General features: G+C 50.3%; 43 protein-coding genes (2 of these 43 cut by a window edge). 26 read left to right on the top strand and 17 right to left on the bottom strand.

The genetic code is table 11. The features are described 5' to 3' along the window. The 3 genes from BP71_RS22305 to BP71_RS22295 all read right to left on the bottom strand — a co-directional run. Window positions 1-3,212: the 5' portion of a SusC/RagA family TonB-linked outer membrane protein gene (locus tag BP71_RS22305; protein ID WP_496383334.1), read on the bottom strand. Its footprint begins 328 nt before the window's first position; 3,212 of the gene's 3,540 nt are visible here — the first part of the coding sequence; it begins with the start codon at window positions 3,210-3,212; its stop codon lies off the left edge, out of view. A gap of 275 nt (window positions 3,213-3,487) precedes the next feature. Then, complete coding sequence (locus BP71_RS22300) at window positions 3,488-4,456, bottom strand: FecR family protein (RefSeq protein ID WP_496383332.1); 969 nt, start codon at window positions 4,454-4,456, stop codon at window positions 3,488-3,490. 71 nt (window positions 4,457-4,527) lie between these two features. Then, window positions 4,528-5,154: an RNA polymerase sigma-70 factor gene (locus BP71_RS22295; protein WP_496383330.1), complete on the bottom strand. Its 627-nt coding sequence runs from the start codon at window positions 5,152-5,154 to the stop codon at window positions 4,528-4,530. A 163-nt stretch (window positions 5,155-5,317) separates the two neighbouring features. Here BP71_RS22295 and BP71_RS22290 point away from each other — a divergent pair, with 163 nt between their 5' ends. From BP71_RS22290 to BP71_RS22235, 12 genes are all read left to right on the top strand, one after another. Next, a complete protein-coding gene (locus BP71_RS22290) occupies window positions 5,318-5,911 on the top strand; it encodes an OmpH/Skp family outer membrane protein (RefSeq protein WP_496383328.1) in 594 nt (197 codons plus the stop codon). 144 nt (window positions 5,912-6,055) lie between these two features. After that, the gene (locus BP71_RS22285) at window positions 6,056-8,497 is read left to right on the top strand and encodes a heavy metal translocating P-type ATPase (protein ID WP_496383326.1); all 2,442 of its coding nucleotides are present in this window, start codon (window positions 6,056-6,058) and stop codon (window positions 8,495-8,497) included. 94 nt (window positions 8,498-8,591) lie between these two features. Then, the gene (ccoS, locus tag BP71_RS22280) at window positions 8,592-8,741 is read left to right on the top strand and encodes a cbb3-type cytochrome oxidase assembly protein CcoS (RefSeq protein WP_295928930.1); all 150 of its coding nucleotides are present in this window, start codon (window positions 8,592-8,594) and stop codon (window positions 8,739-8,741) included. A 52-nt stretch (window positions 8,742-8,793) separates the two neighbouring features. Next, window positions 8,794-10,938, top strand: coding sequence for a cytochrome-c oxidase, cbb3-type subunit I (ccoN, locus tag BP71_RS22275; protein WP_496383324.1), 2,145 nt, complete (start codon window positions 8,794-8,796; stop codon window positions 10,936-10,938). A gap of 125 nt (window positions 10,939-11,063) precedes the next feature. Next, window positions 11,064-12,101 carry a cbb3-type cytochrome c oxidase N-terminal domain-containing protein gene (locus BP71_RS22270; RefSeq protein WP_496383322.1) on the top strand — a complete coding sequence of 346 codons (1,038 nt, stop codon included), beginning with the start codon at window positions 11,064-11,066 and terminating at the stop codon, window positions 12,099-12,101. A gap of 24 nt (window positions 12,102-12,125) precedes the next feature. Continuing rightward, window positions 12,126-13,577, top strand: a complete 1,452-nt coding sequence (ccoG, locus tag BP71_RS22265) for a cytochrome c oxidase accessory protein CcoG (protein ID WP_496383320.1) — start codon at window positions 12,126-12,128, stop codon at window positions 13,575-13,577. A 31-nt stretch (window positions 13,578-13,608) separates the two neighbouring features. After that, a complete protein-coding gene (locus tag BP71_RS22260; protein WP_496383318.1) occupies window positions 13,609-14,061 on the top strand; it encodes a FixH family protein in 453 nt (150 codons plus the stop codon). A 2-nt stretch (window positions 14,062-14,063) separates the two neighbouring features. Next, window positions 14,064-14,762 (top strand): sulfite exporter TauE/SafE family protein, encoded by a 699-nt coding sequence (locus BP71_RS22255; RefSeq protein WP_496383316.1) that lies wholly within the window; start codon window positions 14,064-14,066, stop codon window positions 14,760-14,762. Window positions 14,763-14,911: 149 nt separating this feature from the next. After that, the gene (locus BP71_RS22250) at window positions 14,912-15,262 is read left to right on the top strand and encodes a DsrE family protein (protein WP_496383314.1); all 351 of its coding nucleotides are present in this window, start codon (window positions 14,912-14,914) and stop codon (window positions 15,260-15,262) included. A gap of 87 nt (window positions 15,263-15,349) precedes the next feature. Beyond that, a complete protein-coding gene (gene hemN, locus BP71_RS22245) occupies window positions 15,350-16,714 on the top strand; it encodes an oxygen-independent coproporphyrinogen III oxidase (protein WP_496383312.1) in 1,365 nt (454 codons plus the stop codon). Between the two features lie 78 nt (window positions 16,715-16,792). Further along, window positions 16,793-18,028: a PAS domain-containing sensor histidine kinase gene (locus BP71_RS22240; protein ID WP_496383310.1), complete on the top strand. Its 1,236-nt coding sequence runs from the start codon at window positions 16,793-16,795 to the stop codon at window positions 18,026-18,028. Window positions 18,029-18,045: 17 nt separating this feature from the next. Beyond that, on the top strand, window positions 18,046-19,110 hold the full coding sequence (locus BP71_RS22235) for a response regulator (RefSeq protein WP_496383308.1): 1,065 nt from the start codon (window positions 18,046-18,048) through the stop codon (window positions 19,108-19,110). Here the strand turns inward: BP71_RS22235 and BP71_RS22230 are convergent. Both BP71_RS22230 and BP71_RS22225 read right to left on the bottom strand, forming a co-directional pair. Beyond that, a complete protein-coding gene (locus BP71_RS22230) occupies window positions 19,107-20,882 on the bottom strand; it encodes a hypothetical protein (protein WP_496383306.1) in 1,776 nt (591 codons plus the stop codon). The two genes, BP71_RS22235 and BP71_RS22230, sit on opposite strands and share 4 nt — an antisense overlap. Before the next feature lie 129 nt (window positions 20,883-21,011). Then, complete coding sequence (locus BP71_RS22225; protein ID WP_496383304.1) at window positions 21,012-21,398, bottom strand: iron chaperone; 387 nt, start codon at window positions 21,396-21,398, stop codon at window positions 21,012-21,014. A gap of 178 nt (window positions 21,399-21,576) precedes the next feature. Between BP71_RS22225 and BP71_RS22220 the strand changes: the two genes are divergently transcribed. After that, window positions 21,577-22,950, top strand: a complete 1,374-nt coding sequence (locus BP71_RS22220) for a hypothetical protein (protein WP_496383302.1) — start codon at window positions 21,577-21,579, stop codon at window positions 22,948-22,950. A gap of 78 nt (window positions 22,951-23,028) precedes the next feature. Here BP71_RS22220 and BP71_RS22215 read toward each other — a convergent pair whose 3' ends face one another. Beyond that, the gene (locus tag BP71_RS22215) at window positions 23,029-25,182 is read right to left on the bottom strand and encodes a hybrid sensor histidine kinase/response regulator (protein ID WP_496383300.1); all 2,154 of its coding nucleotides are present in this window, start codon (window positions 25,180-25,182) and stop codon (window positions 23,029-23,031) included. Window positions 25,183-25,806: 624 nt separating this feature from the next. On the opposite strand from BP71_RS22215, the gene BP71_RS22210 reads away from it, so the two are divergent. Together BP71_RS22210 and BP71_RS22205 are read left to right on the top strand one after the other, a co-directional pair. Beyond that, window positions 25,807-29,025 carry a SusC/RagA family TonB-linked outer membrane protein gene (locus BP71_RS22210; RefSeq protein WP_496383298.1) on the top strand — a complete coding sequence of 1,073 codons (3,219 nt, stop codon included), beginning with the start codon at window positions 25,807-25,809 and terminating at the stop codon, window positions 29,023-29,025. Between the two features lie 44 nt (window positions 29,026-29,069). Further along, window positions 29,070-30,845 carry a RagB/SusD family nutrient uptake outer membrane protein gene (locus BP71_RS22205; protein WP_496383296.1) on the top strand — a complete coding sequence of 592 codons (1,776 nt, stop codon included), beginning with the start codon at window positions 29,070-29,072 and terminating at the stop codon, window positions 30,843-30,845. A gap of 58 nt (window positions 30,846-30,903) precedes the next feature. Here BP71_RS22205 and BP71_RS22200 read toward each other — a convergent pair whose 3' ends face one another. From BP71_RS22200 to BP71_RS22190, 3 genes are all read right to left on the bottom strand, one after another. Then, window positions 30,904-31,671: a LytR/AlgR family response regulator transcription factor gene (locus BP71_RS22200; RefSeq protein ID WP_496383294.1), complete on the bottom strand. Its 768-nt coding sequence runs from the start codon at window positions 31,669-31,671 to the stop codon at window positions 30,904-30,906. Window positions 31,672-31,719: 48 nt separating this feature from the next. Beyond that, entirely contained in the window at window positions 31,720-32,748 is a 1,029-nt protein-coding gene (locus tag BP71_RS22195) for a sensor histidine kinase (protein ID WP_496383292.1), read from the bottom strand. 77 nt (window positions 32,749-32,825) lie between these two features. Further along, complete coding sequence (locus BP71_RS22190; RefSeq protein WP_496383290.1) at window positions 32,826-35,198, bottom strand: TonB-dependent receptor; 2,373 nt, start codon at window positions 35,196-35,198, stop codon at window positions 32,826-32,828. Window positions 35,199-35,425: 227 nt separating this feature from the next. On the opposite strand from BP71_RS22190, the gene BP71_RS22185 reads away from it, so the two are divergent. The 3 genes from BP71_RS22185 to BP71_RS22175 all read left to right on the top strand — a co-directional run bounded on the left by BP71_RS22185 (window position 35,426) and on the right by BP71_RS22175 (window position 37,950). After that, window positions 35,426-35,965, top strand: a complete 540-nt coding sequence (locus BP71_RS22185; protein WP_496383288.1) for an RNA polymerase sigma-70 factor — start codon at window positions 35,426-35,428, stop codon at window positions 35,963-35,965. An 84-nt stretch (window positions 35,966-36,049) separates the two neighbouring features. After that, window positions 36,050-36,712: a hypothetical protein gene (locus BP71_RS22180; protein WP_496383286.1), complete on the top strand. Its 663-nt coding sequence runs from the start codon at window positions 36,050-36,052 to the stop codon at window positions 36,710-36,712. Window positions 36,713-36,720: 8 nt separating this feature from the next. Continuing rightward, window positions 36,721-37,950 (top strand): DUF4374 domain-containing protein, encoded by a 1,230-nt coding sequence (locus tag BP71_RS22175; RefSeq protein WP_496383284.1) that lies wholly within the window; start codon window positions 36,721-36,723, stop codon window positions 37,948-37,950. Window positions 37,951-37,952: 2 nt separating this feature from the next. Here the strand turns inward: BP71_RS22175 and BP71_RS22170 are convergent, their stop codons facing one another. Then, window positions 37,953-38,840 carry an Rpn family recombination-promoting nuclease/putative transposase gene (locus tag BP71_RS22170; protein ID WP_496383282.1) on the bottom strand — a complete coding sequence of 296 codons (888 nt, stop codon included), beginning with the start codon at window positions 38,838-38,840 and terminating at the stop codon, window positions 37,953-37,955. A gap of 204 nt (window positions 38,841-39,044) precedes the next feature. Between BP71_RS22170 and BP71_RS22165 the strand changes: the two genes are divergently transcribed. After that, window positions 39,045-40,208 carry a PepSY-associated TM helix domain-containing protein gene (locus BP71_RS22165; protein WP_496383280.1) on the top strand — a complete coding sequence of 388 codons (1,164 nt, stop codon included), beginning with the start codon at window positions 39,045-39,047 and terminating at the stop codon, window positions 40,206-40,208. Between the two features lie 66 nt (window positions 40,209-40,274). Further along, the gene (locus BP71_RS22160; RefSeq protein WP_496383278.1) at window positions 40,275-42,728 is read left to right on the top strand and encodes a TonB-dependent receptor; all 2,454 of its coding nucleotides are present in this window, start codon (window positions 40,275-40,277) and stop codon (window positions 42,726-42,728) included. A 9-nt stretch (window positions 42,729-42,737) separates the two neighbouring features. Here BP71_RS22160 and BP71_RS22155 read toward each other — a convergent pair whose 3' ends face one another. Then, complete coding sequence (locus tag BP71_RS22155) at window positions 42,738-44,000, bottom strand: YdcF family protein (RefSeq protein WP_496383276.1); 1,263 nt, start codon at window positions 43,998-44,000, stop codon at window positions 42,738-42,740. A 1,000-nt stretch (window positions 44,001-45,000) separates the two neighbouring features. On the opposite strand from BP71_RS22155, the gene BP71_RS22150 reads away from it, so the two are divergent. The 3 genes from BP71_RS22150 (at window position 45,001) to BP71_RS22140 (ending at window position 47,890) form a co-directional block, all read left to right on the top strand. After that, entirely contained in the window at window positions 45,001-45,705 is a 705-nt protein-coding gene (locus BP71_RS22150; RefSeq protein ID WP_496383274.1) for a LytR/AlgR family response regulator transcription factor, read from the top strand. Window positions 45,706-45,712: 7 nt separating this feature from the next. Then, window positions 45,713-46,945, top strand: a complete 1,233-nt coding sequence (locus BP71_RS22145; RefSeq protein WP_496383272.1) for a sensor histidine kinase — start codon at window positions 45,713-45,715, stop codon at window positions 46,943-46,945. A gap of 306 nt (window positions 46,946-47,251) precedes the next feature. Beyond that, a complete protein-coding gene (locus tag BP71_RS22140) occupies window positions 47,252-47,890 on the top strand; it encodes a response regulator (RefSeq protein ID WP_496383270.1) in 639 nt (212 codons plus the stop codon). On the opposite strand, the gene BP71_RS22135 is transcribed toward BP71_RS22140, so the two are convergent. After that, window positions 47,872-48,282 carry a winged helix-turn-helix transcriptional regulator gene (locus BP71_RS22135; protein ID WP_496383268.1) on the bottom strand — a complete coding sequence of 137 codons (411 nt, stop codon included), beginning with the start codon at window positions 48,280-48,282 and terminating at the stop codon, window positions 47,872-47,874. The genes BP71_RS22140 and BP71_RS22135 overlap by 19 nt on opposite strands. A gap of 68 nt (window positions 48,283-48,350) precedes the next feature. Between BP71_RS22135 and BP71_RS22130 the strand changes: the two genes are divergently transcribed. After that, window positions 48,351-49,244: an NAD(P)-dependent oxidoreductase gene (locus BP71_RS22130; RefSeq protein WP_496383266.1), complete on the top strand. Its 894-nt coding sequence runs from the start codon at window positions 48,351-48,353 to the stop codon at window positions 49,242-49,244. Between the two features lie 40 nt (window positions 49,245-49,284). Here BP71_RS22130 and BP71_RS22125 read toward each other — a convergent pair whose 3' ends face one another. Beyond that, window positions 49,285-50,010 (bottom strand): LytR/AlgR family response regulator transcription factor, encoded by a 726-nt coding sequence (locus BP71_RS22125; protein WP_496383264.1) that lies wholly within the window; start codon window positions 50,008-50,010, stop codon window positions 49,285-49,287. Further along, window positions 50,007-51,089, bottom strand: coding sequence for a sensor histidine kinase (locus BP71_RS22120; RefSeq protein WP_496383263.1), 1,083 nt, complete (start codon window positions 51,087-51,089; stop codon window positions 50,007-50,009). The genes BP71_RS22125 and BP71_RS22120 overlap by 4 nt, the downstream gene beginning before the upstream one ends. A 298-nt stretch (window positions 51,090-51,387) precedes the next feature. Between BP71_RS22120 and BP71_RS22115 the strand changes: the two genes are divergently transcribed. Beyond that, window positions 51,388-52,419, top strand: coding sequence for a GntR family transcriptional regulator (locus BP71_RS22115; RefSeq protein ID WP_496383261.1), 1,032 nt, complete (start codon window positions 51,388-51,390; stop codon window positions 52,417-52,419). A gap of 74 nt (window positions 52,420-52,493) precedes the next feature. Here BP71_RS22115 and BP71_RS22110 read toward each other — a convergent pair whose 3' ends face one another. The 3 genes from BP71_RS22110 to BP71_RS22100 are packed head-to-tail and all read right to left on the bottom strand — an operon-like array spanning window position 52,494 to window position 54,656. Then, window positions 52,494-53,738, bottom strand: a complete 1,245-nt coding sequence (locus tag BP71_RS22110) for an RNA polymerase sigma factor (protein WP_496383259.1) — start codon at window positions 53,736-53,738, stop codon at window positions 52,494-52,496. 58 nt (window positions 53,739-53,796) lie between these two features. Beyond that, window positions 53,797-54,135 carry a YciI family protein gene (locus BP71_RS22105; protein WP_496383257.1) on the bottom strand — a complete coding sequence of 113 codons (339 nt, stop codon included), beginning with the start codon at window positions 54,133-54,135 and terminating at the stop codon, window positions 53,797-53,799. A 53-nt stretch (window positions 54,136-54,188) separates the two neighbouring features. After that, window positions 54,189-54,656, bottom strand: coding sequence for a carboxymuconolactone decarboxylase family protein (locus BP71_RS22100; RefSeq protein ID WP_496383255.1), 468 nt, complete (start codon window positions 54,654-54,656; stop codon window positions 54,189-54,191). A 245-nt stretch (window positions 54,657-54,901) separates the two neighbouring features. Between BP71_RS22100 and BP71_RS22095 the strand changes: the two genes are divergently transcribed. Further along, window positions 54,902-57,671, top strand: partial view of an outer membrane beta-barrel protein gene (locus BP71_RS22095; protein ID WP_496383253.1) — the 5' portion only. It continues 440 nt past the right edge of the window; only the first 2,770 of its 3,210 coding nucleotides appear in the window; its start codon is at window positions 54,902-54,904; its stop codon lies beyond the right edge, outside the window.

The following is a 57,671-nucleotide window of genomic DNA, read 5'->3' as shown; positions in this document are numbered from 1 at the left end:
CAGGCCTTTTCCAGAAACCCTTTGGGCGCATTGTACCAACCCGTTCCCGCCTCGGTATCGTACCGCAGAATATTCATCACATCATTACCCTGCGAACCTTGCAGGAAAGCGCTGATATCGAATCCTTTATAAGCAGCATTCAATGTCAGACCGTAGATGAAGTCCGGCCACGGATTACCGATTTTAGTCCGGTCGTCCGCATTCAGGATCTGGTCGCCGTTGATATTCCGGAAACGGATATCGCCGGGTGTCGATAGACCTTTTTGCGCGCTGGCAGCGACTTCGTCCTGCGTTTGAAAAATACCATCCGTCTGCCAACCGAAGTAGTAACCAACCGGCATCCCCTCTTCGGTTTTGGTAATAGTTTCGCCCAGATGCGCCGTTGAGTAGATCGGCTCTCCGCCACCGAGTGTGGTCACCTTGTTGGTGAAAGTCGACAGTGTAGCCTTCACACCATATTGAAAATCACCCTTTTGATCATCATAACCGATAGCAAACTCCCAGCCTTTGTTCACCATCTTGCCTGCATTGGACCAGGGAAAATTGGGATAGCCCAGCGTGGTTGGCAGCGGAACGATGAGCAGCATATTATCCACTGCCTTTTTGAAATAGTCCGCAGTGAACGTGAGCTTATTGTTCAGGAATGCGAGATCAAGCCCAATATCGGTTTGATTGGAAGTTTCCCATTGCAGAATAGGATTGCCGATGCTGTTTCTTCCCGCACCGAGATATCCGGTTTTGTTATCCCCGAAAAGATAGCGCGCATTGTTGCCGTAAGTCGAGAGATAAGCTCCGTTCCCGATGTTCTGATTGCCGATCTGCCCGTAGCTGGCACGCAGCTTGCCTTCCGAAAGCCATTTCAGGCCCGCACCTTTGAAAAATTCTTCATTGGTAAAATTCCAGGCAGCCGAAACCGAGGGAAAGGTCCCCCAGCGGTAGTCTTTGGCAAAACGCGAGGTCCCGTCACGACGCACGTTGGCCGTCAGCACATATTTACCTCCGAATGAATAACTTACACGACCAAAGTAGGAATGCAAAGCATTGGAGTAAGTGTACCCCGAAGCACCCGGATTGATCGTCGCCGCATTGATAATCCGCATATCCTCTTCATTATTGACAATCCCTTGCTTGGAAGCACCATATTCCAACCCCTTGGTCAATTCGGCAGAAACACCCGCAAGCGCATTCAAACGATGCTGGCCCCATACCTGATCGAATGCCAGGGTATTTTCCCAAACAAAGTAGTTGGACCAGTAGGAGTAATTGCTGACCGTGTTGTAAGTAGCATAGTCGTAGCCGTTGAGGTAATACTGAGGTGTAAAACCTTTGGATAAGCCCCGGTGTACATCGAGACCAAAATTGCTGCGGAATTTCAGCGGCTCGATGATCTTAACCTCCAGATTGGCACCGCCTTTCATACTGATGCCCTCCCAGATACTCTGCCGCATACGCTCAATTTGCCCAACCGGATTGGGTTTATTGGAATACAACACCCCGGCATAACGCGAGAATGGATTACTCGCGTCGTAGCCCTGCATGATCGTCTGGTAAAAAGACGGGATATCGCGCAGGTTATCCCGGTAAACGGGCGTGATCGGGTCGGCTGTCATAGCGCTGAAAATGGTACCGGAATAAGGATTGTTCTCATCGATATTACGACGGCTCTCATATACCACAGCAATATTGCTGCCCAGACGCACGCGGTCGTTGATTTCCGCATTCACATTGTTGCGCCACGAAATCCGTTGGTAGTCGGAACCCCGGACGATCCCCTTCTGATTCATGTAGCCTAATGCGGATGCAAAATCGACTTTTTTACTACCCCCCGAGACGGTGATGTTATAGCTCTGAATGGGCGCATTCTCCTGAATGATCTGCTTCCACCAGTCGGTCCCCTCCGCACCCGTGTTGGCACGTACGAAATTGAGCGCCTGCGATTTCATATCGGGAGAAATCGGGGGCGTTACACCCACGGCTTCCGCCGCGCGGTTTTTGTAGTTGATAAACTCCTCGGCATTCAGCATATGCGGACGCTTCCAGGGCGACTGCAATCCGTAATAACTGTCAAAGGAAACGCTCATAGACTCCGATTTCGATCCTTTTTTGGTAGTGATGATCACCAGGCCGTTCGATGCCCGCGAACCGTAGATGGCGGCAGCCGACGCATCCTTATGAATGTCCATTGTTTCAATATCGTTGGGGTTCAGCCACCCAATGCTGGTTTGAGGCAACCCATCGACGATGTAAAGGGGTTCGTTGGAATTGTTAATAGAACCGATACCACGGATTCGCACCACCCCAGTCGAACCCGGGCTGCCGCTGCTCTGTGTAACCATTACCCCGGCCGCTTTCCCCTGCAATGCATCCGAAGCACTCCGGATCGGCATGTTACGGATCTCGTCACCACCGATCGATGATACCGAACCGGTTACATCTTTTTTAGAAACGGTTCCATAGCCCACTACCACCACTTCCGAAAGCGATTTGGAATCGGTGGAAAGCTTCATGTCGATCACGGAACGATTCTCCACAGCTACTTCCGACGACAGGTAGCCAATGAATGAAAACACAAGCGTAGCGTTTTCCGGAACATCTGAAAGTTCATAGCGCCCTTCTCCGTTAGTGGTGGTACCTGCGCTCGAATTCTTCACGATCACGCTGGCGCCCGGGAGCGGCTCACCTGTAACGGCGTCGATTACCACACCCGAAACCGACAATGCGACGGCAGTAGCTTTCCGCTCGGCAGCCCCCTTAAAAAGCGAAGCCAACGTATTCATCGACTGGGGCAGCTCTACCCGGCCCGATGGTTGCTGTTCTTCCAGAGAAGTCTTTCGTTCGGCATCCGGGCGATCGGCCGGCTTTTCACCGATGTCGTCCTTGACATAAATGACGTAAAAATTATCCCTCAGTTTTTTGAATGCCAGCTTATTAGGTTCCAGGATCTTGCGCAGGGAATGCTCCAGCGAGCCTCCTTTTCCGGCCTCCTTCACTGTTTTTCCGTTCACATATCCTGAGTTGTACAAAAAGGAAACATTGAACTGCTTCTCGAGCTCCCGGAGCTTCGTTTCCAGGGATACCGCCTGGCGCGGTCGCGTGCTGGTGCCAGGGTGGACCTCTTCGGCCCTCGATAGCGCAAACTGCTGTGCGTTCACCGCAGTAGCGATGCAACAGCAAATGGCGATCAGGTTTAGCGTAAGGATTAGTCGTTTCATAGGCGAAGCGCTTTAAAAGGGTTTGTTTAAATGGGCGAATAATCGGTGATGTATGATATTATTTCGCATTTCCGAACATAGAGTACCTGTTCCTTCGGACTACCGCCACGAGCGTGTGAACTTTTTTCGAAATCATCCCTAAAAAATGCTGGAATACCCTTCAAAAAGTATTTTGAGCGAGAAATTAAGATATGAAACTATGTTATTCCCAATACTTAATAAATAAAAATATTAAGTAAACACCAATATTGATGCGTCTGCCGGGGAAAGAATGTTTAGTTAGATTTGGGCCGGACGGTCAGGTGGCTGCCCTCTCTTTGGATGGATACGGCCGATGCCTCTGCGATACCTTCCAGCAATAGTCCGACATTGTCCGTCGGGACGGAACCCGAGATTTGCCTGCTGAGCAGATCAGGTTCGCTGACCTCCGTTTCGAGGCCGTAGGTATCCTGCAACAGCACCACGATTTCGCGTAGTGAAGTATTATTAAATATCAGTTTATGATCTTTCCAGGCGGAATATGCCGAGGCTTCGACGCGTTCCTTGACGTAATCCGACGGCTTTTCCGCGAATTGCACCATTTCACCCGGTTTGAGGATCAATGCGTTATGTGCCGGACCACCCAGGTTGCATTGCACTTTCCCTTCATTGAGCACCACGCGGGTACCACTTTTTCGCTTACTCACATTAAACTGCGTCCCCAGCACATCCAGGCTGAAATCCGAATCCGTACGCACCCTGAATTTACTGTGGCTTGCCGTATGAACAACCTTGAAAAAAGCTTCTCCTTCCAAATGTACCTCCCGTAAATTGGTCCATTGCGCATCATAGGAGAGTGTTGAATTCCCATTCAAAGTCACCTCTGAGCCGTCGGGCAGGCTGATGACGCGCGTCTCACCAAAGCCGGTCCTTTCCACGACCGCGCCATTGAACTGGCGGAAGAGGTAAATACCGATCCCGGCGATAACCAGAATCGATACCGTTGCCGCGATCCGGGTCCAGTATCCCATGAACGACCTCCGGCTGATTTCCACCAGCAACTCGGACACATTACTTCCCTCTTCCTGTATTTCCGACCACATTTTCTCTTCCAGCGCCGACAGAGCCGGATCCGACAAGCCGTCCGTAAATGCCGGGCGTCCTTCCGGCGATTGATACCAATCGTCCAGCTCCTTCTTCTCGGCTGCCGAGTTTTCACCGGTCTTTTCCCTTTCCAATAAATACAGCAAGCGGTCCTTGTCCATTCGTCGATATGCTTCTTCCCTCTTAATAGTAACACTGCGGGCCGGTTACCGCCACGGAACCGGTCATTTTTTTATTTGATATATAAATCCCAAATTTCCAATACGATACCAGCCCACGCAAAGTCTTTAAGATTTTCGCGCAGAATTTTCAATGCTCTTCCCATTTGCTTTTCAACGGTATCTACGGGAATATTTTCCTGTAATGCGATCTCCTTGTAGGTCAAATTCTGCTTTCTGCTTAAAACATACACTTTACGCAGTTTGTCTGGCAGATTGGCAACACTGGCTTCCAGCGCCCGTGCCAGTTCTTCGTAGTGAAGACGGTCTTCGATGGGATTGCCCGCGGCTTCCGGGAGTTGTAAAAGGTGTTCGAAATATGCCTCCCTGACTTTGCGTGAACGGATGAGGTTATAAATGCTGTACCGCAGTGCCCCGAAAAGGTATGCTTCGAGCGACACCGAGATCAGCAGTGTTTCGCGCTTGGCCCAGAGATCGATAAAAATCTCCTGTATGATTTCCTCGGATTCCTCCCGCAGCATGAGCCGCCGGTAGGCCGCATCAAAGAGCCTCCGCCAGTATTTGCGGTACAATGCTGCAAAAGCTTCACTATCGCCCGTTTGCATTAGGGAAAGCAATGCTTCGTCGGTACTATGTGGGTTTTCGGGAACGATGTGTCGGAAAGGTTTAGGAGCCTGCAATTTCCGAAAATTGGGAGAAAGTCGGCGCTATGCCGGTGCTAAATGTTTTTATCCCGCATGCTGCTTACAGTTATGTGATCGTTTTTTACATTTTTAAGACAACAGAATCGATATGTAACCGTTGTTGCAATATACCTCAAAACCATCAAACAAACCTTTCGAAATGAGAACATTACTTGTACTTACGCTGCTCGTTCTCACGGGCGCAGGGATCAGCTTCGGTCAATCATCTGATCAGAAGATCGGCTATGTCGATCAGCAGCACATTCTTCAGAATATGCCCGAGTTCAAAAAACTCAATGAGGAGATTGTCGTGAAAAGCGAACAATACGACAAGATCCTGAAAGGCAAGTACGAAGAATTCAAAACCAAATCGGAGGCATTCGATAAGCTCGTGGCCAGTAAGGCCGACCAGGCGATTTTACGCGATAAAGCCATAGAACTCGAAAACCTCAAGAAATCCTACGAGGACTTTGAAACCAACTCGATGGCGCAGCTCCGCGACTACTATTCCAAAAAATTCGAACCCATAAAACAGAAGGTGAACGAGGCGATCATCTTCGCCGGTCGGCAAAAAGGCTACGCATTCCTGCTCCGGATGGACCTCAACCCCGATGGCGGAGACCTTTGGCCAGTAGTACTCTACGCGCGCGACTCCACATCCAACCTCACTTCGGACATTATGAAAAACCTGGGCATCAATGCCGCGGCCGCTTCTACGCGAAAGGTCGGGATCCCGCAGGTTTTGAAACGGTGATACTTCCTCTTACACGCCATGCTATCTCCGCCGGTTGAAACCGGCGGTTAGTGCTGACGAAAGTCATATTTCGGACCATGCGCCGGTCATCCTTCGCCCTGGCCGTTTGCCTCAATTTTGGCAAAAGGTTAAGCTATCATGACCATGAGCATAATTACGGCCCCACAGGCCATTCCCGATACCCGTCACATCTGCTACCACTGCGGGGAAGAATGCCGCGACGAAGTACTCCATGCCGACCAGCATGAATTCTGCTGCGAAGGCTGTGTGACGGTTTACGACCTGCTGAAAGAAAGTGACTTGTGCCAGTATTACACCATCGATGGCGCACAAGGCATTTCGCCCAACATGTCGTTCTACAAAGGAAAGTACGACCACCTCGACCTGCCCGAAGTCCGGGACAAGATGATCGAATTCACGGATGGTCAGCTCACGGCGGTGTACTGGCATATTCCGAAAATGCATTGCAGTTCGTGCATCTGGCTACTCGAACACCTCTACCGGCTCGATACGGCGGTGAGAAGTTCTGTGGTTAATTTTCCGGAAAAGAAAGTCAGGATTACTTTCGACGCCCCAAAGCTGGGCCTGAGCGAACTGGCCGCTTTGCTGGCACGGATCGGATATGAGCCATACCTGAGCATGGAAGATCTGGCCGGCAATAAGGCAGGCAAATGGAATCGGACCCGCTTGTATAAGATCGGCATCGCGGGCTTTGCATTCGGGAACATCATGATGCTGAGCTTTCCCGAATACTTTCACCTCGGGCAAAATACCTCCGACCAAAACCTCCGCACATTATTCAGCGTCCTGAACCTCGCGCTGAGCTTACCGGTATTGTTCTACTGTGCGGCAGATTTCTATAAATCGGCATGGTCGGCGATGAAAGGCCGTTACCTGAACATCGACGCCCCTATTGCCCTCGCATTATCCTGTGTTTTCCTGATCAGCGTTTACCAGCTGGCCACGCAAAGCGGTCCGGGCTACCTCGACTCTTTCGCAGGAGCCGTGTTCTTTATGCTGGTAGGGCGCTATTTTCAAGACAAAACCTATGCGGGCGTCTCGTTCGACCGCGATTATAAATCGTATTTCCCGATCGCGGTCTCCGTGTCGGATGGCAACCAGGAAATCCGAAAACCCATTACAGACCTGCATCCTGGCGATCGCATGCTGGTTCGCAACGAGGAACTGATCCCGGCCGACGCTGTTTTGCAGAGTCCCGTCGCAATGATCGATTACAGCTTCGTGTCCGGCGAATCGCAGCCTGTCGAACGAAAAAAGGGTGACACCGTTTATGCGGGCGGCAAACAAAAGGGCGCTGCTATTGAGCTGGAGGTGCTTCGCGAAGTATCCCAAAGTTATCTGACCCAACTTTGGAACAACCAGGCTTTTGTCCGGGAAAAGGAAGATGCGAACCGTACACTTGCGGCCCGTATTAACAGGTACTTTTCCCTCGTTGTCCTCGGCATCGCCATCCTCACATTCGCGGTCTGGTCCGTTGCGTTTAAAGATCCGGAAACTGCCTTCCTGGCTTTCACGACAACCCTGCTGGTGGCCTGTCCATGCGCATTGCTGCTTTCGTCGACATTTACGAACGGAAACCTGCTGAGCGTTTTCAGCCGCAACCGCTTCTACCCCAAAAATGCCGGGAGCATTGAAAGGCTTGCTCATATCGACACCGTGGTTTTTGACAAGACAGGCACCATTACCGTACCCAACGACGCGGACATTGACTACACAGGACAACCTGCTACCGGAGAAGACCTTGTGATTATCAAAACCATCGTCGGCCAGTCGTCACACCCGTTAAGCCGGCTTATTGCCACGCATCTCGCACATGTTCACGCAAGCCGGCGCGTGCTCACCGGATTTTCCGAAACCAGCGGAAAAGGGATGCTTGCATGCTGGGGAAACCGGGAAATCAGGATAGGCTCTGCGGAATGGGTTGGCGGTCTTCCCACTGATCATGCAGCGCAGTCGAGCCAGGTATTCGTGGCAATGGACGGGGTTATTAAAGGTCATTTCACGATCCGCAGCAAGTACCGGCCGGAGCTGACGGAAACGCTGAAAGCACTTCGCTCGGCGGGCATCCGAACCTATCTGCTCTCGGGGGACAGACCAACGGACCGAGAGATGCTCACCCCTCTTTTCGGCCCCGATGCCCTATTGCTATTCGATCAAAAGCCTCAGCAGAAACTGGATTTCATTAAAAAACTACAACAGCAGGGGCATCGCGTGCTTATGGTAGGCGACGGGCTGAACGACGCCGGGGCTTTGCGGCAAAGCGAGGTCGGACTGGCGGTGTCCGACGACATTAACAACTTTTCGCCGTCCTGTGACGCTATCGTCGAAGGCAGCCAACTCGGCAAACTACCAGGCTACATGCACCTCGCACGCAGCGGCCAGCGCATTATCCGGCAGAGCTTTGCGATCTCATTGCTTTACAACATCGTCGGCCTGTCATTTGCCGTCGCAGGGAAGCTTTCGCCCGTGATCGCTGCGATCCTGATGCCGCTCAGTTCCATTACCATCGTGGTGTTCACAACCGCCGCCAGTAATCTGGCCGCACGGAGGTGGCTTAAATCCTGACCAATGTCATAATCCGGTAGCACCTCCCGTCATCTTTTGCCAATCGTCCCGCCGGTAGTTTTGAATCATCAAATCACCTAATTCTTTCCTCATCATGAGCGCATTGTATCTCCTGATCATCGCCAGCCTGCTGGTAGCGCTGGGCTTTCTGGGCGCATTCATATGGTCGGTCCGAAAGGGACATTACGACGACGATTACACGCCTTCCGTGCGCATCCTGTTGGATGATTCCGAAAAGAAATAAACTTCTGATACCCACCACCTGAACTGATTTTACCATTTATCCCCATTAAATTATGTCAAACGTTCCACATCCGGACCTGGCCTCCGTTGAGTTGGATGAATTTCAATACGACAACAGGATCGTCCGGGATTTTGCCATCGCCACTATTCTGTTCGGGCTCATTGGCATGCTCGTTGGACTGCTGGCTGCGATGCAGCTGGTTTTCCCAGACCTGAACATGGACCTGCCTTTCCTGACTTTCAGCCGGATACGACCGCTGCATACCAATGCGGTGATCTTCGCATTTGTTGGAAACGGCTTTTTCACCGGCCTTTATTATTCCGTTCCGCGGGTGTTGCGTACACCGATATGGAGTCCCGCGCTCAGCCGTTTTCACTTCTGGGCCTGGCAGGCTATTATTCTCGGCGCGGCGATTTCCCTGCCGATGGGCTTTACGACTTCCAAAGAATATGCCGAACTCGAATGGCCTTTTGATATCGCCATCGCCATCGTGTGGGTATCTGCACTGGTCAACATCATCATGACAACCGTCAACCGGCGCGTCGAGCACATTTACGCGGCGGTGTGGTTCTACATTGCCTCTTTTGTGACCGTCGCCATGCTGCACGTGGTCAACAGCATCGAGCTGCCGATCTCATTCATGAAAAGCTACCCGGTGTACGCCGGTGTGCAGGATGCATTGGTACAATGGTGGTACGGCCACAATGCGGTGGCTTTCTTTCTGACGACCCCTTACCTGGGTCTGATGTACTATTTTCTACCCAAAGCTGCCAACAGGCCGATCTATTCCTACCGCCTGTCCATTGTACACTTCTGGGCACTGATTTTCCTTTACATCTGGGCCGGGCCGCACCATTTGCTCTATACCGCGTTGCCCGAATGGGCGCAGACGCTCGGAACGGTGTTTTCCATCATGCTGATCGCGCCGTCATGGGGCGGGATGATGAACGGGCTGATGACCCTGCGCGGCGCATGGGACAAAGTGCGGGAAGATGTGGTGCTGAAATTCATGGTCGTGGCCATCACCGCCTATGGTATGGCGACTTTCGAAGGGCCGATGCTTTCGCTTAAGAATGTCAATGCCATCGCCCACTATACCGACTGGATCGTAGCGCATGTGCACGTAGGCGCGCTGGGCTGGAACGGATTCCTTACTTTCGGAATTTTGTATTGGCTCTTCCCCAGACTTTACAACCGCCCCTTGTACTCGACCAAAGCTGCCAATTTCCATTTCTGGATCGGCACACTGGGCATCATCTTCTACACGATCCCGATGTACTGGGCCGGCTGGGTACAGAGTTCAATGTGGAAAGAGTTTACGCAGGAGGGCCTTTTGAAATACCCCAACTTCCTGGAAACCGTTACTGCATTGAAACCCCTGTACTTCCTGCGTGGTGTGGGTGGCACGTTGTATCTGGTCGGTTTTGTGGTGATGATCTATAACCTTTGGATGACCGCCCTGAAAGGCAAGCTTGTGGCCACCGAAACCGCCAAAGCAATGCCATTGAGCGCAATCTGGCATGCTGAAAAAAGCGAATACTGGCACCGTCGCCTCATGGAGCGCAAACCATTGGCACTCACCATTTTCTCGCTTGTGGTGGTAGCCATCGGCGGGATGATCGAAATGATCCCGACATTTCTGGTTGAATCCAATGTACCTACCATTGCCAGCGTGAAACCTTATACGCCACTGGAACTGCAAGGCCGCGATATTTATGTGCGGGAAGGCTGTTATGTCTGCCACACGCAAATGATCCGTCCGTTCCGGTCCGAGATCGAGCGGTTCGGGGAGTATTCCAAATCGGGCGAGTTTGTATATGACCACCCGCATCAATGGGGCTCCAAACGCACCGGTCCCGATCTGCACCGCATAGGCGGCAAATACCCCGACTCCTGGCATTACAACCACATGGAAGACCCTACCAGCATGTCACCCGGCTCCATCATGCCGCGCTACGGCTGGCTGCTGGAAAACGACCTGGATACGACCACTACGAAGGCCAAAATCAAGGCGATGCAAACGCTCGGTGTGCCTTATGAAAAAGGTTTTGAGGACAAAGCCAATGCAGATCTGGTGAAACAGGAAAAGGAAATCCAGGAGCGGTTGAAGCAAAGCGGCATCAAAACGGCGGCCAACAAAGAGATCATCGCGCTGATCGCCTATATGCAGCGAATGGGAACCGATATTAAAAAATGAGTGAGTGAATGAATGAGTGAACGACCGAATAAACATTGTTCATGAATTCACTCATTCCCCCATTCAGTCACTAAAAATTCCACAGCGGCTCATTCAAACATTCACTCATTCAGTCATTGACTCTCATGAAATTCCGGAATTATCTCGAAACCATCGCGGGTGTTGGCATTTACCCGCTCATATCCCTGCTGATCTTTTTTGTCTTCTTCGTCGGGCTGCTCATTTATGTATGGGGGTTGGATAAAAGGAAACTCGATAAAATGCGAAACATTCCTCTAAACGACGGCATAGTACGTAAAGGACTACTGTCGCTGCTCGTGCTGGGATTCGCCACATTGCCGGCATCCGCCCAGGACAGTGAACCGGTGCGGGCCATCACCGAACTCGACCTGATCCTGTATGTGGTGCTCGGCGCCCTACTTTTTATCATTATCCAGCTGGCGATCCTGCTGGCATCGGCCATGAACCTGCTCAGCAAAACGGCCCAGGCAGCGCATCGGGAGCCTACGCACGTTTTCAGTGCGCATTGGTGGAAAAAATTCAGGGGAATCAGCGTCGCGGTACACGACGAGAAACAGATTCTCATCGACGGCCACGACTACGATGGTATCCAGGAACTCGATAACCGGATGCCGCCCTGGCTACAATCGTTGTTCTACGCAACCATCGTTTTCGCGATCATTTATTCAATCTACTATTTCGGCGGACTGGGTGATATGCAGATCGCAGAACTGGACAAGGAGATTGCCTCTGCCGAAGCCGAAAAGAAGGCCTACATGGAAAAAGTCGGTGCCAGCATGGACGAGAACTCGGTGGCTTTGCTGACAGACAACGCAGGCATCGACCAGGGCAAGAAGATTTTCCAAGAAAAATGTACAGCCTGCCACGGTACCGAAGGCGGCGGCTCGGTAGGCCCCAACCTTACGGACGAATACTGGCTCCACGGGGGTGGTATCCACAATGTGTTCAAGGTAATTAAATACGGGGTACCTGAAAAAGGGATGATCTCCTGGGAAAAACAGCTCTCTCCGACCGATATTCAGAAAGTAGCGAGCTTCGTGCTTTCCCTGAAAGGCACCAAGCCAGCGAATGCGAAAGAACCGCAGGGAGAACTGGCGGATCAGATATCGGCTGTCGGCGAACGACTGTCGGCCGCGCAATGAGATGACGACATAAATCCAAACGATATGGAATCTACATCCATCGGCGACAACAGGCCCCCGAAACGGAACCCGGCTATTGAACACCGCCCCACATCCGGCAATAGCCAACAACCCTCGGGCGAAGAAAGCAGAAAGCCTCAGGAAACCCGCCCGCTTTATCCGCAACGTCCCACAGGCAAATGGCATAACCGGCGCGTCGCTTTTAGCATTGCCATCATCGCGTTGCTGTTCATTGCGCCATTTATCCGGGTCAATGGGCAGCCGCTGGTCCTGCTGAATGTGCTGGAAAGGAAATTCATCATCTTTGGTATTTTCATCGGACCTCAGGATTACTGGCTCTTCGGGCTCACGATGCTATCGTTCTTCGTTTTCATTGTACTGTTTACCACTGTTTTCGGCAGGTTATGGTGCGGTTGGGCGTGCCCGCAGACGGTTTTTATGGAAATGGTTTTCCGGAAAATCGAATATGCGATCGAAGGGGATGCCGGCAAGCAAAAGCTACTGGATAAAGCACCCTGGACGACCGATAAGGTTCTGAAAAAGGGATTGAAATACAGCCTTTTCCTGATCGTATCATTTGCCATCGCCAATTTACTGCTGGCCTACGTGGTGGGAACCGATGAACTGTACAAGATTGTCTCCGAACCCATCGCCGACCACACAGGGCTCTTTTCCGGGATCGTTATTTTCACGGGCGTCTTCTACTGGAACTTCGCATGGCTGCGCGAGCAGGCTTGTACCGTGGTTTGCCCTTACGGACGTCTGCAAAGTGTATTGCTTGATCGCAACTCCATTAATGTGGCCTACGACCACGAACGCGGCGAACCGAGGGGCAAGTTGCACAAAGGCAGTGACCGTACCGAAGGCGATTGCGTCAATTGCTTTCAATGCGTGGTGGTATGCCCAACCGGTATTGATATCCGTAACGGCACGCAAATGGAATGTGTGAACTGCACAGCCTGCATAGATGCCTGCGACTCGATCATGGATAAGGTGGGTTTTTCGCAGGGATTGATCCGTTACACGTCCGAGAATGCCATCAGTAAAAAAACGGCCAAAGTAGTGACACTCCGCACATGGGGCTATGCGACTGTCCTGCTGCTGTTATGGTCGGCGCTCGGCTTTGTATTCGCCACGCGAAACGACACCCAAACGACACTATTTCGTGCGCCAGGCAGCCGTTACATCGAGAATCCCGACGGCACGATCAGCAACTTGTATACATTCAAGATATTTAACAAAACCAATAGAACCATTAAACCCTCCATACGCCTCGACACCCCGCACGGTAAGCTGCACTTCGCCGGATCCCCTGATCTGACGCTGGCAGCCGCGGGGATGTCAGAGGGAACGGTCTTCATCATTATTCCGAAATCCGGATTGAAAAACCGCAAGACGACACTCAATCTTTCGGTTTACCAGGGGAACCAAAGACTGGAAGGTTTTGAAACGACATTCATCGCACCCGAAGAATGAAAAGATTCAACCATTATTCAAGACAACAACCATGAAAATGAATTGGGGAGCCGGCATTGCCGCATTGTACGTCGGTTTTGTAGTCATGATCCTGCTGCTCGTCGGTATGAGCGCAGGACAGAAAATTGACCTCGTAACAGATCATTACTATGAGGAAGAACTGAAATTCCAGGGCAAGATCGATAAGAAACAACGTGCGGCCGCCCTGGCTGAGCCGCTATCCTGGGAAGTAACCACAACCGGCTTGCATATCCGCTACCCTTCGGCATTCGAAGACTCGTCCATTACCGGCCAGATCCGGATGTATTGCCCTTCGGACGACCGCAACGACCGCCAGTTTGCTGTCAGGCCGGTGAGCGGTGAGCAGGCGCTCGCATTGACGCAGATCCCCGTGGGCAGGTACAAAGTTCAGGTCGACTGGCGCGCCGGCAGTGAAACTTACTGGAACGAGGGTGTAGTGGTGATAGACCATACGAACCATTAATCATGATCATCGTCCTGCCGTATCTCGCCATCTCCATGGGGTTTATCAGCAGCTTTCACTGTGTGGGCATGTGCGGTCCCATCGCGCTCGCGCTGCCCGTACACAAGGGCACGCGCGCACAGCAGGTAGCGGGTATGCTCGCATACAATACGGGACGCGCGCTTACGTACGCAGCGTTCGGAATGGTGATCGGCACGGTGGGGGCGTCACTGGAATGGCTGGGCGTACTTCGCTATGCATCGATCGCCATCGGGCTGGCGATGCTGGGTTATGTGCTGTGGCCGTCCGGCCTGGAACAGCAGCTGCATATGCCCGCTTTCTGGCAGCGCCTTGTGGGACAGATCAGAAAAAAAATCGGTTTGTACCTGAAAAAAAACAGCATAGGGAGCATGCTTTTGCTGGGAACCTTCAATGGTGCTATCCCTTGCGGGATGGTATACATGGCACTCATGAGTTCCGCTGCCACGGGCAGCACCTGGGGTGGCGGGCTTTTTATGGCACTCTTCGGGCTGGGTACGATGCCTGCGATGCTTGCATTAGGCATTGCCGGGCAACGATTCACGCCTGCATTGCGGACCAGGATCCGGAAGCTTACACCCATACTGGTAGCAGTAGCGGGCCTATGGCTTGTGGTGCGCGGTGTGACCACCACTTATGCAGAATACGCCAAACCCGACGCGGGCATGACGATCTGCCGCTAGGGACGCAATGTTACTTAATCGTTGAAAAGCAATCCGTAATAAACGATCGCTGTTTCATTACGGGCTACTTTCCGCCAACTGCCCGATCGGGAAACATGTGCGCATGCCGAACCCTTGACCGCTTCCGCCATGTGTCTTACCTTTCGGGCATGAAAAACTATAAAGCCATTATTCAGCTCACTTCATCCGATCCGAAAGTTTACCAGAGTACATTACGTCAGATCGGCAACCTGATGGCCCATTTGCATGATCAGGTCGATGTACGGATCGTTTGCCACGGTGCCTCTATGCCCTTTTGTGTCCGCGACAGCAATGCGCTGGAAGAGGAAATTGTCATGCTGCTTGCCCGGGGCGTCAGCATCGGAGCATGCCATAACATGCTGGTAGCCAACAACACGGAGCCTGCATGGCTCATCGACGGCATCGAAGTGATCCCATCCGGCATTGCCGAACTGGTGATCCTGCAACAAGAAGGATGGAGCTATCTCAAAGCCGGCTAGAAGTCTGTTTTCCGTATGACGAAGATCATGTTTTAACCTGCCCCGCCTGGCTAGTTTTGATTTATCATCTACATCAAAACTTTGATCATGGACAAGGACCTGCTGTTCAAATATAATATTCCCGGACCGCGGTACACCAGCTACCCTACCGTTCCTTACTGGCAGAAAACACCGCCCGCGGAGGCACGATGGAAAGAACTCGTTCAGGATGCCATCGCCGTTTCGAACGATCGGGAAGGCATTAGTCTCTATGTTCACCTGCCTTTTTGTGAGAGCCTTTGCACCTACTGCGGCTGTAACACGCGGATCACTGTCAATCACGCCGTTGAAAATAAATACATCGATGCGGTCCTGAAAGAATGGGGCATGTATTGTGCTCTGTTCGGCGAAAGCAAGCCGGTGATCCGGGAGCTGCACCTGGGTGGCGGCACGCCTACTTTTTTCAGCCCGGCCAATCTCTCCCGCCTCGTCGGCGGATTACTCGCCAAAACGGCTGTCCATCCACGTGCGCAGTTCAGTTTCGAAGCACATCCGGGCAATACGACCGACGAACATTTGTATGCGCTCTATCACGCCGGGTTCAGACGGATCAGTATCGGCGTACAGGATTTCAACCCGATTGTGCTGGCGATGATCAACCGGCATCAGACCTACGAGCAGGTCGTTCATCTGACACGGAAGGCCCGCGAGATTGGCTATACGTCCGTTAATTATGACATTGTATATGGTTTGCCTCAACAGAAAGCCTGCTATATGATGCAGACCATGCTGCGGGTGATCAAACTCAAGCCCGACCGCATTGCCTTTTACAGCTATGCACACGTGCCCTGGATTAAGCCCGGTCAACGAAACTATACCGAAAGCGACCTGCCAGACGCAGACAAGAAGATGGCCATTTATGAAACCGGCCGCAATGCATTGGAACTGGCTGGCTACCAGGACATCGGCATGGACCATTTCGCACTGGAAACCGACGAGCTTTGCAAGGCCAGTGAAGAAGGACGCCTGCACCGGAATTTCATGGGGTACACCGACACCCGCACGCAACTGCTGATCGGCCTCGGCGCTTCCGCGATCGGGGACTCGTGGCAGGGATATGCCCAGAACGAAAAGAAAGTGGAGGATTACTACCGGCTGCTGGCCCAAAACGAGCTCCCGATTTTCAGGGGGCATGAGCTCACCCGAGAAGATCTCATCCTGCGCAGGCATATCCTACGCCTGATGACGACGTTCGAAACATCGTGGGCATCCACTTCGGAAGTTTGTGCCGAAGTATACCAGGCTATCGAGCGACTGTCGGAAATGGAGTTTGACGACCTGGTGGAGGTGGAGCCTTTCCGGCTGAAAGTCACTGAAAAAGGCAAGGCGTTTGTCCGGAATATCTGCATGGCGTTCGACGCGCGTCTGTGGGCCGAAATTCCCCAGACCAGCCTTTTCAGTCAGACGGTTTAAGTATGAATTCTTGCGGTGTTCACCTCTGTCCTGTACCTTGGTATGTTTGATACGGATATTTTAATTCATACCCAGGTGATGACACGGCATATCGAAATGCTGGATGCCCTGTTCAAGCACGCAACCGAAGGGATCGTGGTGGTGGACAAGCAGGCCAGTATTGTAATGTTAAATCCTAAAGCCAAGGAGCTTTTCGCTTACGGCGACCAGGAACTGATCGGAAAAAAGATCGAAACGCTCATTCCTCAGCGGTTTTCAGGAAACCATGTCGGCTACCGCGATCAGTATCTTAAAGCACCGCGTGCACGGGGCATGGGTCATGCGATGGATCTTTTTGCACGCCGTAAAGACGGAAGCGAATTTCCGGTAGAAGTAAGCCTGAGCCCATTCAAAACCAGCGATGGTGAATTTGTAGTAAGCTTTGTGATTGACATCACCGAACGCAAGAAACAGGAAAACCGCATTATCGAGGCCAATCTTGAAATCCAGAAACTGAATGCGGAACTGGAAGAGCGGGTGCAGCGGCGTACCGAAGAACTGGCCGCGGCCATCAGGAGGATCGAACTTTCCCAGGAAGAGGTGGTAAGAGCCCTCAAAAAGGAACGGGAGCTGAACAATATGAAAAGTCAGTTCGTGACCATTGCTTCGCATGAATTCCGTACCCCACTGGCGACCATCCTGTCCTCGGCCTCGCTGATTGGCCGCTACGCCCGGACGGAAGATGAAGAAAAACGTCAAAAGCACGTGCTGCGAATCAAATCCACGGTCACCAACCTGACCGAAATCCTGAACGACTTCCTATCCATCGGCAAACTGGAAGAGGGTCGCGTACACAGCATTACAGTCCTGACCGAATTACCGGAATTCTGCCGTAACCTGATTGAGGAGATCAAAGGTCTCTGCAAGGAAAACCAGCAGATCGTATTCGATTATCAGGGAGAAAAGAATGCCTGGCTGGATAAGCAGTTGCTTCGGAATGTCCTTTTCAACCTGCTTTCCAATGCCATCAAATATTCAGAGCCCGGCAAACTTATTTTCCTGCGGATCAAAACCATTCCCGGCATGGTCAGCATTGACATCGAAGACCAGGGAATCGGCATTCCAAAGCAGGATCAGGCCCATATTTTCGACCGCTTCTTCCGTGCACACAATGCAGGCAATGCACAGGGAACGGGGCTGGGACTGAATATCGTCCAGAAATACATCGATCTCATGGGAGGGTCCGTCCGCTTTCACAGTGAAGTCGGCCGGGGGACAACCTTTTGCGTCGAATTACCCAACCGGGAACCTTCCCAAGCCAAAACAGAGCCTTAAATCAAACTCAACCCATTTTGGAAACCAGAAAAATACTTTTGATCGAGGATAATCCCGAAATGCGGGAGAATACAGCCGAAATACTCGAACTGGCTAACTATGAAGTAATCACAGCCAAAAACGGAAAGGAGGGAATGCAGCAGGCCGCCCAAACCACGCCCGACCTCATCATCTGTGATATCATGATGCCCGAACTCGACGGCTATGGGGTCCTGCATATGCTTGGTAAAGATGAGCGCACCGCCTCAATCCCTTTCATCTTCCTCACAGCTAAAGCGGAAAAAGAAGATTACCGGAAAGGCATGACGATGGGCGCGGACGATTATCTGACCAAACCCTACGACGACGTGGAGCTGCTCAATGCCGTGGAAATGCGATTGAAAAAGAGCGACCGTCTCAAACGACAGTTTGAAAGATCCGCCGACGGCCTCGATCAGTTCATCCGGGAAGCGCAGTCGTTTGACCCCATCGTAAAACTCGCGGAGGACAAGAAAGTGAAAGTGTTGCGTAAAAAAGAGACCGTTTATACCGAGGGAAGTTTCCCGTCCCACCTGTTTTTCCTGCAAAAAGGAAAGGTGAAGGCCTACAAATCCAATGAGAACGGCAAGGAATATATTACCGATCTGCACAAGGAGGGTGATTTCTTTGGTTATCTGGATCTGCTGCAGGGCGAGCCATACGAGGAAACCGCCATTGCATTGGAAAAATCGGAGGTGGCGATGATCCCGAAAGATGATTTTTTCAACCTTCTTCAAGGCAACCGTGAAGTGGCGTCGAAATTTATTCGGATGCTCTCCAATGAAATCAAAGACCGGGAGGAGCGGCTTTTACAGCTTGCCTATAATTCTGTAAGGAAAAGGGTTGCGCAGGCGTTGGTCATGCTGGTTCAGCGCTACCAGGAAGACCGTTCCAAGCCATTTTCGATGGCTGTAACCCGGGAGGACATTGCGTCCATGGTGGGTACTGCTACCGAAACGGTGATCCGGACGCTTTCAGATTTCAAAGACGAACGTCTGGTCGATATGAAAGGTAGCCTGATCACCGTGCTTGAATATGAAAAACTGGCCAGGATGCGGAATTAAATCCCTGCCAGCCTGTTTTCGATGGCTTGGAGCTGCGCCATCATCTCCTGCCGGTAAGCCACCGTCTGATTGCTGATCTCGGGGATCAGTTTTTTGTAGTAACTGATCCCTTCCAGCAAGTTTCCGCGGAATTTTGAAAAATACTTCGCCTTCTTCTCGTTCAGCTGGGTGGTGTGCCGTTCGACATCCTTTTTGAGGTAATCCACGTACAGGTTAAGTTCATTGATAAACATATTGGGCCGCAGGTTCCTGGCAAGCAGATCTATTTTCCCGTAAATATGCCCTACCATCTCATCCAGCGAATAAACACCTGAAAACCAGGCCAGGTTAGGCCCCGGACAAATCGCAACGACCTTGTTCTCCCTCGGTCTGATCAGGTTATTTTTGATCAATGCCGCAGTACTCAGCCCGTCGCACAGACAAAGCTTTTCTGTCACTGCTTCGATCTGCGTCTCCAGATCCGCCGGTCTTGGCTCCATGGTCATCAACTGCCTGATTTTCAATTGCTGGTATTGCCTCGACGCGGTACAGATCGGCTCTTTCGTAAATTCCGTATTGGAAACCAGGTACCGCTTGTTGCACGGACTGCCTGGCCGCCCCTTCCCGATCCTTTCCAACCGTTGCTTTTCGGCGCTGCTGTCCCTGAAGTTATTGAAAAGCACACCGAGTGGTGAGGAATCGCTTACATAGTAGGCGTCGCTTTCTGCGGCAGACAGGTTCTGCAATGTAGCGTCGTCGACATTGGTCACCTCCGGTACCAGCAGGAACGGACTACCCCATCCGGTAGCTTCGATCCCGTAATGTTCGAGCAGGAAGCGATCTTCGGCGGCGGTACCAATGCCTCCCTGCACGGTAATGCGTATGCGGGGCACCCGCGAGAGCCGGACGCCCTTGTTTTCCAGCACCGGTTCATAAAGCGCAAGCAGTTCGGTGAACATTTCGGTACGCCTCAGTTTAAATTCTTCGAGAACGGGTCCCAGCAGGTTGCCTTCCGTGGCAAATGCGTGCCCGCCGCAGTTCAGCCCCGATTCGATCCGGAATTCCGACACCCATATCCCTTTTTTGGCCAGAAACTTTGCCTGGATCAACGCAGAGCGATAATCGCTGACTTTCAGGATCAGCTTTTTCTTCATAACACCCGTTTCATCAGGAAAAAAGTCTTCAAACCTTTCCAGGTAGCTGTACAGCCTCGGATTCATTCCCGCGGAAAGGATCATGGATGACTGCAATGTACTCAATGCAAACCCCCTGAGCGCAGCCAGAGCATCGGTGTAGATCTCGGCCAGCGGGTTTCCCTCCGCATCCAGGTTCATCTTGTCTACCTTCGACATAATATTGACGTCGATACTGCCAGGCACCATCCGCTCACGGATCGCGGCAGCCTCCTGCTCCTTTTGCATACCTTCGGGTAAAGCAAGCATGGCATCGTGCCGCCTCTTCACCTCCGAGTCCGCAGGTAAGAGGCTGAAATAACGGGCCAGGTCATTGTCTTTTCCGAACGGCTGCTTTTTGAGCAAATCAAAATCTTCGCAAACGATCCTGTGCATTAAGTCCAGGTAACCCGTGATTCTGCGGCTCCGGTAGTCAGGCGTGCCTTTGGGGATCGGGCTGTCGTCCTCCCCGCGCTGGTGTGCATAATGCACGCGCATACGCTCAATGAGCTCGTCGTCGACGATCGAGGCAACCGAGGAAATGCCGTATTTGGCAACTTTAATGGGGGTATCGATGGAGTATCCGAGTCCAAGGACCGGGATATGAAAAGTATGCGGCATAATGGTATGAATGAGTGATGATTATCCATCCAAAAATACCGCCGCGCCAGCGTCCGAAAACTGACTGCGCTTAGCCACATTACTGAGAAACGTCATACTGAGCAACGCCTCCTATACACAACTCCGTCATTACTTCTTCTTAGGCTTCGACGCAGCCGCCAGTTCATTTTCCTTTACCCTGAACGTTACGATCCGTCGGATCAGGTCAACCGGCAATGGGTCCTTGTCGGGAAACTGAATGGCCGATTTACTCACCTTGTATTTAGCCAGGTCCGTTTTGAATTCACCGAGCAACGCCTCGCTGAATGGATAAGACAAGGAAATGTGCTGCGTTGCTGCCGAATAGTAGACCAGGAAACCAAAGTGTTTGTATGCGGGGATCTGATAGCTGATAACTTCCTCTGCATCGGGAGCAACATCCCGGATAATATCCCTGATTGCCTGTAAGCGCTCCTTTTTGGGCCCCTGAAAGGTGTCCTGATATTCGTCAACGGATTTGAAATCTGTTTTTGCCATAGCCGGAAAGCAGTTTTGATACGTGCCTGATATCAGGCAAAAGCTGGTAATCCGTTCATTTTAACCCATCTATCCGATATTATTTAAGTAACCAGTTAAATATTAGTCAGATATTATATAAATTGTTACACTTAATATCTGCTTAATTCAATGCTCCTCCCAATAATCAAAACCAGCCATGAAAAGAATTTCCTTTTGCCTGATTCTACAACTGATTTTCCTTCTCGGGTGTAAAAAAGAACAGGAAATAAACCCGCAGGAGTTGTCTATCAACGATGAGTTTATCAAATCCATTAAAGTAAAAGGTGCGACGGAAGTGAAACTCGATTCCACCAGGCGCATTATTCAGGTCATCCTGCCAGAGAGCTTTACGGACGACCTCCTCGATCTGGACATCAATCCCGGGGATGGCATGGAACTGGAATACCCCGGCGACAGCGCATTGTATATCAAAAACCATATCAGATATTATTTCCGGGCGACTTATCCGCAAGACTTTAAGGTGTACAAAACCAACGTGGCATTCGCCAAAGAAAACTGGTACACGATATGCGTCAAGCACGAGGGGCCATTGAAAGCGATCCTCACGTCCGAACTGACGCTCTATCCCAACGGTCAGGATGTGGCTGCCAGAGCGGATTTTAAAATCATTTCCGGCTTGGGATCGATTCCTGAAACTCCCGGAGGAAAAACAAAAGCAGTCCCTGTGCTGAAAGATCCTGCCCAAAACGTCACCAGTTCCGGATATGCCGGGTTCAACCCGGGCTCTCTGGTCATTTCTGAGGGCTCGAAGTTTTTAAAGTCCGATCGGATGCTGCTCAGTATCACACTCGGGGACAAAACATTCCAGTTCCCCGAAATCCGGCAAATAAAGGTATCGAAGACATCCGCCCAGATTGACTGGAACCGGAAGCTTTTCAGAACAATCACCAAGGGAAAAACCATGCGGATTCATGGTGGCGTCTTTTTTCCTGCAAATCAGTATCGCGTCCAGGTATCCAACGATCGCCTTGGAGCACCGCGGTGGTATGATGCAAAGTTTTTGGATTACGGCACCCTTGCTTTCGAACTGCCTCAGGACCTGCCCGATGACCAGTATCTCTTCAACATCTATGAGGGCAACGCAGTAGTTGGGAAATCCATTGAACCGGTTGCGGCGGATTCCGTGAAAGCCTCAGTGGGCGCCGTGTGGTCCGGGTTCGCAGAGTGCCCGATCTTCCAGGTATTTCCGACCAGCCACCAACCAATTTCGCTCAATAAAGGCCAGACATTATACGCAATGCCTTTTCCCATCATTTTCGAAGGACAATACGGCAAGCCAATCGACCCCAACAAGCCTCTACCCGACCTAGAACTAAAATCCGGAGGTCAGTCGCTTCGTTTGCAACCGGAAGTCAAAGCAGACTGGTGCTACGCTGACGGTTCTATGTATGTGTATTATGGCGTATACAAGGTTCCGGCGGCTGCACAACCGGGAAAATATGAAGCGCGGTTTATCCTGGACAAAAACGAACGTTCCATGCCTTATTGGACCCAGATCGAAATCCGGTAGAGTCCCTTTAAGAACCTTTTCTTTGAGATCCAAATCAGGCAACCCTGTTGGACCTGGATGCGAATCAAATGATACCTCTTACGCAGGCAGATTACCCTCTGGATACTCTCGCGGGTAAAAGACCTGCCCCAACAGCAGCAGCAACTCCCCTTCCGAAAAAGGCTTCCCGAGTACTCCGTTAATGCCCAAACCGGCGTAGAAATGCTTGTCGCGGTCAGACGAATCACCTGTAAAACCAATCACAGGTGTCCTTGCCTTGTCTGCGTCCGCCTGTGTGCGTATGCGCCGCGTGAGTTCCACCCCGTCCATTCCCGGCATATGAATATCCGTGATCACAAGGTCATAAGGCTGCTTCTCGAACAGTTCCAGCGCTTCATCCCCGGATGTAACCAGATCGAACGAGAGTCCGTATTTTTCCAGGAACCTGCCCATGAGGACCAGATTCAGTTTGGTATCGTCTGCTACCAGCGCTTTTTTACCCTTGAAATCCCTGGGAAGCGAAGCAGGCATTGCCTTTCGCGCAGGTCTCTCTTTGATCTTTTCCGCAATGCTCATCGGAATGGCCACTTTGAACTCCGAACCTTTACCGATCATGCTTTCCACCGATATGCTGCCACCATGCAGCTCGACGATCCGCTTGCAGATCGCCAGCCCCAACCCTGTTCCCTGCTTGCCTGGGGCCGTACCAACGCCTCCCACCTGGCTGAAATCTTCAAATATTACCTTCAAATGCTGTGGCGCAATGCCTATGCCGGAATCCTTCACGCTGAATTTCAATAGCTTCTTTTGCTGATCGGTCTTTTCCAGCATGGCTTCGACGACGATCTTCCCGTGGGCGGGTGTAAACTTGATCGCATTATTGAGCAGGTTGATCAGCACCTGCTTGATGCGGAACTCGTCCCCCTGCAGGCACGATTCCTGCAACATACTCAGTTTGGATTCGATCACAATATGTTTTTCATCTGCCAGAACACTCAGCACACTGATCACCTCATTGAACAACTCGACCGGGCTGAAAGCATGGTACTGTAAAGTCAGTTTCCCGCGTTCCAGTTTGGAAAAATCGAGCAGTTCATTGACAAGCGTTATCAGCATCCGGGAAGAACTCTGGATCGCTTCCACACTTTCTTTGGCCTGCCCATCCAGCCGATCGGTTTCAATCAGCTGCGAAAATCCGATAATGGCGTTGAGCGGCGTCCTGATTTCATGCGTAACCTGTGCGAGAAACTCCCCTTTCTTTTGGGCCGCCTCGGCTGTCAGCGCTGCATACCGGAGAATGGTCGCATCGTTCCGGTAGAGTTTCAGGACGTTCCTGATGATGATGATGGTCATCAGTAATACTACAATCGCGGCGCCCCAAAGCAGGCGGTTCACCTCTTCGAACTCGTTGGACGTCTCGGCCAGCAATGAACTACGGAACATTTTCACTTTTTGCTCCTCATTTGCCTTCAATCGCTTGAGCGTCAACTGCAAGTTCGCAAATAACTCTCCATTCAGGAACAACAACCGCTGTTCAGCCTCGTTGAGCTGCTTTCGCACCCGGTTGTATTCATCGTAGCGGCTCAGGTCAAGCTCCCGGGCAAGTAGCCGGGAGGTGATCAGAGAGTCACGCTCGATGATCACTTTTGTCCTTTCCTGGGTCACATGGTCATCCCCTTTGTTTGCAATCGCATCGGCAATCCTTTTCAAAAGGCCCTTCTTTTTTTTCTTCTTATCAGCTACTACCACGGAATCGACTTTCGAGGTCTTTTTGACCCGTACGGGCGGGCGGGCGGATTTTGTTTCCTGCTGCTGATCAAGCTCACTACGCTGGACCGAGAGCGATAAAAGGCTGTCCACCAGAATTTTCATCCGGATAAATTCGTCATTGCTTTCCCGCTTGCTTTCAATAAGCCCCGACAACGCCGACGAGCGGTTGGCCCGTTCGGTTTCAAATTCGGTCAGAATATCCGAAACCGTCTGAAGCTGATCAGTAAATGCGTTCAGGTAGCTCGAATCCTGGGTGATAATAAATAGTCTGCTGTTATTTTCGGCCACATACAAGATCGAGATACAGGTATCGATCTTTTGGTAGCCATTCATATCCTTCTGAAGTTCCTGAATGTTCTCACGAATCGTTCTGGATTTGACGCGTGTCAGCAATATCACAAATACAAACGAGCCCAATATGACAACCAGAAGGATGGTCCATATCAGCAATGCGCGGGATAATGTGCTCAGGGGTATTTTCATTTCATGACAATATCTCGCTTTATCTCCCGGAAAGCAAGATCAGACGGGTACATCAATTTATTTAAATAATTGAAAACCAATTATTTAATTTCAATTAACCTACAAACTGTCCACCAGAAAGCCTTGGGACTGTTAACCCATCCTTACTTAAACTTCGTAGAAAAACCGAGTATTTGAGGGTTGGTTTATGGCAAAGGTATAAAAGCGGATACAAAACCAAACCACCTAAGCCTCTAATATTTAGTCTACAAAACCGCTTGATCTGGTTACAATTACGACATACCAATCCCCGCCCGGAAAGATTCCGGAAACCACCAACTTGGCATTTTTATATTCTTTAGAAGGATAAAACAACACCACTATCTCTGTTAAGTTTTTGTTTATCATCCCGCCGCCATTTTAACAAATTGATAACTGCGCGCAATAGTCCCCTCATGAACACCCCCGATACCTTTGCCGAAATTTTTATCTACCGAAACATTTATGCTAACATCACTCCGTACCAAACCGATCCGTTGGGCCAAAGCTTCTCGAGTCGGATGGATGCATCTATTATCCGTGTCCCTGCTTCCGGGGATGACCTACGCCTCTGACCATCCTGCGCCAAACCGGGACTTCACGCACATGAAGCATCAAGCGGCACACGGCACTTTGACAAATGCCGTTGAACTTACTATCCAGGGAAAAATAACCGCTTCTGACGGAACGGGTGCGCTACCGGGAGTCAGTGTAGTCGTGAAAGGAACCTCTCAGGGAACGACAACAAACGAAAACGGTGAATTCCGGATCAATGTACCAAATGCAGAGTCGGTCCTGATTTTTAGTTTTGTAGGCTATGAAAGTATCGAGATGGTGGCAGGCAGCCAATCGATGATCGATATTACCATGAAACCGGACACCAGGGCATTAAGTGAGGTGGTCGTGGTAGGATACGGTACGCAGAAGAAAGCCAACCTAACCGGTGCTGTGGACCAGGTAACCAGCAAGGTGCTGGAAAACCGTTCATTACCCAATCTGGCGCAGGGCTTACAGGGGATGATCCCCAACCTGAACCTGACCATGGGCGACGGAAAGCCGACCCAATCGCCGACGTACAACATCCGGGGTACGACTTCTATCGGTCAGGGTGGCAATGCATTGGTCCTCATCGACGGCGTGGAAGGCGATCCAAGCCGGATCAACCCGAACGACGTTGCCAGCGTATCGGTGTTGAAGGATGCAGCCTCGGCGGCTATTTATGGTGCCCGCGGCGCATTCGGTGTGGTTTTAATCACAACGAAAAACCCTATTAAGGACCGGACGACCGTCAGTTACTCTGTCAACCACTCGGTTAAAAGCCCGCTGACGGTTCCCGACTTCGTGACCGACGGCTATACTTTCGCCAAGATGTTCAACGAATCCTGGAGCGCAGCCAATGACTATTCCCAAACCCCTCAGAACGTTAACAAAACCGTCAAATTCTCCCCCGCCTACCTGGCGGAATTCGAAAGGCGTTCCAAAGATCCCAGCCTGCCGAAGACAGATGTAGACCCTGTTACGGGTGAGTATGTTTACTACGAAAGCACGGATTGGTATAAAGAACTTTACAAGAAAAACACCAGCTCCACGGAGCATAACTTATCGGTGTCCGGTGGAAGCGACAAAGCCGACTTGCTCGTAACGGGCCGCTACTTTGGTCAGGACGGCCTTTTCCGCTATAACTCGGATGATTACCGCACCATGAGTCTCCGCGTGAAAGGTTCGGTACAGCTGTATCCATGGCTCAAAGTTTCGAACAATGCGGACTTTTCTTCATTGAAATACCATAATCCGCTGAATGTGGGTGAAGGCGGGTCGATCTGGCGGAACATTTCGGATGAAGGCCACACCATGGCGCCGATGTTCAACCCCGATGGCACGCTATCCTATTCTGCCGCGTATTCGGTGGGTGATTTCTGGTATGGTCGCAATGGTATCGACTTCGACAAGCGTGTTTTCAGGAACACGACCAGCTTCGCGAGTCAATTTTTCGGGGATGTACTGCGTGTGAAGGGTGATTTTACATTCCAAAACACCAATAATAATGAGTATCGTCGCCGCGTACCGGTGCCTTACAGCCGTAAACCGGGGATAATCGAGTACGTCGGTACCAGCACCAATGATCTGCAGAACATCTATCGTACCACGCAGTATCTCGCTTCCAACATTTACAGTGAATTTGAACCCAAGCTGGGCACGAACCATTATTTTAAGGCATTGGTGGGTTTCAACTACGAGCAATCCAAATACCAGGCCTTACAGGTCATACGCAACGGTCTGATCTACGAAGACGCCAATGACATCAACCTTGCGCTCGGTCAGAGCATCACTACGGGGGGCGGCTGGGAAAAATGGGCGATTGCGGGTGGTTTTTACCGTTTGAACTACTCTTTCAAGGAAAGATACCTGCTCGAATTCAATGGCCGTTACGACGGTTCTTCCAAGTTCCCTTCCAACCAGCGTTTTGCGTTCTTCCCATCGGTATCCGCTGGATGGCACGTGACCCGGGAACCCTTCTGGAAAGTTTCTCCAAAACTGGTCTCGGAGCTGAAACTGCGCGGCTCTTATGGTTCGCTGGGAAATGGTAACATCAGCTCCTATGCATTCCAGGAAACTTTCGGGATCAGCCAGTCCGGCCGCATCCTGAACGGTGTGCGCCCGCAAAAAACCGGCCAGCCAACTGTACTGCCTGACGGTCTCACGTGGGAAACTTCCAGCACTGCCGACCTCGGTATCGACCTTTCGATGTTCGCTAACAAACTGACCTTCAATGGGGATATTTACCAGCGTAAAACCACAGGCATGTTTACCCTGGGCATGACCCTGCCGGGTGTTTTCGGAACCGACGTACCCAAAGGAAACTATGCCGACCTGACGACCAAAGGATGGGAAGCCTCATTAACCTGGAAAGATCAGTTCAATGCAGGTTCGAAGCCATTCAACTGGTCGGTGCGGCTGACAATGGCTGACTACACCGCGCATGTGGATCAGTTCAACAATCCTACCCGCAAACTGACAGACCCTTATTCCGGCCAGCGTGTGGGTGAGATCTGGGGCTTCGAGAATGACGGTTATTTCAAATCGGCGGACGACGTCAATAATTCCGCCAAGCAATTGTCCTATAAAGCCTCCGGCTCAGGTAAGCTGCTGCCCGGTGATTTGAAATTCAAAGACCTGAACAACGACGGGTTCATTGATGTAGGCGACAACACGGTGGACAAGCCCGGCGACCGCAAGATCATCGGAAATTCGTTGCCACGCTACACCTACGGGATCAACCTGGCCGGCGACTGGAACAACTTCTTCTTCTCTGCATTCTTTCAGGGTGTAGGCCACCAGGACTGGTTCCCGGGCGCCGAAGCGGCCAATTTCTGGGGACAATACAACCGTCCGTACAACAAGATCCCGAAATGGCAGCTGGGTAATATCTGGTCAGAGGATAATCCCGACGCTTACCTGCCTCGCTACCGCGGGTATATTGCGCAGGGATCGGGCTCGCTTTCACAGGCGCAGACGAAGTACATTCAGAATATCGCCTATATCCGTCTGAAAAACATCCAGATCGGGTATAACCTACCGCAATCGCTCATCGGCAAACTGAAGATGAGCAATGCCAGGGTGTATGTGTCGGGTGACAACCTGTTCGGCTGGTCGCCCCTTTACAAGATCACGAAGGACATCGACGTAGAAAACACCGGTCGTTCAGATGCTATTCTGAATCCATCCAATGATCCGACGAACAACCCGAACCAGAACAACAGTGGTAATGCCAACAATTACCCGATCCTGAAAGGTTTCACATTCGGTTTATCAGTAACATTTTAAGGAAAAAGGCAGGAGCGTTTTAGTTAAAGAATCAAACAATGAAAATGAAACTTCAATCCATAGGGCTATTGACGGTCATTGGCCTTTTTGCAGGCGGATGCCAGGAGCTGGAACAGGTTCCGGAAGCAACAGCTGATAACAACGCCGTGTTCAACAGTGAAAAAGGGCTGGATTTGTATGCCACCTCGTTTTACGACATCCTTCCCGATGGCAATGCTATTATCAGGTCGGATGAGATGACCGATTACGGTGCGCGATCTGGTGCACCTGATTTTCTGCGCGAAGGCGTGTACGGCCCCCGCAACAGCTCGGGCTGGGACTGGAAGCCGCTTCGGAACATCAACTATTTCCTCGAAAACAACAACCGCGAAGGCGTGGCGCCCGATGCCAGGAGGCATTACAATGCGTTAGCCCGGTTTTTTCGCGCGGTTTTTTACTTTGAAAAGGTAAAACGTTTTGGAGATGTTCCATGGATCAATAAGATTATGGCCGTCGACGATCCGGCGCTGTACAACGGCCGCGACCCGCGTGCAATGGTGATGGATTCGGTCCTGGCCGATCTGAACTATGCCATCGATAACATCCGGACCACTTCCGATAACAGCCGAAGCCTGATCACAAAGTCGGTGGCGGCAGGCTACAAGTCCCGCATTTGCCTTTTCGAAGGCACTTTCCGGAAATACCAGACAACGTTCAACCTGCAAAGTACCGCGGACAAATGGCTGAATGAATCGGTTTCAGCGTCGGAAAAGGTCATCAAAGAAGGAGGTTTTACATTGAACGAGACGGGTGGTAACGAGAAATCCTACCGCCAGCTTTTTATCAGTAACAGTCCGGTCACCGGCGAAATCATGCTTTCGTTCGTGTGTGACCAGGCTCTGAATGTATTGAACGACGCTAACTGGTGGTGGACCAGCTCCACTTATGGCGCCCGCCTGAGCTTCACGAGGACTTTTATCAATACCTACCTGAACATCGACGGTACCCCATTTACCGGCAAGGCCGGCCACGAAACCATGACATTCGCGCAGGAAGTGAAAGGCCGCGACAAAAGGCTGCAACAGACCATCCGGATGGGCAATTACAAACGTATCAACGGAGGCAAGGAGGAAGCCGCACCGCCGGTATTCTCTTACACCTACACCGGTTACCAGCCTATCAAATGGTGCCTAGACGATGTTTACTACGATGGCGGAACGCGGAACATCAACTCGATCAGTATGATGCGTTATGCGGAGATCCTGCTTAACTACGCGGAGGCCAAAGCCGAACTCGGTAAACTCACCGATGATGACTGGGCGATGACCGTAGGCGCGCTGCGCAAACGTGCAGGTATTACCGGCGGGCTTACTGCCAAACCTGCTGTCATTGATCCTTACCTGAAAGCCAACTATTTCCCCGACGTCGCAGACGCAACGCTCATGGAAATCCGCCGCGAAAGAGGTATAGAGCTTTGTCTGGAAGGCTTCCGTTTTAACGACATCGTGCGCTGGAAACGCGGGCCATTGATGGAAAAAACCTGGAATGGGTTCTATGTGCCGGCGTTAGATACCCCATTGGACCTGAACGAGGACGGTAAGCCGGATGTAGCATTCGTAAAAACCACACCAGCTTCTCCCGTTGCAGGCGTTACGTACGTCAATGTGGCGGAAACCATCAGCGCGGGAGCTAATCCGCAGCGGCTCTCCAACGATACTTCGGGAGAGATCACCTGGCTGACGACCGTACCGCGTAAATGGAACGATAAACTTTATCTCTACCCCATCCCCGAGGCCGACCGGTTGTTCAACCCGAAATTGGGCCAAAATCCCGGCTGGTAATTGCCAGAAGATTTATAAAAGTAAAAGCCCCGGCAAACGATCGGGGCTTTTACTTTTCCTACGTTTCCAGCCATGCCTTGAATGCATGGGCCTTTTCCCGGCTCACGACCACTTTCTGCGTCGTTTGCGGACGAAGTTCTATTTTCAGTTTGCCATTGAAATAGGTATGTATTTTCTGAATGGCATCGATTCGGGCAATGAACTGGCGATTGAGACGGAAGAAACTAAGCGGATCGACGAGCGATTCCAGTTCTTCCAGTTTGTAATCTACCAGGTATTGCCGGCCATCCGTCGCCACCAGGCAGGCCATTTCATTGGCAGTATAAAAATAAGCAACATGCTCCTGATTAACCGGTATCAGTTGTTCGCCATTCTTAACCAGAAACCGCGTTTTGAATGGCTTCCGGCTCATTTCGAGGCTATCCAGCAATGTCTCGACCTTGCGCGCGTAAGCCTTCGGGGAAAAATCCTCTTTGATATTCTCGTACTTCCTCAGGGCCTCCGCCAGCTCCGGTGACTTAATAGGTTTGAGCAGGTAATCGATGCTCTTCACCCTGAAGGCCTTGATCGCATACTCATCATACGAAGTCGTAAAAATGATCGGGCTGTGCGCGGGGTACTCTTCGAATATCTGGAAACTCAGGCCGTCGGCCAGCTGGATATCCGAAAAGATCAGATCTACGGGTTCGCCCTTTTCAAACCATTTTCGTGCCGCATCGACGCTTTCCAGCACCGCGGCGATCTCCGTACGCGGATCCAGTTTTCGGATTAATTTTTCGAGCCGTTCCGCCGCGGGATATTCGTCTTCGATAATGAGTATTTTCATAGCTTACAGGCGGTGTTTCGCCTTTGATGTCAGATTAAATTCTCCCTGCTAATCTACCGGATATCCCAATAATGGGATTTTTACTGTAAACAGCCCGCTATCACGGATCACCTCCACTTCCCGGTCGGTCAGCAGGCTGTAACGATTGATAATGTTCTGCAACCCCAGCCGTGTCGATTTTTCAAGTATCGTTTTTTCAAGAATATTGTTCTCTACCACGAGATATCCATTGTCATCCTCCCGGATCACAATCGTAAGCGGGTTCTCCCGCGAAGCCACATTATGTTTGATCGCGTTTTCGATCAGCATCTGAAGGCTTAGTGGCGTAACATGTTGCGAGAGCGTCCGCGCCGACAGTTGCTTTTCTACCAACAGATTTTCACGGAACCTTATCTTATTGAGGTACACATATGCGTCGACAAAAGCTATTTCGTCGCTCAGCGGCACGGTGTTCTTGGCGCGGCTTACGAGTACATACCGGTACACGTCCGAGAGCCTTTCCAGGTAATCCTGCGCTGGCGTGTTGTCATCGTCGATCAGCGCGGCCAGCGTGTTCATGCTGTTGAATAAAAAATGCGGGTCCAGCTGATTTTTAAGCACTTCCAGTTGAGACTGTATATTTTCCCTTGTCAATGCCTCCGTTTTGCGCACGTTCAACTTCCAGGCGTCGAAGAAATACACCGCTTCATACACCAGGTACACAATGACTGTCGGAACAATGCTGATCCTGAATCCTACTGCCAGTGCGCTCATATGGTAAACCGGTTTGTAATAAAATTCATCGAGCAGGAAGGAGACCAGGAACACATAAGCAACAGCCAGTACCGCCTCCGCCAGAACACGTTTGCCGGTTTGGCTGTAATCCGGAAAAATGCGGCGCATGTGAATGATAATAAACCGGTTACCTTCCCAGAATGTCAATGTGAGCAGTGTTGAAAAAAGGGCACTGATGAAGAATAGCTGGCTCAGTTTCAAAAACTGCTCGAAATTGACCATCATCGCAATGAGCACTCCGAGCAGCGGAATACCGATCAGTCTCCATTTCTGGTCATTCAGCGTGTAGGCCTTTTCTTTCATCCGGGAGTGGGTCGTCGTTGGGTAAACCAGTGATTCTATACCGCATCAAATTACTGGTTTGCCCCTTCAAATTCCAATTAAAATGTGTACCTGAAATACGGTACGGGGAAAAATGGCTGCTGGTACTGGTTGACCAGCTCGCTCGTCCGAGGATTATAGGTCTGCTGAAAAACATTCTTCCTCGCCGTCACATTCTGTAAATCCATCGAAAATTCCATGGTGCTCCGGCGCATTTCCCGACGGTACGAAAAGCGGATATCCGTGCGGAAATACGCGCTCTGCCGTAACGAATAGGCCCTTGTTTCATCGTAAACGGCCGCTCCCTTTATTTTTGAGGCTTCCAGGTTCAGCGGAGTGAAATACTTCCCTCCTACCAGTGATGTTTTGAGGTTTGCACTCAGAATATTATTCTGCCCGAACCGGAACTCTTTCCCACCCAGCACATTCAGCACGTATTTGGTATTGAAGGCTGTACTCCGCTCCACCTTGTCGCTGCCCTTGTATTTGGAATCAAAAAGCGAAGTCGTCAGCAGGAAATAGTATCCTTTATTGAAATACCGTTCCAGGGTCAGCTCGATACCCATATTATGTCCCGAACCTTCGTTGACAAGGCTGTCACGATCGGAAGGACCAAATGACGCCCCCGTATTCAGTGTCGAGAAGGTCGACCTTCTTCGTTCCACAGGTACATTAAACAGCTTCTGGTAGTAAGGCTCTATTTTCAGTAGCAGGTTATCGGTAAGTCTATTCTGATAGCTGAACACGATGTGATGGCTGCGTGTGAACCCGAGATCCGTATTGGTGTTTACCGGGCCTGATTCGCCGGGTGTCTGTACGAAATAGGTATAAATGTTCTGAGCCTGGCTGTTCAACCCGTACCCGAGACTCAACGACTGCCCCTTGCCGAATGCGTATTGCAGTCCCGCCCGCGGCTCGACGGCAGTGTTGTTGTTCAGATTGAAATGCTGGAAATGTAAGCCGGTTGTAAAAATCAGCCCCTGGGAAATCCGGTATTTCCATTGCGCATAGGCCTGCGTGAGCACCTTATTTTCCCCCTTTACATTCACACGCACTGTATCCACTTTGCCCGCCTGATAAATGGCCCGGTTGTAAAGATCGAAATTCAGCAAATCCACCATAACACCTCCATAAATGCTGCTGCGCGCATTCATTTTGTGTCGCAGATTGAGCACTGCCGAGTATTTGGACGTGTTGTATTTCGCTTCACCTGCCAGGAAAGCCTCGCGCGTCGCATTGCTGATCGAGTCCCCGCTGAACGTCTCACGGGTCGTGCTCATTCCCAATGTGAGCTTGGCAAAAGTTTTAGGCGAAAGGTTATGCTCGTAGGAAAGCCCGAACACACTGGTACCGTATTTCACCCGGGTGTTCGTGTTTTCGGTTCCGTACAGGTTGGTCAAAGTAGTATCGACCTCATTACCCAGGAACTGCACATCGCTGCTTCCGGTGATACCAAACAGCGTCACTTTACCCTTGTTACCTGTTGGGACAGCTATTTTAAAATTCAGGTCCTGATAATCGGGCACGGCTGTTCCCGTACCAAACTGCAACCCCAATGCCTTGAAAAGTCCCAGGGTCGAATAGCGGTAATTCAGAAGAAATGAAGCGTTTGATTGTTTTGAAAACGGCCCTTCGGCCCCCAGTTCAAAGCCATTGAATCCTACTTGTCCCATTAGTTCATATTTCTGATTATTGCCTTCGCGCAGTTGCAGGTCAAACACCGCCGATAATGCATTTCCGTACTGGGCTGGAAAAGCGCCGGTAAGAAAGTCCGATTTCCCAAGTACATTATTGTTCAGCATACTAACCGGTCCGCCGGTTGCCGCAAACGAACCAAAATGGTTCGGGTTCGGGATGTTCAGCCCTTCCAGTTGCCAGAGGGTGCCCGACGGCGAATTTCCACGGACGACGATATCGTTGCGCGAGTCATCACCGGACACCACACCCGCAAAATTGGCGGCCATACGAGAGGGATCGCCCAATGCACCCGCATAACGTTTGGTATCATCCACATTAAATGACCGCCCGCTTACCAACGACAGCTCATTGTTGGTTTTCGTCTTGTCGCTCTTGCGGTCGGCAGTCACGATCACCTCATTCAGGTTTTGGACGGCCTCCGTCATGGTTACATTCACGATCACTTCCTTGCCCGCGGTAACCACCACGTTGTTCAGGCGCTGGGTTTCATAGCCAATCATGGTAACCTGAAAAGACTGGCGGCCCATTGGGACACCGGAAATGCTGAACTCGCCCCGCACGTCGGTCACCGCCCCTACGGGGCTAGCCCCTTCCGGCTTTATCAACAGGACGGACGCCGCGATCACGGGCGATTTGGAAACTTCGTCGCGGACCGTACCACGGATGGTTTGCGTCCCCTGCCCATAAAGGTTGGACGCGATAAAAAATGTCATGGCTAATAGTAATGCTCTCATATGCTTTGTTTCATTAATTAATGATCCAAAACTCGGTACAAGGCCCTGTAAATGAAACCGGCACGCAGGTCAACCGTAGCGATCCACAGGTGAAGCGACGATGGCATACGGGGAATCGTAGTGCCGGAAAGGGCAGTTTTCCCCATTCGAACAATCAAACTTATTTGGACTTGTTATAAATAATAAACTATATTTACGCCACTGAATCCATGGCAATTGCCAAATGCATGACGGGAAACTTATCTGATACCACTCCTTTCCGAATAGACGAACAGTCTTTCAAGCAGATATACCTGGCTTATTGGGAGAAGGTATATGCGGTATGCTACAATACGATCCGTGATACCGAGCCCGCCAAAGGCATGGTCCAGGAAATTTTCAAATCGCTCTGGGAACGTAAGGACGAGCTGGAAATCACCACATCTGTCGAACGCTACCTGATGCGCTCTGCCAAATTCAAGGTGTTTGAATACCTGCGCAATACCAAAAACCGGAAGCAGCACAATGAACACGCATTTGCCGATTATTGCGGCCATACGCATTGTACCGAGCATGAAGTGATGTTCAACAACCTTAAAAGTAAAGTCGACAACCTGGTGGACACGCTACCCTGCCAATGTCGGCGCGTGTACAAAATGAGCCGGGAAGAAGGGCTCACCAATAAGGAAATCGCGTCGGCCCTGCTCATCTCCGAAAGGGCTGTGGAATACCACATCACCCGGGCGCTTACTACGCTCCGCACGCACCTATCCGACTATCTGCATTAGATTTGCGGCACCACATCTTCGGTAAATGTTAATTTGTGCTACTTTTACCAAAAGGATTCACCATAGAACTGCCGAGTACTTTTGATGAAGATCAGCAAAGAGCTTATTGAAAAATACCATAACGGCACCTGTTCCGACGAAGAAAAGACCGCTGTTGAACACTGGCTTCTGAGCGATGAAAGCGAGGAAACCGTGCAATGGAACAGCGCGGTTGAAAAAGCCGGCGTGCAATCGGAAATGTGGGACGAAATAGCTTCGGTACTGCCGCCGCAACGACCGGCTGGCATTCCTTCGCACAGGCAATTTGCTTTCTGGCGCCCCCTGGCTGCCGCTTGTGTGCTTGCTGTATTCGGGGCCGCTCTCTATGTGATGATGCATCAAACTGGCACGCAGGTCATCGCATTGAACAATACTTCCGACACACAGAACAAAAATATCCGGGAAGGGAATTTCACATTGTCCATCGCCCCGCGGAGCAATGTCGAGATCGACAGCCGCAATGGGGTGATGGATTTTTGCGGGGCAGTGATGATCAACCCCGGGCAAGACGTGGAGCTCACAATCCAGGGTTCCTGTGCCAGTCCCGCCCACAACATTGAAAAGGTTTCGCTAAAAAAAGGCCAGAACTATATCGCTTTGCATTACGGTGATCATCGGACCGGTGAAGTGATCGTGGTCGCGGAAGGTGCCATGGCCGGACTTCCCCCTTTGGTAATGAGACAATTACTGCACCAGTTTAACATTTAAGTTGTCGCATGAATTGTAGCTGTCGCAGCCTTTACCCTGGTTTCCTTCTATTACTGTTCGCCATTTTTATTTTGACCGGTTGCCGGAAGCAGTCGGAAGAAAAGGAACCTGTTCCGGGCCGCTATAGCATTTACGCGATGATGAAAAATGGCAAGGAATATATTTTCCAAACCAACACCCTCACTTCCGGTTCTGTCGATCCGGAAAAGACCGGCGCACATGTTGTTCCTGCGCCGCTTTATTACGATCTGATCGTCAAAGATGGTAAATATTACAGCGTCGACCGAAAAACCGGAGCATTTGTAAGGTATCGGTTTTACAACATTGAGTTTGTCAAAGACACCAGCCTCCCGCTTAGAGGCTTCACGACAGCAGAAAACCACCAATGGCTTTCGAAGGACACGCTAATGCTGCTCGGCTACGACGACCAGTCACAAAAAATCCGTTTTGCAAAGGTCAATATCAGAACAATGCGGGCCGAACAGGGCGAAACACCGGTACCCAGGCCTTTCGGCAATTACAACTGGATATCTGTGGGTTTTTCGGAATTCCTTGCCGGAAAACTATACATCGGGTATTGCTATCATTCTTATACGCTGCAGAATTACACTACCGGCGATACCCTTTACACTGCCATTGTGGATTTCCCTTCAATGCAGCTGGATACAATCCTGAAAGATACGCGTTCGGTCTATCCGGGGGGAGTCAACACCCGGCAAAGCCATTCTTTCGTGGTGGAAAACGGAGATTTCTACTTCATCGCTTGCCCTGGCATCGCGGCAGGCAACCGGCCCGACAGACCTACGGGTATCTTCCGGATCAAAAAATCACAAAGGGCGATCGATCCGGATTACTTCTTCAACATTTCGGCATCAGCTATTCGAAACAATGGTTACGGATGCTGGTATATCGGCAAAGGAAAAGCGATTGTAAGAACTGAGCGAAAAGGGGTTTTTACAGGCATGAATGACCATTATAAGGTCCGCCATTTCGACTTTTACCTGCTGGATCTCAACAAGCAGACTACGAAGCGACTGGATCTTCCGCTGGATAAGGGAACGGCACGACAATGCGTGCTGGTTGAAAACGGCACGGTTTACATCACTGTTAATGCTGGCGAGGAAGGCAATCATGTATGGATTTTCGATCCGGAGACGGATGCGCTAAAAAAGGGGCTGGAATTCAGCAGTGACACCGATTATATCCTGCGTCTGGAACCGTCACGTTCCGGAGGATAAAATCAGGCCTTTTCGATTTCGGCCGTCGTCATACCCAGTAATTCGGCAATTAGCAGGATGTCCAGGCCTTTTTTCTTCATATTCCGCGCGATACTGAGTTGCTCGACTTGCTTGCCTTCTTGCTTACCCTTTTCAATACCCTCTTCCATCCCTTTTTCCATGCCTTCTTTAAGAGCATAATCCAGGGAATTGTAATAGTCCCATCTTGCTTTTAAACTTGCGTCGTAAGCCAATTTTTCCTGGTGGTTTAGATTACAAACTTCTGCTACCTGAAACAGTTTACTAAAAACTGGCTTCCTCAAACATGCCGGAGCCTGATCCAAGTTACCTAAATTCTTCAACAAATAGAACCACTTATCTAGTTCGGTATCCAATTCCGAAGTCGTTTTATTGAATCCGGGCAATTCTATAAAGATCAGGCCAAACTTCTCGTAAAACACCTCCCCCGATTCCTTCTTCGTCAGGTGAATGTGATGCAAATAGCTACCCGGGAGCGAATCTTGAAAGCTAAAATCCATCAAACCGATCAGATACACGGGTTTCAGCTCGTAGTTCCAGTTGCCGGCCACCACCTGGTTGCGGATGAGTGACGCCGCGTAGTAGAAGCAACGATCTCTGAAATGTTCCTGCTTCACCCGCTGAACTTCTATGATAAACTGTTCACCATCCGAGCCGGTACAGGACAGATCAAAAATAGCTTTCCGGTACACTGCCAGCTGCCCGCTGTTTTCATTGTTAGAATAGGTCAAATCAATGACTTGCCTTTGTCCTTCAAAGAGCGTGTTCAGGAAATCGATCAGAATATCCTTGTTGGGTTCGGAACCGAAAATCCTTTTAAATCCAAAATCAGTAAAAGGGTCGATGAACCGGCCGAAGGGGATTTCTTCCATAAATCAATAGCGTATGTATAATATAGTTGGTTATAGTCCGGCAATGTATGGTTTCCCTTCTGCCACGCCGAATCCCGACCCTTCCCGGCAGTGTCATTTTTACCAAACGGCCTTCGGTAAATTAGCTGCTGCGCTACTCATTTTGTGAAGGTGTGACCTCGCACCTGAAAATTCAATGGACTGGCGAAATCACCATCACTCAAAATGACCATCTTAAAAAAAATCAATGCATGGCTGCATCTCTGGCTCGGACTTGCCTCAGGAATCGTCGTGATCATTGTCGGATTGACCGGCTGTATCCTGGTATTTGAAACTGAGCTGGAAGGGCTTACCCTCGACCATCTGCATGCTCCTAACCCTCAGAATAAGGCAATGCTCCCTCCCTCGGCATTGTGGAAAACCGTGAATCAGGCATTACCAGATAAAAAGATCCACAGCGTCTGGTATCATGGAAAAAACCAGACAGCGCATTTCAGTCTCGATTCCGATTCGTTGGTGTATGTCGATCCTTATGAAAACAAAATTGTCGCCATGGTCGATCATGAGGATTTCTTCCATTTCATCCTCGATGGCCATACGGGTTTGTGGATCGAAGGAAAAGTCGGGCACGCGGTCGTGAGTTATGCAACATTGATATTTTTTATACTGCTCATCACGGGAACGGTGCTCTGGTGGCCTAAAAAGTGGACAAGAGCGGAACAGAAAAAAGCCCTGACAGTCAAATGGAGCGCCAGACTCAAACGCGTGAACTACGATCTCCATAATGTCCTTGGTTTTTATTCGCTCACCATCGCGCTGATTGTAACCATCACCGGATTGATCATGGGCTTCCAATGGTTTTCAAAAGGATTTTACTGGCTGGCGTCCGGCGGACAGGCATCCGCTCCGTATGTAAGGGCGTTTTCGGATACTACGCAAAACCTCCCCATCGTTGATCTCGCCCAGGTCGATGCCGCATGGCGAAAAGGCGTGCAGGAGATCGGGGTGCTCAATAAAGAAGCGATCATCGTGTCTTTCCCGGAAAAAGCATCCGAACCCATCGACCTTTGCACCGATATGCACAATGGCTCCTGGCGTTATGTTTACCTCGACCAGCACACATTAGCGGAATTGCCATCCAGCCAGACACAGATAGCGAAACTGGATGTTGCGCAATGGCTTCGACGTACCAACTATGCCTTACACGTGGGCGCGGTCGGCGGATTAACGACAAAAATCCTGTATTTTTTGGCCAGTTTGATCTGTACCAGTCTGCCTGTCACAGGCTTTTACATTTGGTGGGGCAAAAAATCCAAGCCATCAAAGCAAAAAAACTTGTCATCGACATCGTCCCGGTTCTCGGTTGCTGCGAGTAAGGCAGATATTTAGGTTATTTACACTTCATCAATTTCCACAACCCCTTCCGGCATCCAACCCGGAAGCAGATTTTTTGCCATGAAAAACAAATACGCTTACCACCTCCTGGCCGCCGTTCACTTTCTGATCGCATGCGTCACCTTTCAACCGGGAAAAGCCCAATCCGTGCCTGGCTACCTCATCAAAGGCACCCTTCTGGATTCCTCAACCCGGAAGGCCATTGAATTTGCAACCATCAGTATCCTCGATGAAAAACAAAATGTCGTTGCCTTAACTTATTCCGATGAAAACGGGCTCTTCAAATCCACCGACGTCAAAACCGGCTCCTACATCCTGCACCTTTCCTTTATCGGTTACCGGCAAAAAAGGCTGCCATTTACCATCAGCTCTACGGTGCCACACGAATTCGGTGTCATTCAGCTTGTTCCGGAAGCGAAGCAGCTCGATGCCATAACCATTTCGGGTACCCGACAGCTGGTGGAACAACAGCCCGGCATGCTCATTTATAATGCTGAGAAGGACATCAGCAACCAGGGTGGTACCGCAGCCGACGTGCTTCGGAAAGCGCCGATCCTCAATGTGGATGCGGCAGGCAATGTAACCATGCGCGGTAATTCCAATCTTCGCATCCTTATCAACGGAAAATATTCTGGCCAGATGGCGCGCAATGCCGCCGATGCGCTCAACATGATGCCCGCCGGATCTATCAAGTCGGTGGAAGTAATCACAAGTCCATCTGCCCGTTACGATGCGGAAGGGGCAGCGGGTGTCATTAATATTATTACCAAAAAAGGTAACCAAAGTACGAGCGGAACGATTGAAGTAGTGGGTGGGAACCTCGAACAGGCCGTCAACCCCCGCATTGCGATCAACCGCGAGAAATGGAACATCAGCTCGACGCTGCATTTACACCGCTTCCGAAATAAAGAATTGTCAAACACCGACCGGACTATATTTGAAAACGGGGTTGAAACGGGTAAGGTCAGGCAGGAAATCGTCCGTGACAACGCCAAACCACATAGCTCGGGCGATGTGCAGATTGAATATGTGCCCGATAGCGCGAATGTCTTTAATTTCTCGGTCAATGGATGGCTCGGCAACTGGCCGCAGAACAGCGAACAGCAGAACAGCCGTCTTGCACCCGACGGGCGGCTTCTGGAACAATTCCACCAGTCTGTCAAAACCAAAGCACCTAACAAAGGGATTGACCTGAACCTGGGTTATACCAAAAAATTCAGAAAACCGGGTGAAGAGCTTTACCTGATGGCGCAACACAACCGCTCGATCGACGACTTCAACTACAATGCATTACAGCGTGACACCGAACAATTTCCGGTGTACCGGGAAATGAATGATAACACGACACAAAACCGGGAATGGACTTTCCAGGCCGACTACATCCTGCCGCTGTTCGGTTCGGGAAAACATGCACTGGAAAGCGGCGCCAAGGCAATTCTGCGCAATGTAGGAAGTGATTACCAGGTGCAGGCAAGTGAAAACGGCAATCCGGATGAACTGACAGGCATTCCGGCAAGGACCGACCGTTTCGACTACAAGCAAGACGTATTGGCTGCTTACAGCCAGGTGAAACTGAAGTGGAATAACGGCTGGGCATTCCACGCCGGAGCCCGTATGGAAGGCACGTTTCTCGAAGGAAACCAGCGCAATGCCGGGGTACATTTCACCAGCGATTTCTGGAATTTTGTCCCCAGCGCTACCCTTTTTAAAAAACTGGATGCTAACAATAACCTGACCCTGAGCTACACCAAACGGATCTCACGGCCATCGATCTGGGACCTTAACCCGAACCGCGACAGCCAGGACCCTAAAAACATCGTGGTAGGTAACCCGTCACTAAAACCTGAAGAGGTAAACCAGGTTGAATTCACCTATGCCTTGCAAACCAACTCCGACCTCTTCCTGAACGTCTCGGCGTTTGGAAGAAAAACAAACAACTCTATCGAAAGCATTGTGACGATGGATCATGCCGGTGTAGCAACCACCACGAAGCAGAACCTCGCTTCCAATGCACAGTATGGGGTCAATTTTTCGACATCTTTCTCTGTCCTTCCCGACTGGAAGATCAACAGCAATGTAAACGTCCGCCACGCACGGTTCAAGAGCGGGGCGCTCGGAATTGACAACAATGGCGCCGCTTGGGGCGTTAACATCAACAGCAGCTGGAAACTTCCTAATCATTACAGCGTCCAGATGTACGGAGACTATGACGCCAGAAGCATTTCCCTACAAGGTTTCGAAGGCGCCTGGTTCTATTACAGCTTCTCCGCCAAAAAAGAGCTTCCGGCGCGTAAACTGACATTTACCCTGACCACCGTGAGCCCGTTTGGATCCTATCTTTCACAAAAGGAAGTATTCAGATCGCCAGAGTTCAACTCCGTGGTTCGGAACCAGTATCTGATGCGCTCTGTAAAACTTTCGGTCAACTGGGAATTTGGCGGATTGTTCAAGCAGGGGCCAGGTGGCAGGAAGATCAACAACGACGACCTTAAAAATGTGAAGCAGGGCGGCTAAGTTCATGGCCTAGGGATCGAGCGGCTCATCGGCATCGATATGCAGTGCATCGAGCACCGGATAAAACTCAAAATCCGTTTCGCTGAGCCGCTTGCCCAGCTTGTAAGGCACATGACCGATCTCTTTCATGCACCTGTTTACAAAGGCATCATGGGTGATATAGTAGCTCTGTGAGCGCATTGTCGACACCAGGCACGGCTTATCTACGGGCATCCCGTAACGATACAGCAGCCTGACCCCATTACGCATATTTGTGGTCGTATGCCGCGCGTGAGGATCCATGATGATGGCATGCTCCGGAACGTGCAGAGTCTCCATCAGGAATTTCTTCATTTCAAACGCTTCGCTGTATTTGGTCTTAAAAGGATGCACCCGTCCTCCTGAAACGAGAATGTAAGGTGCCAGCCCCTCAAAATAACGCAATGCGGCAACCCGGCAACGCAATATCCCCCCTTCACTCAACGCCCTGTCGTAGGTATCGGGTCCGGCGCCGGGCACGAGGATCAATGTATATTTGAATTTACTCCATTCAATTTTTTTCACTCTTTCCAACGCGGCTTTATTAACCGTCGAAACCATCGGTTCATAATCGGCCGCTTCGTGCCTTTCATTTACTTCCAGGAATTGAAGCGCATAATGCATTGGCGGGCCGAAGAACAGGTCCGTATTCTTTTTCTCCTGCCTGACGATATCGCCGCAATCGTACACCAACGTGGGGTAGCTCCTCGCGGTTGTTTTAAATTCGATGGAATCAATAGCCGGGTAATTGGGCTTTTTGCCCTCTGCATACACTTCAATGGTGTGATTAACGCTCTTCGCATCCTGCTCCCATGCCTTGCGGAGCAACTGTTGGTCGTTTACATCCCGGAAAAGAATGTACGCTCCCGACGGGATCAGATGGTCATGGACCAGCCTGCCCAACGCATTGTTATCAGTATAAAGTGCTTCCAGCCTGGCACCCACAGCATCGACTTCTTCTTGCGAGAATTTCATTTTTCCGGTATAGCAGGAAAAGTCGTTCTTGCATTCACTGACCGATGTTCCCAGGTTTTTGTATTTCAAAGCCGCCACCGAAGCCAGCTGAGGATCTTTTTCCAACAAGGTCCTGACCTCCGGTACCTGCTCAAACAACGTCAGCAGGTACCAGTTTTTGGATTGAACAAATGAGCTGCCGATCAGGAACTGATAATCCTGGCGTGGCGTGCGATCACTTTGGGCAAGGAGCTGGAAAGAGGCCAGGATTATTAAAGAAAAGGTTAAGAGCTTATTCATAGCGTCAAAGGAGTCCGGAAAAGGGTTCGCAAACTAAATCATTCCCCGCGAGGGAGAGGTTATGTGAAAGTTAAGAAACAAAAAAGCCCGGGCGTAACGCCCGGGCCCGAACCTAGTGTGTGGAATTAGTGCAAACCTATTTGACCAACTGTTTTGCCATCCAGGCTCAGCGTCGGGTTGGGGAAATCAAGTCAAAAACGCTGTCGAGGCCAGAGAAACGAGCATAAGATAGCCACGGCAGGGTAAAGAATTCTTTTATGAGATTGGGGTTTCATTCAGGCTGGAAATCCAGTTTCTCAAAAAAGGTTACATTTTCATATGCTTTATGTTTGAATGTATGTCCTATTTGTCAATATTTAGCTACAAAAATTCACTCGTACCGGATCAAACAGGCCAAGTCTTTAAAATGACCAATAAAAAAACCCCTAGCAAAATGCCAGGGGCTTTCAACTTTTTAAGCACCCATTTTACTTATGAAAGTTAACGTTTTCCGGTCAGATAACAGATTACTGTTTATAGTTAGGAGTTATGCTTCGAGCCTAAATTATAATTCAAATAATCCGAAAAAATTGAACTGATCGCCCTTGGAAGTCAGCGAAATGCTGCAAATATCGAAGGAACTTTTCCTTTTCAGGTTGGAATGGCGACAAAGTTTGTAAATGAAGTGTAATGTTGACGGGTAAGGAGTAACGTAAAAGGTACGCTATTCTCTTTTATTAATTCAATTTCCGCAGGTCTTTTCATCATGGCCAATAGAACATTTAATCTTCTCAGGAACGTTCATTCATTAATGTGTTAAAAGTAATCCTATTACCATCTAGCACTAAAATAATTTCGCCGAACTATGCATTTATTTCGACCAATACCTATATTATTGCAGACGAATGAAATTTAGTACCGAAGTTAAGCACAGAGTATGTTGTCTCCCGGCAGGTTGCGGTGTATAATAGTAGATGATGAGGCTGATGCACGCCGATTGATAGAAAAATATGTGCTGAGGGTGCCTTTTCTCGAACTCATTGGTTTCGCCGAGACGGCTACGGACGCCCTCTTCCAGATACGGGAATTACAGCCGGATATCGTCTTTCTGGATATCGAAATGCCCGAAATGACCGGCTTTGAATTGCTCAAGTTGCTTCCCTCCGCCCGGCCCGCAATCATCATGATCACCGCGGACCCGTCCTATGCACTGGAGGGATACGAGCAGCAAGTCACTGATTATCTACTCAAACCGGTTCCTTTCGAACGTTTCCTCAAAGCGATCAACAAGGTAGACGGAGCGCGCACAACGGCAAAACAACAGCCGCAGGAGCCCACCCGCGCACCATCCACGGTCAGGAGCTTATCCTCCGGCGAGTCCCCGGATGAAATAACAGGATCTCCTGTCGATTTCCTGTTATTGAAAGAGAATAAAAAACTGATCAAAGTATCCCCCAGCGAGATTCATTTCATCGAAGGGATGCGCGATTATCTTAAATTGTATTGGGCGGACCGGGTTGCGGTAATCCATATGACGATGGCCAAAATCGAGGAAGCTCTTTCTCCGATCCAGTTTCTCCGCGTCAACCGCTCTTATATTGTCAATAAAAAAGTGATACGTGAAATCGAAGGTAACGAAATCACGACTATCAGCGGCAGAAAGATTCCTATCGGGATTACCTACCGGGCGAACGTATTGGCAGCTTTACAAAAAAACAGAATTTGAAAGGTTTATGAATTTGAACATTTCACTCCCTTCTGAAAAACGTGCAAAAGTGATCAGAATCACTTACCATGTATTGGCGTGGATCGGTATCTGGTCCATTATCCGCTATTATTCGATTCCAGGCGTTACCAGAGATAGCGATCGGGTTATCAACCATGCGTCGGTCGTGGTGATGGCGCAGTCCTTATTTGTTTTTTACTTTCTCGGTTATGTTATTTTCCCAAGATTTCTTTATCCGAGAAAGATTATCTCGTTCGCTGTTTCAATCCTGCTCGTTTTCCAATTCCTGCATATTATCAATTATTTCGAATTTGCCTATCTGGTTACCATTACTGATTTCCCAAAAGCCGACGAGCGTCGTTATGTTGCAACATTTTGGAATGAATTTCTGAAAGACAAGCGCTTTACAGTATGTTTTACGGATTTTACTGTCGCCTATATGGTGTATGCATGGAGCCTTTTCTACGTACTTCCCCTGCTCGCCATAAAGGTCATGCGGGACACCATCCGCTCGCGAACGCGTAATCTGACCCTGGAACGTGATGCATTGCAACTTGAAAAAACCAACCTGGATTTACAGACTGAAAGCTTATTACTCCAACGCAATAACCTGGACCTTGAACTCAGCTTTCTCAAATCGCAAATCAATCCGCACTTTTTGTTTAACACATTGAATGCGATATATACACGCACGGTGGACGTCGACGACCAGGCCGCCGAACTCGTGCTCAAATTATCAGACCTGATGCGATACAGTCTGTACGAATCTAACAAAGAGCGGGTAATACTTGCCAACGAAATAAGCTTTATCGAGAACTACCTCGATCTCGAAAGATCACGCTTCTCCGAGAGAGTCGCCATTATTTATCATCTGGCAGGTAATCCCGAAGAATATGTGATAGCCCCACTTCTCCTGGTTTCATTCGTCGAAAATGCATTCAAACACGGCCCCGGAAAGAGCAAGCAATCCTCTTACGTGGATATTTCCATTGTTCTCGATGACGCGACATTGCATTTTGTGATCAAAAACAACGTCCCGCCATATTCACGCCTTCAAAGTCACACGAATCCCTCAAAGGGGCAAATCGGCGGATTTGGCCTGGCCAATACTTCCAAAAGACTTCAGCTGCTCTATCCCGACAAGCACGAACTATCTGTGCAGCAGAGTGAATCGGAGTTCGTAATAGATCTTCGGCTGGAATTGGATCTTGCCCCAATGTCCAAAGGTGTCGTGGCGTGATAAGAATTACACGACCATCCGCGTGAATCGAATCTCGCATTTAGTAGTCTAATTTAACCGAACCGCTCTCTGGCATCATGTAACACATCCCGGCATTGGAACCACCCGTACTTTGAATCCAGAGTTTGCAGGGTGTATCGTTGCGCAAACCCTCCGGCCCATAACCTGCTGAAAAATGGACCTGTATACTTCTCTCCACGATGATCGTATAAACATTACCGTCAATTCCGCGGGATCGTGCGTTGGATGAAAACCCGGCCTCTATTATAAAAAAGAAAGTTATTTTTTGCCTTGGAATTTGACCGCATGAAAAACATTTTAATTGTTGAAGATTACCAGATTATCAGACTAGCCACAAAAATCGTTATCCGCGGACTGTTTCCGGAAGCTGTAATCCATGAATCCAGTTCGTTTAGGGCGGCGCTCAACGAACTGGCTGCACAAGGGTTTGACCTGGTCATCCTGGATGTACAGATCCCGGAAGGTGAAGGATTTGAGATGATACCGCTTATGCGCGCGGTTCAGAAAGATGTCCCCATACTTGTTTTTTCTGCCGCTGAAGAAAGAATCTACGGAATTCATTACCTGCGTGCCGGCGCGAACGGTTTTCTCTCGAAAAACGCAGGACCCGAGGGCCTACCCAACGCCATCCGGTCCATCGCAGATTCAGGCCGGTATGTAAGCCCGCGGATCAAGATAGAATTACTTAATCAGCTCGACAAGGTCAACTACCGGGCCGATAACCCGTTGATTGACCTGTCGATCCGCGAAATCACCATTATGGATATGCTCATCGAAGGCCTGTGGGTCAAAGAAATTGCTGCCAAACTGGATTTGACCGAAAGCTCGGTCAGTACTTACAAAGCCCGGCTTTTCGAAAAACTCAAAGTAAATACGCTGATTGAAATGTTCCAGAAGGTACAAATCTACAAGGATATGGGTTGAAAATCCCCTTCCCGAACGAGTTGCTTGTGCATCAGGCCCCATTCGTTCATTTGATCGATAATGGGTAAAATACTGCAGCCGGTATCGGTCAACGAGTATTCGGTGTAAAGAGGAAAACCTGCGGAATTGTATTTCACGACCACACCGGCTATTTCCAGTTCACGCAATTGCATGTCGATTACACGTGGCGTTGCCCCTTTGATTTCCCGGTGCATTTCACTTGGCCTTTTAAATCCCCTCTGAATGGCATCGAGGATACAGGGTTTCCATTTCGCGCCGAAAACTTTCATGGCAATGGTAATACCGCATTCGAGGTCTTCGGGTGTTTTTCGCTGGTACATATTCCTGATGATAAAATGGATCGTGTCATTTTGCCCTCCCAATTTAACCAATACCGAATAAATTTTCGGTTACCGAATCTTTTTTCGGTAATTGATAAGCGACCATCCTGTGTGGAATTTTGTGTCATTCAAATCAAACATCGACTTCAGTGAACACGAAACAAATCACAGTAATAGGGTTAGGCCAAATGGGGACCCGTCTCGCAGAACTTCTCGTAAAACAGGGCTATACAGTTTCGGTCTGGAACCGGACGCGTTCCAAAGCCGACAGCATCGCCGGTGTGCGGGTGTATGAAGACTTGCAGGAAGCGATTATTCAGAGCCAGCTGATCGTCATCTGCGTACTCGACTACACGGCCATGGATCGCATTATGGAGAGCGTCGGCGATAAAACCGTTCTGGCCGGCAAAACCCTCATCAATTTCACTACTGCGGAGCCGCAGGAAGCCGAATCGCTGGAAAAGGAGCTCGCGGGTTTTAACGCAGGTTACCTCAATGGCGCTATCCAGGTAGCGCCCGATCAGATGGGCCTGCCCGACACGACTATCATCGTTTCCGGAGAACAGACCCACTTTGAAAACAGCCGGAGCGCATTGGCGGTGTTTGGAGGCAACATTAAGTACCTGGGCAGCCGCGCCGCCTTGGCCTCGGCGATGGACCTCGCTACACTGACATGGCTGTATGGCTCGTATACAGGCCTCATCCACGGGATTGCACTCGCTCAGCGGACCGGCTTGCCGTTAGATGCCTTCAGTGAAATTCTCGGCGAAATCACGCCCGGCTTTACCGAGTTTTTCAAACACCAGATCGGCGTCGTCGAAAGTGGCGATTTCACGGTCAGCCAAAGTCCGCTATCGATCAGCGTCGGGGCTACGCGGCGCATTCACAACGCATTCAGATCGACCGGATTGAACCCCGACTTCACAAAAGGCGTCCGGGACCTTCTTCAATCGGCCGAAGAACACGGCTTCGCCAACCAGGAACTGGCCTCACTGGTCAAAGTCATCTCCTAAGCCGTGGTTATGTGCGTTTGAAGGAAATACTTCTTGCCTGCTATATCCAGCGGGCGAGAAGCGTTTTAAACGCATCCTTATACAACTCGCCCACCGGAATTTCGACCGGACCGACCTGAACCGCGTTCTTACTCACAAAATCGACTTTGCTCACCGCCACAATGAAGGAGCGGTGAATGCGGAGAAACCGGGACGCTGGCAGCTTGTCCTCGATCGCTTTCAGACTGCTGAGTGTTATCACCGGACTCAGTGGCGATGCGAGGTGTATCTTTACGTAATCTCTTACGGACTCGATATAAGAAATCGAATCGAAATCGACACGGATATGCTTGTAGTCGGATTTGACAAACATGTAATTTTCAAACACCTCACCGGGTGCATTATCCTGTAATAATTCAAAATATTTTTTGGCTTTGGACGCGGCCCGCAGAAACTCGTCATAACCGAATGGCTTCAGCAGGTAATCCAGCGCATCCACCTTGTAACCTTCAACGGCAAATTGATTGTAAGCCGTAGTAAAAATGATCCGGGTCTGTTCCGCGGCATTCGAATGGCTAACGACTCGCGCCAGCTCCATCCCATTCAGGTCGGGCATCTGAATGTCCAGAAAAATCACATGGATGGTCTGCTCGTGAAGCGCCTGCAATGCCTGCACCGCATTGCCAAATTTGCCCTTCAGTTCCAGAAAAGGGGTCTGCGCTGCAAATGCGCTGATCAGATTCAGCGCCAGGGGTTCGTCATCAACAGTAATGCAATTCAGTTTCATACAGGCTCAACGATCTGGCCGACCTTCTCCCCGTCCAGCTGCAAGGTCAGTAAAACTTCGTAGGTTTTCGCTTCGGGGTCTTCGCTAATCACCAGTCCATGCTTGCCGGGATAAAGCAGGTGCAGCCGCTTTCGGGTATTGGCAAGCCCGATACCACCCTGATCCAGCTGATAGCCATCCTTTTCAAAGGCAATATGGTTAAAAACACGAAGCAATAAAGCACCCTGGCTCACATTGAGGTCGATCGCAATGCGGGAAGAATGCAACGCACTGGAGCCGTGTTTAAAGGCATTTTCAACAAATGGCAGGAGCAGCATAGGGGCGATCCAGCAATCCTTGTCGATCACCGGCTCACGGAACTCCAGCGTGGTACATTCGTGCAGGCGTAACTCCATGAGCGAAATAAAATCTTTCAGAAAAGACAATTCCTGTCGCAAAGGCACCAGGTCACTCAATGTGTCATACAGCACGTACCGCATCATGCGTGATAGTTTCAGGATCGCCTCACGGGAAACCGGAATGTCCGAATACGTCAGCGAGTAAATGTTGTTGAGTGTATTGAAAAAGAAATGCGGGTTGATCTGCGCTTTCAAAAATGAGAGCTCCGAGGCGATCTGCTGCTTTTCGATGCGCTCGTGCATTTGAGCATCGGCCTGCCAGCGTCTGGCCAGCGCCAGACTGGTACTGATCACCATCACCAGCAGCGTAATCATGAACAAATGCAGGTCGAGGCTGAACGGATTTTTGGGGGCCTTGTTGAGCGCGCGCGACATGTCCGCCAGTACATTCAGCCGCAGCTCGATTACCCGGGCGGCAATGAGAATACCCGCGATCACAGTCACCAGCCACGCTCCGAAAAGTGTTTTGTTCCGCTTATGAAAAAGTAGCTTTGGCGCTACATAATGCGCATTTGCATAAAATGCGCAGACCATCAGGCCCAGGTTCAACACCTGCTTGACCCAGAAGTTAGGAGGTACCAAAAACTCCCACGACAGCGGAGGATAAAACAGCAAGATAAAGCCCAGCAACGACCAGACAGTCACATGCGTCAGGATGGTAATACTGCTTCTGAACCCCATAGCTTGATAATCGGCGTGTTGGCCTGCAAGATCAGACCTATTGGCATAATCCACAAAGGAAATCGATGGAAACCCTTTTTCAGGGGTTCAACCGAAAAAATTTACCTGCTAATCCGGTATTCCTCGGCGGCGCGTTATCACCTCAGCTTTAAAATAGGTTCCAAAGACAGATTTCCGGTTTCCGGGGGCGACTTATCCCTCTCTGTCAGCCCACCCGTTTTAAAGCTTTTTATTCTCTTTAAATTGATCTTCTGAATAATGCCTGAAAGGAAAAAAAGACGTTTGCCCCTTAATGAGGATGAGAAAAATCAACTTCGAAAATCACTTTACGGTAGACCGGGATTCCACCGAACCTGTATACCGGCAACTTGTGGAGGCGGTACTGAATGCAACTAAAACCGGCCTTGTCGACCGGGGCGACCGGCTGCCCTCTATCAATGAGCTAAGCCGCCACTACGCTGTTTCCAGAAGCACCATCGAAAAAAGCTACAATAACCTCCGTGACATGGGGATACTATCCTCCCAACACGGCAAAAGTTTTTATATCAACCGGCTCGATCCCGCACAGGAATTGAAAGTGCTTGTGCTTTTCAACCAGTTGAATGAATACAATAAGTTGATCTGCGACGCGCTGGCAGAGCGTCTGGAACGGCGTGCGGAGATCGATCTCCGGATTTACTACAACAGTGCCCGGCATTTCCGCCAGCTGGTCCGGAAAAAACAAGGCAGCTATTCACATATAATCGTCATTCCGCATTTTCTGGATGATCCGGAAGCAGGCTATCAGACCATCGAACGACTCCCGAAAGAGAAACTTATCGTACTTGACAGGTCCGTTCCGTGCCTTTCGGGCAATATGGGTGCTGTCTGTATCAATTTCGCAACGGCTATCCGTCCCGCGCTGGATGAACTGGCGCCCGCCCTCCGCAGGTATCAATGCGCCAACCTGATCTATCCGGAGCATACCACCTTTCCTCAACAGATTCAGGGGGCGTTCGCGCGTTTTTGTGAGGAAAACAACCTGGTGTACCGCATCAGTGGCGACATTTCAGCCGACAGGATCTCAGAAGGCGAAGCGTTCGTGGTTCTTTCAGATGAGCATCTGATGTTTCTGGTAAGGGAAATCGCTAAGAGCAACCTGATTCCCGGAAAACACATTGGGATCGTTTCCTACCACGACAACGATGCTAAAAAAGATATGCTGAACGGCATTACCACCATTTCGCCCGATTTCAGGGCAATGGGAAATGCCGCAGCCGACATGCTACTGACCGGGCACATGCAGCAACTCGATCATCCATGCCGCGTATTCGTCCGGGCCTCGCTTTGAGCTAATGCACATTTGTACAGCCTCAGAACCAATCCGTCACCTCACGTGACTGGCTTCTAGTTTAGAAACTACACTCAGCCCTTCACATTTTCCAATGCCTGTATTTTCCTGCTGATACCCTGCTTTTCCGTTTGGGTTTTGGCCAGCGCCAATGCCTGTTCGAAATAGCCGCGGGCGATGTCCTGGTCGAGTCCGGAATGAAGCTCTGCCAGCAACACGAGGTAGAAATGATTATGGTCCAGTTTCAACTGCTCTGCCTCAGCCAGCGCCACTTTGGCTCCTTTCAATTTATACAATGCAAAAATACGGTTCAGCGCCACGCTCGGCGAATAATTGATCTGAATGAGCTGATCGTACAAGTTCAGGATCTCTCCCCATTTTTCCGGTTTATCCTCCTTCATGCAATGCAGCTGAGCAATGCGTGCTTCGAGGTGATAGGAGGTAACTTCATCCCCCGTGGCCGACAGGTTGAGAAAATACGCACCCTGCCGGATCAGTTCCTGGTCCCAGAGCGAATCGTCCTGATCGTCGTAAAGCACCGGCTCCTCCCCCTGCCCTTCGCGTGCAGCGAAGCGGGAGGCGTGAAAGCACATGAGCGCGATCAGTGCGTGCGTTTTGGGAACATTTGTTTTTTCGTAGCCGGTCAGCAGGACGCCAAGCCGCAAAGCCTCGACGCCAAGGTCTTTTCGCAGGATTTCATTCTGCGTTTTGGAATAGTATCCCTCGCTGAACAGCAGGTAGATGATATGCAGCACATTGTCGAGCCTGCGCACGATCTCGCTTTCGGGCGGAAGTTCCATATGTACCTTTTCGGCACGCAGCTTTTCCTTTGCCCTGAAAAGCCTCTTATTAATAGTTTCTTTATTGGTAAAAAATGCCTCCGCGATTTCGTCGATGCCAAAACCGCAAAGAATGCGCAATGCCAGCCCCATTTGCGCCTCACTGGCGATCGACGGATCACACACCGCAAAAAGCATTTGTAACTGGCTGTCACGGATGTTTTCCTGCGAAAAACTGAGCTCCGGTTCCACTGGTCCGCCCTGCCCTTCTATGACTTGCGGCATTACCTTCTCCTTGTAAATCTTGCTTCGCCTGAAATAATGGAGTGTTTTCTGCTTGGCAACCGCGTAGAGCCAGGCAGTCGGGTTTTCGGGGATGCCCTTGACTCCCCAGGTTTCGGAAGCCAGGAGAAAAGTCTCGCTGACAATGTCTTCCGCCATTTCAATGTGTTCCAACCCATACATGCGGCTGATCACAGCCACCATTTTGGCGAATTCTTTTTGAAATAAGTGTTTTAATGATTCCTGTTCCCTTTCCATGGTTTTATGACAAGCCCGCCCCCGGGCAGGGGCGGGCTTCGTTTGTTGATGATGCTAATTAGGAAAAAATCCGGCGAATCTCCACACTGCCTCCCATATCGATCGCAGGGCAACCGTGTGCCAGTGTCGTGGCATCGTCTATATTTTCAGCATTGACGATGATGAAACTGCCCAGCCTTTCGCGGATCTCTACGAACGGGCCGTCGGTGACGACACCACCAGCCCTCAGTACCCGGCCGTCGGTATCCAGGCGCTGCCCCCTGGCTGAGAGTTTCTCCTGCGCCACAATACCACCCACCCAGTCGTGCCATTTTTGGGTAAGAGTCTGCATTTCGGCCGGAGAAGCATTACTGTAATCGAAACTGGGCTGGCGGAACAATAACATGAATTCGTTCATGGAAATATTGGTTAAATGGGTTGGTTAAAAAGTCTGACCTTTTCCAAAACGCTTCAATGTACCGCGAATGCGCCCGGCTTGTATCCTCCCGCGACGGTGCGGAATGCAATGTTGATGCGATTATAGGAGTTGATGCCGATAACCGCCATAGTGAGGTCCACTATTTCTTCTTCCGAAAACTGCTCGCTGACTTCCGCAAAGACTTCATCCGACACTTCCCGGCCCCTCAGTTCCGTAACCGCTTCGGCATAAGCCAGTGCAGCACGTTCCCGGTCCGAAAAGAATGGCGCTTCCCTCCAGGCGCTGAGCAGGTATAGCCGCTGTTCGGTTTCCCCTTCTGCCCGAAGGTCTTTGGAATGCATATCCAGGCAGAATGCGCAGCCGTTGACCTGTGACACCCTGAAATAGATCAGGTTGAGCAGGCGTTTCTCCACCGGCGATTTTGCCAGATAACCTCCCAGCCCGTACAGAGCCTTCATTGCGTTTTGTCCTTTTTGCATGAAATTGATTCTTGGTTCCATGATGCTAATTTTGAATGAGTGAATGAATAAATGAATGTCTGAATGACGCATTTCACTGTAATGATGATTGGCTAAGGCGGGATTGGACAGCGGTGTAAAAAAAATCAGAGTTTTTTTAACGGGCATGGGATGTCCATGTCATCGGGCTATTTCAAGAGTTCACAATTCGATAACAATTCAATAACAGCTGGGATAAGTAGATACCCTTCTTTTGCGGCAAATTTAGTTTAACCAACTTCATGCTCATGCATAAGAGATTTTTACTCCCTATTGTCCTGATGCTGCTTTGCTGCTTTGCAAACATTGCTGCACTACGGGCCCAAACTACGCAAGCGTCGATTTCCGGTATGGTGATCGACGATCAGAATGCCGGACTGGCGGGCGCTACCGTGCAGGTCAGGAACGAATCAACAGGCTTTACCACCGGAACAGTTACCAACGCCAAAGGAGAATATGCTTTCAAAGAACTTCCGTTGGGCGGTCCTTACACGGTCATAGCCACCTATATAGGTTTCGGTGAACAGAAACAAACGGGTTACCTTCTCCATCAGGGCGATGCGATCAAAGTCAAAATGGGCATGAAAGAAGCAGGTCAGACGCTGGAAGTTGTGAGCGTTGTGGCTTCGGGTATCAAGAATAAAATCGAGAACCTGGGTGCCTCCACGGCTATTTCGGCGCGCGACATTACGCGTCTGCCAGTGAATGGACGGAACTTTACCACGCTGATGGACCTGTCCCCATTGAGTCGTGGTGGTAACATTTCGGGCCAGTTGGGTTCGTCTACGGGTTACACCATCGATGGTATGAGTTCCAAAAACCCTACCTCCGCCGGTGCTACCACCAGCCGAAGCGGTGCTCCCTACTCCATTTCAATTGAAGCGGTACGTGAGTTTCAGGTAGTTACCAACCAGTATGACGTTACTTACGGACGCAGCGGGGGTGGTACCATCAGCGCGGTGACGAAATCGGGTACCAACCAGCTGAGCGGTAGTGCATTCAACTACACGCGCGCCGACTGGTTGTCCAGCCCTTACGATATTCGTGGTAACAAAATCAATAACAAATTCTCTACCAACCAGTTTGGTTTCTCACTGGGCGGGCCGATCCTGAAAGACAAACTGCATTTCTTTATGGCGTGGGATCACCAGCAAGACAGCCGCCCATTGATCATCGCCGACATTCTCAGCCCCGTTGACGAGAACCGTTTCAACGTTACCCGCGCTACGCTCGACCAGTTTGTGAACATTGCCCGCACCAAATACGGCATGTCCAACACCCCGCAGTTCGGAACATTTGATAAAAAACGCGGTTCTGATGCGGCATTTTTGCGTCTGGACTGGCAGTTGAACAACCGGAACCTTTTGACGATCCGCAACAACTACACCAACGACCGCAACAAGCTCGGTCTGGCCGATAACACCACGATCAATGCTTACGAGTCTTACGGCAACGACTTCAACCAGGACAACAGCCTGCTTGCATCCCTCCGCTCGACGCTTAATTCGAAAGTGACTAATGAGCTGAAAGTGCAGCATTTGTTCGTAAAACAAAAAAGTGCTCCCGGCGACCAGCTTCCCGACGCCAACATTCCGAGAGCGATCGTGGAGAACGTCAACTCCGTTTTGAGCGACGGCAATTCGCGTGCGACGAACATTCAGATGGGCGGTCACCGTTTTGCGCAGGAGCGTTTTACCAACCATGTGGTTCAATTGGTGGATAACCTGTATTATAACACCGATAAAGTTGAGTATACTTTTGGTGCGGACATCATGATGACCCACTCGAATTCTACCTACGGTTCGGAAGTGAATGGCCGTTTCCACTACAATGTGGATGCCGCCGCGGGTAAAACGTCCCTCGACCAGTTCAACGACCTGAAACCATATCGTTACTACCGCGAGGTACCTTTGATGGACGACTGGTCAGTAAAAGGAACGATCTGGAATGCAGGTGTTTATGGTCAATTGAAAACGAGCCTTGCGACGGGCCTGGACGTGGTGGCAGGTCTGCGCCTCGACTACGCGCATTACCCGAGCTCGCCTTTGAACCAGACTTTGTACGACGCCCTGAAAATCCGCACCGACAATAAGATCAAGTCGTTTGTGGTGCAGCCACGCGTTCAATTTACCTGGGACGTGAACGACAAGCATACCGATATTTTCCGTCTCGGAGCCGGTGTGTTTGCCTCGGACATCAACAACTATATCGTGATTAACAACCTTACATTTGACGGAAAGCACCTGGCGACCGTCGATGTACGCAGTCCGAACATTCCTACCCCGGATTTCGCAGCTTACCGTGCCAACTACAACAGCATTCCCACATTGTCGCAATTCCAGCTACCGACCATCAATACCAATGCCAAAGAGGCGCGCGTGCCTATCATTTATAAGGCTAACATTTCCTACAACAAATACCTGACCGACAAACTGAAAGTAGGTATCGCGGGTTACATGAGTCTTGCCCGCAACAATTATATGTATGTGGACCGGAACATGGTTGACGAGCCATTCTTCCGCCTGGCCAACGAGGGTAACCGCGGCGTGTACGTACCGGGCGGTGATAAAATGCCTACCAACGGTGCCGGCGACTGGCTGCTTGGACGTAAAGCCACACAGTTTGGCCGCGTGCTGGAACTGAACAGCGAGGGAAAAGTGAATGCATTCTCGGTGGTAGCTGATGTGAAATACCAGTATTTCCGCGATGGCGAGATCACATTGAGCTACACCTACAATGATGTGAAGGACAATACGTCTTTCAACGGTAACGTAGCGAACAGCGCGACGCTCTCATTGCCGGTTCGGGACGATCCGCGTAACCTTAGCCTGATGTCCTATTCCGACAACCAGTTCCGCAACAAGGTGGTGTTCTTCGGAACAGCGCCGAGCTTCTGGGGTGTCAGCGTAGGGGTTCGCTATTCAGGAATTGGCGGCACCCGCTACACACTGCTTTCGGGCGGTAACACCAACGGCGATTTCGTAGGTACCAATGACCTCGCATATGTTTTCGACAGAA

Source organism: Dyadobacter ginsengisoli DSM 21015, assembly GCF_059568735.1.
The sequence above is the reverse complement of the archived record's forward strand: the minus strand, read 5'-3'. Positions and strand labels throughout refer to the sequence as shown.

Excerpts from the sequence above, each read along its gene's own strand:
- BP71_RS22300 (WP_496383332.1), bottom strand. The coding sequence starts at position 4,456 with ATGGACAAGGACCGCTTGCTGTATTTATTGGAAAGGGAAAAGACCGGT.
- BP71_RS22290 (WP_496383328.1), top strand. The coding sequence starts at position 5,318 with ATGAGAACATTACTTGTACTTACGCTGCTCGTTCTCACGGGCGCAGGG.
- BP71_RS22285 (WP_496383326.1), top strand. The coding sequence starts at position 6,056 with ATGAGCATAATTACGGCCCCACAGGCCATTCCCGATACCCGTCACATC.
- ccoS (WP_295928930.1), top strand. The coding sequence starts at position 8,592 with ATGAGCGCATTGTATCTCCTGATCATCGCCAGCCTGCTGGTAGCGCTG.
- ccoN (WP_496383324.1), top strand. The coding sequence starts at position 8,794 with ATGTCAAACGTTCCACATCCGGACCTGGCCTCCGTTGAGTTGGATGAA.
- BP71_RS22270 (WP_496383322.1), top strand. The coding sequence starts at position 11,064 with ATGAAATTCCGGAATTATCTCGAAACCATCGCGGGTGTTGGCATTTAC.
- ccoG (WP_496383320.1), top strand. The coding sequence starts at position 12,126 with ATGGAATCTACATCCATCGGCGACAACAGGCCCCCGAAACGGAACCCG.
- BP71_RS22260 (WP_496383318.1), top strand. The coding sequence starts at position 13,609 with ATGAAAATGAATTGGGGAGCCGGCATTGCCGCATTGTACGTCGGTTTT.
- BP71_RS22255 (WP_496383316.1), top strand. The coding sequence starts at position 14,064 with ATGATCATCGTCCTGCCGTATCTCGCCATCTCCATGGGGTTTATCAGC.
- BP71_RS22250 (WP_496383314.1), top strand. The coding sequence starts at position 14,912 with ATGAAAAACTATAAAGCCATTATTCAGCTCACTTCATCCGATCCGAAA.
- hemN (WP_496383312.1), top strand. The coding sequence starts at position 15,350 with ATGGACAAGGACCTGCTGTTCAAATATAATATTCCCGGACCGCGGTAC.
- BP71_RS22240 (WP_496383310.1), top strand. The coding sequence starts at position 16,793 with ATGACACGGCATATCGAAATGCTGGATGCCCTGTTCAAGCACGCAACC.
- BP71_RS22230 (WP_496383306.1), bottom strand. The coding sequence starts at position 20,882 with ATGCCGCATACTTTTCATATCCCGGTCCTTGGACTCGGATACTCCATC.
- BP71_RS22225 (WP_496383304.1), bottom strand. The coding sequence starts at position 21,398 with ATGGCAAAAACAGATTTCAAATCCGTTGACGAATATCAGGACACCTTT.
- BP71_RS22220 (WP_496383302.1), top strand. The coding sequence starts at position 21,577 with ATGAAAAGAATTTCCTTTTGCCTGATTCTACAACTGATTTTCCTTCTC.
- BP71_RS22215 (WP_496383300.1), bottom strand. The coding sequence starts at position 25,182 with ATGAAAATACCCCTGAGCACATTATCCCGCGCATTGCTGATATGGACC.
- BP71_RS22210 (WP_496383298.1), top strand. The coding sequence starts at position 25,807 with ATGAAGCATCAAGCGGCACACGGCACTTTGACAAATGCCGTTGAACTT.
- BP71_RS22205 (WP_496383296.1), top strand. The coding sequence starts at position 29,070 with ATGAAACTTCAATCCATAGGGCTATTGACGGTCATTGGCCTTTTTGCA.
- BP71_RS22200 (WP_496383294.1), bottom strand. The coding sequence starts at position 31,671 with ATGAAAATACTCATTATCGAAGACGAATATCCCGCGGCGGAACGGCTC.
- BP71_RS22195 (WP_496383292.1), bottom strand. The coding sequence starts at position 32,748 with ATGAAAGAAAAGGCCTACACGCTGAATGACCAGAAATGGAGACTGATC.
- BP71_RS22190 (WP_496383290.1), bottom strand. The coding sequence starts at position 35,198 with ATGAGAGCATTACTATTAGCCATGACATTTTTTATCGCGTCCAACCTT.
- BP71_RS22185 (WP_496383288.1), top strand. The coding sequence starts at position 35,426 with ATGACGGGAAACTTATCTGATACCACTCCTTTCCGAATAGACGAACAG.
- BP71_RS22180 (WP_496383286.1), top strand. The coding sequence starts at position 36,050 with ATGAAGATCAGCAAAGAGCTTATTGAAAAATACCATAACGGCACCTGT.
- BP71_RS22175 (WP_496383284.1), top strand. The coding sequence starts at position 36,721 with ATGAATTGTAGCTGTCGCAGCCTTTACCCTGGTTTCCTTCTATTACTG.
- BP71_RS22170 (WP_496383282.1), bottom strand. The coding sequence starts at position 38,840 with ATGGAAGAAATCCCCTTCGGCCGGTTCATCGACCCTTTTACTGATTTT.
- BP71_RS22165 (WP_496383280.1), top strand. The coding sequence starts at position 39,045 with ATGACCATCTTAAAAAAAATCAATGCATGGCTGCATCTCTGGCTCGGA.
- BP71_RS22160 (WP_496383278.1), top strand. The coding sequence starts at position 40,275 with ATGAAAAACAAATACGCTTACCACCTCCTGGCCGCCGTTCACTTTCTG.
- BP71_RS22155 (WP_496383276.1), bottom strand. The coding sequence starts at position 44,000 with ATGAATAAGCTCTTAACCTTTTCTTTAATAATCCTGGCCTCTTTCCAG.
- BP71_RS22145 (WP_496383272.1), top strand. The coding sequence starts at position 45,713 with ATGAATTTGAACATTTCACTCCCTTCTGAAAAACGTGCAAAAGTGATC.
- BP71_RS22140 (WP_496383270.1), top strand. The coding sequence starts at position 47,252 with ATGAAAAACATTTTAATTGTTGAAGATTACCAGATTATCAGACTAGCC.
- BP71_RS22125 (WP_496383264.1), bottom strand. The coding sequence starts at position 50,010 with ATGAAACTGAATTGCATTACTGTTGATGACGAACCCCTGGCGCTGAAT.
- BP71_RS22120 (WP_496383263.1), bottom strand. The coding sequence starts at position 51,089 with ATGGGGTTCAGAAGCAGTATTACCATCCTGACGCATGTGACTGTCTGG.
- BP71_RS22115 (WP_496383261.1), top strand. The coding sequence starts at position 51,388 with ATGAGAAAAATCAACTTCGAAAATCACTTTACGGTAGACCGGGATTCC.
- BP71_RS22110 (WP_496383259.1), bottom strand. The coding sequence starts at position 53,738 with ATGGAAAGGGAACAGGAATCATTAAAACACTTATTTCAAAAAGAATTC.
- BP71_RS22105 (WP_496383257.1), bottom strand. The coding sequence starts at position 54,135 with ATGAACGAATTCATGTTATTGTTCCGCCAGCCCAGTTTCGATTACAGT.
- BP71_RS22100 (WP_496383255.1), bottom strand. The coding sequence starts at position 54,656 with ATGGAACCAAGAATCAATTTCATGCAAAAAGGACAAAACGCAATGAAG.